54 protein-coding genes (1 of these 54 running past the window's edge) are annotated in these 56,705 nt (G+C 58.3%); 26 read left to right on the top strand and 28 right to left on the bottom strand.

Annotation, left to right across the window (positions count from 1 at the left end):
• Nucleotides 1-263, bottom strand: the beginning of a protein-coding gene (locus tag AC2TDJ_RS19375) for a YqgE/AlgH family protein (RefSeq protein ID WP_480844333.1). 292 nt of this gene lie to the left of the window's left edge; 263 of the gene's 555 nt are visible here — the first part of the coding sequence; its start codon is at nt 261-263; its stop codon lies beyond the left edge, outside the window.
• 147 nt (nt 264-410) lie between these two features.
• On the opposite strand from AC2TDJ_RS19375, the gene AC2TDJ_RS19370 reads away from it, so the two are divergent.
• Together AC2TDJ_RS19370 and AC2TDJ_RS19365 are read left to right on the top strand one after the other, a co-directional pair.
• Entirely contained in the window at nt 411-1,223 is an 813-nt protein-coding gene (locus AC2TDJ_RS19370) for a protein-disulfide reductase DsbD domain-containing protein (protein ID WP_480844332.1), read from the top strand.
• Nucleotides 1,177-1,677, top strand: a complete 501-nt coding sequence (locus AC2TDJ_RS19365; protein ID WP_480844331.1) for an NUDIX hydrolase — start codon at nt 1,177-1,179, stop codon at nt 1,675-1,677. The genes AC2TDJ_RS19370 and AC2TDJ_RS19365 overlap by 47 nt, the downstream gene beginning before the upstream one ends.
• Here the strand turns inward: AC2TDJ_RS19365 and AC2TDJ_RS19360 are convergent.
• The 6 genes from AC2TDJ_RS19360 to AC2TDJ_RS19335 all read right to left on the bottom strand — a co-directional run bounded on the left by AC2TDJ_RS19360 (nt 1,644) and on the right by AC2TDJ_RS19335 (nt 9,135).
• Nucleotides 1,644-5,045: an efflux RND transporter permease subunit gene (locus tag AC2TDJ_RS19360; RefSeq protein WP_480844330.1), complete on the bottom strand. Its 3,402-nt coding sequence runs from the start codon at nt 5,043-5,045 to the stop codon at nt 1,644-1,646. The genes AC2TDJ_RS19365 and AC2TDJ_RS19360 overlap by 34 nt on opposite strands.
• Nucleotides 5,046-5,050: 5 nt before the next feature.
• On the bottom strand, nt 5,051-6,499 hold the full coding sequence (locus AC2TDJ_RS19355; RefSeq protein ID WP_480844329.1) for an efflux RND transporter periplasmic adaptor subunit: 1,449 nt from the start codon (nt 6,497-6,499) through the stop codon (nt 5,051-5,053).
• 106 nt (nt 6,500-6,605) lie between these two features.
• Nucleotides 6,606-7,148 (bottom strand): molybdenum cofactor biosynthesis protein B, encoded by a 543-nt coding sequence (gene moaB, locus AC2TDJ_RS19350; protein WP_480844328.1) that lies wholly within the window; start codon nt 7,146-7,148, stop codon nt 6,606-6,608.
• Nucleotides 7,149-7,154: 6 nt separating this feature from the next.
• Nucleotides 7,155-7,775 carry a LysE family translocator gene (locus AC2TDJ_RS19345; RefSeq protein WP_480844327.1) on the bottom strand — a complete coding sequence of 207 codons (621 nt, stop codon included), beginning with the start codon at nt 7,773-7,775 and terminating at the stop codon, nt 7,155-7,157.
• A complete protein-coding gene (locus AC2TDJ_RS19340; protein WP_480844326.1) occupies nt 7,772-8,371 on the bottom strand; it encodes a metallophosphoesterase family protein in 600 nt (199 codons plus the stop codon). Before AC2TDJ_RS19340 ends, AC2TDJ_RS19345 begins: the two co-directional genes overlap by 4 nt.
• Nucleotides 8,368-9,135 (bottom strand): uracil-DNA glycosylase, encoded by a 768-nt coding sequence (locus tag AC2TDJ_RS19335; RefSeq protein ID WP_480844325.1) that lies wholly within the window; start codon nt 9,133-9,135, stop codon nt 8,368-8,370. The genes AC2TDJ_RS19340 and AC2TDJ_RS19335 overlap by 4 nt, the downstream gene beginning before the upstream one ends.
• A 96-nt stretch (nt 9,136-9,231) precedes the next feature.
• Between AC2TDJ_RS19335 and AC2TDJ_RS19330 the strand changes: the two genes are divergently transcribed.
• The 8 genes from AC2TDJ_RS19330 (at nt 9,232) to AC2TDJ_RS19295 (ending at nt 15,333) form a co-directional block, all read left to right on the top strand.
• Nucleotides 9,232-9,852, top strand: coding sequence for a scavenger receptor class F, member 2 (locus tag AC2TDJ_RS19330; RefSeq protein ID WP_480844324.1), 621 nt, complete (start codon nt 9,232-9,234; stop codon nt 9,850-9,852).
• A 59-nt stretch (nt 9,853-9,911) separates the two neighbouring features.
• Nucleotides 9,912-10,847, top strand: coding sequence for an aspartate carbamoyltransferase catalytic subunit (locus AC2TDJ_RS19325; protein WP_480844323.1), 936 nt, complete (start codon nt 9,912-9,914; stop codon nt 10,845-10,847).
• Nucleotides 10,844-11,362, top strand: a complete 519-nt coding sequence (locus AC2TDJ_RS19320; protein WP_480844322.1) for a hypothetical protein — start codon at nt 10,844-10,846, stop codon at nt 11,360-11,362. Before AC2TDJ_RS19325 ends, AC2TDJ_RS19320 begins: the two co-directional genes overlap by 4 nt.
• Nucleotides 11,347-11,733 carry a hypothetical protein gene (locus tag AC2TDJ_RS19315; RefSeq protein ID WP_480844321.1) on the top strand — a complete coding sequence of 129 codons (387 nt, stop codon included), beginning with the start codon at nt 11,347-11,349 and terminating at the stop codon, nt 11,731-11,733. The genes AC2TDJ_RS19320 and AC2TDJ_RS19315 overlap by 16 nt, the downstream gene beginning before the upstream one ends.
• Nucleotides 11,730-13,010: a dihydroorotase gene (pyrC, locus tag AC2TDJ_RS19310; RefSeq protein WP_480844320.1), complete on the top strand. Its 1,281-nt coding sequence runs from the start codon at nt 11,730-11,732 to the stop codon at nt 13,008-13,010. Before AC2TDJ_RS19315 ends, pyrC begins: the two co-directional genes overlap by 4 nt.
• On the top strand, nt 13,010-13,615 hold the full coding sequence (plsY, locus tag AC2TDJ_RS19305) for a glycerol-3-phosphate 1-O-acyltransferase PlsY (protein ID WP_480844319.1): 606 nt from the start codon (nt 13,010-13,012) through the stop codon (nt 13,613-13,615). The genes pyrC and plsY overlap by 1 nt, the downstream gene beginning before the upstream one ends.
• Before the next feature lie 444 nt (nt 13,616-14,059).
• Nucleotides 14,060-14,536: a YHS domain-containing (seleno)protein gene (locus AC2TDJ_RS19300; protein ID WP_480844318.1), complete on the top strand. Its 477-nt coding sequence runs from the start codon at nt 14,060-14,062 to the stop codon at nt 14,534-14,536.
• 263 nt (nt 14,537-14,799) lie between these two features.
• Nucleotides 14,800-15,333 (top strand): outer membrane protein, encoded by a 534-nt coding sequence (locus tag AC2TDJ_RS19295; RefSeq protein ID WP_480844317.1) that lies wholly within the window; start codon nt 14,800-14,802, stop codon nt 15,331-15,333.
• A gap of 43 nt (nt 15,334-15,376) precedes the next feature.
• Here the strand turns inward: AC2TDJ_RS19295 and AC2TDJ_RS19290 are convergent, their stop codons facing one another.
• Nucleotides 15,377-16,360, bottom strand: coding sequence for a quinone oxidoreductase family protein (locus tag AC2TDJ_RS19290; protein WP_480844315.1), 984 nt, complete (start codon nt 16,358-16,360; stop codon nt 15,377-15,379).
• A 196-nt stretch (nt 16,361-16,556) separates the two neighbouring features.
• Between AC2TDJ_RS19290 and AC2TDJ_RS19285 the strand changes: the two genes are divergently transcribed.
• Nucleotides 16,557-17,414, top strand: a complete 858-nt coding sequence (locus AC2TDJ_RS19285) for a DUF2189 domain-containing protein (RefSeq protein ID WP_480844354.1) — start codon at nt 16,557-16,559, stop codon at nt 17,412-17,414.
• Nucleotides 17,415-17,451: 37 nt separating this feature from the next.
• Here AC2TDJ_RS19285 and AC2TDJ_RS19280 read toward each other — a convergent pair whose 3' ends face one another.
• Together AC2TDJ_RS19280 and AC2TDJ_RS19275 are read right to left on the bottom strand one after the other, a co-directional pair.
• Nucleotides 17,452-18,438 (bottom strand): NAD(P)H-quinone oxidoreductase, encoded by a 987-nt coding sequence (locus tag AC2TDJ_RS19280; RefSeq protein ID WP_480844314.1) that lies wholly within the window; start codon nt 18,436-18,438, stop codon nt 17,452-17,454.
• 65 nt (nt 18,439-18,503) lie between these two features.
• Nucleotides 18,504-19,196, bottom strand: a complete 693-nt coding sequence (locus AC2TDJ_RS19275; RefSeq protein WP_480844313.1) for a COQ9 family protein — start codon at nt 19,194-19,196, stop codon at nt 18,504-18,506.
• A gap of 111 nt (nt 19,197-19,307) precedes the next feature.
• Between AC2TDJ_RS19275 and rpsU the strand changes: the two genes are divergently transcribed.
• Nucleotides 19,308-19,514, top strand: coding sequence for a 30S ribosomal protein S21 (gene rpsU, locus AC2TDJ_RS19270; protein ID WP_005614280.1), 207 nt, complete (start codon nt 19,308-19,310; stop codon nt 19,512-19,514).
• A gap of 293 nt (nt 19,515-19,807) precedes the next feature.
• Entirely contained in the window at nt 19,808-21,025 is a 1,218-nt protein-coding gene (locus tag AC2TDJ_RS19265) for a CAP domain-containing protein (RefSeq protein ID WP_480844312.1), read from the top strand.
• A 52-nt stretch (nt 21,026-21,077) separates the two neighbouring features.
• Here the strand turns inward: AC2TDJ_RS19265 and ppk2 are convergent, their stop codons facing one another.
• Nucleotides 21,078-21,995 (bottom strand): polyphosphate kinase 2, encoded by a 918-nt coding sequence (gene ppk2 / locus AC2TDJ_RS19260; protein ID WP_480844311.1) that lies wholly within the window; start codon nt 21,993-21,995, stop codon nt 21,078-21,080.
• A 259-nt stretch (nt 21,996-22,254) separates the two neighbouring features.
• On the opposite strand from ppk2, the gene AC2TDJ_RS19255 reads away from it, so the two are divergent.
• Nucleotides 22,255-23,094: a CPBP family intramembrane glutamic endopeptidase gene (locus tag AC2TDJ_RS19255; protein ID WP_480844310.1), complete on the top strand. Its 840-nt coding sequence runs from the start codon at nt 22,255-22,257 to the stop codon at nt 23,092-23,094.
• Between the two features lie 6 nt (nt 23,095-23,100).
• On the opposite strand, the gene AC2TDJ_RS19250 is transcribed toward AC2TDJ_RS19255, so the two are convergent.
• Entirely contained in the window at nt 23,101-23,559 is a 459-nt protein-coding gene (locus AC2TDJ_RS19250) for an Lrp/AsnC family transcriptional regulator (protein WP_480844309.1), read from the bottom strand.
• A gap of 135 nt (nt 23,560-23,694) precedes the next feature.
• Between AC2TDJ_RS19250 and ald the strand changes: the two genes are divergently transcribed.
• On the top strand, nt 23,695-24,813 hold the full coding sequence (ald, locus tag AC2TDJ_RS19245) for an alanine dehydrogenase (RefSeq protein WP_480844308.1): 1,119 nt from the start codon (nt 23,695-23,697) through the stop codon (nt 24,811-24,813).
• Between the two features lie 183 nt (nt 24,814-24,996).
• Here the strand turns inward: ald and AC2TDJ_RS19240 are convergent, their stop codons facing one another.
• Entirely contained in the window at nt 24,997-25,803 is an 807-nt protein-coding gene (locus tag AC2TDJ_RS19240; RefSeq protein WP_480844307.1) for a mechanosensitive ion channel family protein, read from the bottom strand.
• A gap of 219 nt (nt 25,804-26,022) precedes the next feature.
• Between AC2TDJ_RS19240 and AC2TDJ_RS19235 the strand changes: the two genes are divergently transcribed.
• A complete protein-coding gene (locus AC2TDJ_RS19235; protein ID WP_480844306.1) occupies nt 26,023-26,721 on the top strand; it encodes a glutathione S-transferase family protein in 699 nt (232 codons plus the stop codon).
• Nucleotides 26,722-26,761: 40 nt separating this feature from the next.
• Here AC2TDJ_RS19235 and AC2TDJ_RS19230 read toward each other — a convergent pair whose 3' ends face one another.
• Together AC2TDJ_RS19230 and AC2TDJ_RS19225 are read right to left on the bottom strand one after the other, a co-directional pair.
• Complete coding sequence (locus AC2TDJ_RS19230) at nt 26,762-27,211, bottom strand: YtoQ family protein (protein WP_480844305.1); 450 nt, start codon at nt 27,209-27,211, stop codon at nt 26,762-26,764.
• Nucleotides 27,212-27,296: 85 nt separating this feature from the next.
• Nucleotides 27,297-27,932, bottom strand: a complete 636-nt coding sequence (locus tag AC2TDJ_RS19225) for a class I SAM-dependent methyltransferase (RefSeq protein WP_480844304.1) — start codon at nt 27,930-27,932, stop codon at nt 27,297-27,299.
• A gap of 84 nt (nt 27,933-28,016) precedes the next feature.
• Here AC2TDJ_RS19225 and AC2TDJ_RS19220 point away from each other — a divergent pair, with 84 nt between their 5' ends.
• The gene (locus tag AC2TDJ_RS19220; RefSeq protein ID WP_480844303.1) at nt 28,017-28,901 is read left to right on the top strand and encodes a LysR family transcriptional regulator; all 885 of its coding nucleotides are present in this window, start codon (nt 28,017-28,019) and stop codon (nt 28,899-28,901) included.
• 46 nt (nt 28,902-28,947) lie between these two features.
• On the opposite strand, the gene pheT is transcribed toward AC2TDJ_RS19220, so the two are convergent.
• The 8 genes from pheT to AC2TDJ_RS19180 form a co-directional block, all read right to left on the bottom strand.
• Nucleotides 28,948-31,344, bottom strand: a complete 2,397-nt coding sequence (gene pheT / locus AC2TDJ_RS19215) for a phenylalanine--tRNA ligase subunit beta (RefSeq protein ID WP_480844302.1) — start codon at nt 31,342-31,344, stop codon at nt 28,948-28,950.
• 87 nt (nt 31,345-31,431) lie between these two features.
• Nucleotides 31,432-31,839 (bottom strand): cupin domain-containing protein, encoded by a 408-nt coding sequence (locus AC2TDJ_RS19210; RefSeq protein WP_480844301.1) that lies wholly within the window; start codon nt 31,837-31,839, stop codon nt 31,432-31,434.
• A gap of 59 nt (nt 31,840-31,898) precedes the next feature.
• A complete protein-coding gene (locus AC2TDJ_RS19205) occupies nt 31,899-32,705 on the bottom strand; it encodes a CE1 family esterase (protein WP_480844300.1) in 807 nt (268 codons plus the stop codon).
• A 58-nt stretch (nt 32,706-32,763) separates the two neighbouring features.
• A complete protein-coding gene (locus AC2TDJ_RS19200) occupies nt 32,764-33,843 on the bottom strand; it encodes an ABC transporter ATP-binding protein (protein WP_480844299.1) in 1,080 nt (359 codons plus the stop codon).
• A 3-nt stretch (nt 33,844-33,846) separates the two neighbouring features.
• The gene (locus AC2TDJ_RS19195; protein WP_480844298.1) at nt 33,847-35,502 is read right to left on the bottom strand and encodes an alpha-glucosidase; all 1,656 of its coding nucleotides are present in this window, start codon (nt 35,500-35,502) and stop codon (nt 33,847-33,849) included.
• A 9-nt stretch (nt 35,503-35,511) separates the two neighbouring features.
• Nucleotides 35,512-36,660: a carbohydrate ABC transporter permease gene (locus AC2TDJ_RS19190; protein WP_480844296.1), complete on the bottom strand. Its 1,149-nt coding sequence runs from the start codon at nt 36,658-36,660 to the stop codon at nt 35,512-35,514.
• A gap of 9 nt (nt 36,661-36,669) precedes the next feature.
• Complete coding sequence (locus tag AC2TDJ_RS19185; protein ID WP_480844295.1) at nt 36,670-37,677, bottom strand: carbohydrate ABC transporter permease; 1,008 nt, start codon at nt 37,675-37,677, stop codon at nt 36,670-36,672.
• A 67-nt stretch (nt 37,678-37,744) separates the two neighbouring features.
• Nucleotides 37,745-39,013, bottom strand: coding sequence for an ABC transporter substrate-binding protein (locus AC2TDJ_RS19180; RefSeq protein ID WP_480844294.1), 1,269 nt, complete (start codon nt 39,011-39,013; stop codon nt 37,745-37,747).
• A gap of 217 nt (nt 39,014-39,230) precedes the next feature.
• Between AC2TDJ_RS19180 and AC2TDJ_RS19175 the strand changes: the two genes are divergently transcribed.
• Nucleotides 39,231-40,262 (top strand): LacI family DNA-binding transcriptional regulator, encoded by a 1,032-nt coding sequence (locus AC2TDJ_RS19175; RefSeq protein WP_480844293.1) that lies wholly within the window; start codon nt 39,231-39,233, stop codon nt 40,260-40,262.
• A gap of 1 nt (nt 40,263) precedes the next feature.
• Complete coding sequence (locus AC2TDJ_RS19170) at nt 40,264-41,574, top strand: GH1 family beta-glucosidase (RefSeq protein ID WP_480844292.1); 1,311 nt, start codon at nt 40,264-40,266, stop codon at nt 41,572-41,574.
• A 15-nt stretch (nt 41,575-41,589) separates the two neighbouring features.
• Here the strand turns inward: AC2TDJ_RS19170 and AC2TDJ_RS19165 are convergent, their stop codons facing one another.
• The 5 genes from AC2TDJ_RS19165 to AC2TDJ_RS19145 form a co-directional block, all read right to left on the bottom strand.
• Nucleotides 41,590-43,023, bottom strand: coding sequence for a sulfatase-like hydrolase/transferase (locus tag AC2TDJ_RS19165; RefSeq protein ID WP_480844291.1), 1,434 nt, complete (start codon nt 43,021-43,023; stop codon nt 41,590-41,592).
• A gap of 13 nt (nt 43,024-43,036) precedes the next feature.
• A complete protein-coding gene (phnX, locus tag AC2TDJ_RS19160; protein WP_480844290.1) occupies nt 43,037-43,822 on the bottom strand; it encodes a phosphonoacetaldehyde hydrolase in 786 nt (261 codons plus the stop codon).
• Between the two features lie 15 nt (nt 43,823-43,837).
• Nucleotides 43,838-45,019, bottom strand: a complete 1,182-nt coding sequence (locus tag AC2TDJ_RS19155) for a 2-aminoethylphosphonate--pyruvate transaminase (RefSeq protein WP_480844289.1) — start codon at nt 45,017-45,019, stop codon at nt 43,838-43,840.
• Between the two features lie 218 nt (nt 45,020-45,237).
• On the bottom strand, nt 45,238-46,149 hold the full coding sequence (locus tag AC2TDJ_RS19150) for a LysR substrate-binding domain-containing protein (protein WP_480844288.1): 912 nt from the start codon (nt 46,147-46,149) through the stop codon (nt 45,238-45,240).
• A 485-nt stretch (nt 46,150-46,634) separates the two neighbouring features.
• Entirely contained in the window at nt 46,635-47,276 is a 642-nt protein-coding gene (locus AC2TDJ_RS19145; RefSeq protein ID WP_480844287.1) for a TetR family transcriptional regulator C-terminal domain-containing protein, read from the bottom strand.
• A 190-nt stretch (nt 47,277-47,466) separates the two neighbouring features.
• On the opposite strand from AC2TDJ_RS19145, the gene AC2TDJ_RS19140 reads away from it, so the two are divergent.
• The 7 genes from AC2TDJ_RS19140 to AC2TDJ_RS19110 all read left to right on the top strand — a co-directional run bounded on the left by AC2TDJ_RS19140 (nt 47,467) and on the right by AC2TDJ_RS19110 (nt 56,269).
• Nucleotides 47,467-48,330, top strand: a complete 864-nt coding sequence (locus AC2TDJ_RS19140) for an ABC transporter permease (protein ID WP_480844286.1) — start codon at nt 47,467-47,469, stop codon at nt 48,328-48,330.
• A complete protein-coding gene (locus AC2TDJ_RS19135; RefSeq protein WP_480844285.1) occupies nt 48,327-49,121 on the top strand; it encodes an ABC transporter permease in 795 nt (264 codons plus the stop codon). Before AC2TDJ_RS19140 ends, AC2TDJ_RS19135 begins: the two co-directional genes overlap by 4 nt.
• Before the next feature lie 20 nt (nt 49,122-49,141).
• On the top strand, nt 49,142-50,242 hold the full coding sequence (locus AC2TDJ_RS19130) for an ABC transporter ATP-binding protein (protein ID WP_480844284.1): 1,101 nt from the start codon (nt 49,142-49,144) through the stop codon (nt 50,240-50,242).
• A gap of 18 nt (nt 50,243-50,260) precedes the next feature.
• Nucleotides 50,261-51,316, top strand: coding sequence for an extracellular solute-binding protein (locus AC2TDJ_RS19125; RefSeq protein WP_480844283.1), 1,056 nt, complete (start codon nt 50,261-50,263; stop codon nt 51,314-51,316).
• Nucleotides 51,317-51,400: 84 nt separating this feature from the next.
• The gene (locus AC2TDJ_RS19120; RefSeq protein ID WP_480844282.1) at nt 51,401-53,467 is read left to right on the top strand and encodes an oxidoreductase; all 2,067 of its coding nucleotides are present in this window, start codon (nt 51,401-51,403) and stop codon (nt 53,465-53,467) included.
• An 8-nt stretch (nt 53,468-53,475) separates the two neighbouring features.
• Entirely contained in the window at nt 53,476-54,675 is a 1,200-nt protein-coding gene (locus tag AC2TDJ_RS19115; RefSeq protein ID WP_480844281.1) for an aromatic ring-hydroxylating oxygenase subunit alpha, read from the top strand.
• A gap of 25 nt (nt 54,676-54,700) precedes the next feature.
• Nucleotides 54,701-56,269 (top strand): trimethylamine methyltransferase family protein, encoded by a 1,569-nt coding sequence (locus tag AC2TDJ_RS19110; RefSeq protein WP_480844280.1) that lies wholly within the window; start codon nt 54,701-54,703, stop codon nt 56,267-56,269.
• The last annotated feature ends 436 nt before the right edge of the window (nt 56,270-56,705 follow it).

Genomic DNA, 56,705 nt, shown 5'->3' with positions numbered 1-56,705 from the left:
TCGTAATCCGAAGAATGCAGGACGAACCCGCGTGACATTTCGACCGGACCGCCAAAATGCACCAGCCGCTCGCCTACGACCGGGATGCGGCACGCGATGTTAAGCTGTTCCAGCAGGGTTTTGATTCGCAAATCCGAGGGTTTGTTGACGATAAGCCCCATCGCCCCGTCATCCTCATGGCTGCACATGTAAACAACCGAGTGTTCGAAACGCGGATCACCCATGCCGGGCATCGCAATCAACAGTTTTCCGGTCAGGTCCATATGCGGGCAACTCTTTGCTCTGCTATCCTACAACAATGGCCCTGCAAGAAGGGGATTGGCAAGGGATCAACGGCAATTCTGATGGAATTCATCAAAGTGACCGGAACGTGACTTGGCAATTTGGTCTGCAAGGCGCATCTATAGGCTATGAGAACGCTCTGGAAACCCGCCGCGACCGCTCTGATCGCCGGCCTGAGTTTGGCGGCCCCTGCCCTTGCTCAGGGTGTGGAACAGCTTGTTCAACTGGAAGTTCTGGACGGCGGCAAAACTGCAGATGGAACCTATCAGGGCGCGTTGCGCCTGACGCTGAAGGACGGCTGGAAGACCTATTGGCGCGCGCCGGGTGACGCTGGCATTCCGCCGCAATTCGACTGGAGCCGCTCGCGCAATGTGAGCGAAATCTCGATCACCTGGCCAGCACCGCATATCTTCGACCAAAACGGTCTGCAATCCATCGGGTACGAAGACCAACTTGTGCTGCCGGTCGAGATCACTCCCAAGAACCCGGCCAAACCCGTGCGTTTGAAGGGCGAAATGGACCTGGGCATCTGCAAGGACGTCTGTGTCCCTGGTAAACTGAACTTCGATCATACGCTCGACGCAGAAGCGGGGCGCAATCCGGCAATTGCCGCTGCGCTGGCGCAACGACCGTTTTCTGCGCGCGAGGCCGGGGTGGCAGGTGCGTCGTGTCATTTGACACCCACAGAAGACGGCATGCGGATCGAGGCACACATCACCATGCCATCGGCGGGTGGAACCGAAGTTGCAGTCATCGAGCCGGGCAATCCCGCGCTATGGGCCTCGCAATCCGAGGCCGAACGGCGAGGGAACACCCTGATTGCCCGATCCGAGGTCATCAGCGCCTCTGGCGCGCCCTTTGCATTGGATCGGTCCGAGGTTCGGATCACCGTTCTTGGCACAAATCACGCAGTGGACATTCGCGGGTGCAGCGCTGGCTGATGCTATGAGCCGTTCTCCAAAAATCGGCGCATTGGCCGTTGTCGTTCATCGTGATCAGGTGTTGCTTGTTCGGCGCAACAAACAGCCCGACGCGGGCCTTTGGGGGTTTCCGGGCGGGCATGTTGAATGGGGCGAAACTGTAGCGCAGGCCGCAGCGCGCGAATTGATTGAAGAAACCAGCGTAACTGCACAACCACAGTCTTATCTCGAAAATTTCGACCTGCTGCATCGCGACGACAACGGCGAGGTAAGCGCGCACTACCTGCTGGTTGGCGTGGCCTGCGAGTATCAATCAGGTACACCCGTGGCAGGTGACGATGCACGCGAGGCCCGTTGGTTCCCGGTCGACCAAATCATAAGCAACAGCCTACCGATGAGCGATCGGGTCTCCGATCTGTTGAAAACTGCGTTGCACCGTGATCAGACTTTGGCGCGCCCGGACAAACGCGCGTAAAGCAACCCCGATACCACGACCCCGATCAGCAGGATCACCGCTGCCCCGGCTGCAAAGACACCAAGACCCATCTGCAGCGCGCTCGGCCCGTCCTCGCCGGGGTAAAGATCCGCGAGCGGCACCATAGGCGCTCCTGAAACGGCCGGCCAAATCATCGAAACTGCCAACCAAAGTGCAAGAACGAATCCGGTTGCCGACACGGCCCGTCGCACCACGACATCCGGTGCCCGCAATGCGCGGCGCATGGCGATCATTGGGCGGGTAATATCATTCAGGATAGCCAGCAGCGCGGGCACCAGCAGCAGAACCAGCAACATTCCAAAGCCCAGCCCGTAGACCAGCGTGATTACCGTTGGCTTGAGGAATTGCGCCTGTTGCGAACCCTCATACAGCAGCGGCGTCAGGCCCAATACGGTGGTGAGTGTTGTCAGCATTACCGGGCGCAACCGGTCTGCTGCCCCTTCGACAATCGAGGGCACTAGCCCGCGATCCTGCTGATATGCGTCTATCGTCGTCACCAGAACGATCGAGTCGTTGATCACAATCCCGGTCATTCCCAGCAGACCCACAACGGTAAACATGCTGAGCGGCACGTCCCAAATGTAATGCCCCCAGATCGCCCCCACCAGGCCAAAGGGGATAATCGCCATCACGACAAGCGGCCGTGTCCAGCTGGCAAAGACCCACGCCAACACCAGATAGATGCCGGTCAGACACAAAATCAGTCCGGTGCGCGCCTCGGCAAGAAACTGATCCTCCTGCTCACTGAGGCCTGCCATATACCATTTGACCTGTCGCTCAGCCTCGATTTTGGGCAGGATATCTTCGCGTATGGCCCGCGCGATTTCTGCGGCCTGCGCCGGATCATCTTCGGAAATGTCACCGCCCACGGTTATCACCCGCAGACCGTTTTCACGACGAATGATTGAAAAACCCGACTTCCGCTCGACCGAGACGATATCGGCCAGCGGCACATAGACGCCGTCCGGCGACCGCATCAGCGTGCGCTCCAGGAAATCGGCGGTCAGCTCATTCTCGGGCAGTTCCACGCGAATCTCGGTACTGCGTGGCCCATCCGGGAAGGTGGCGGCCTCGACACCGTTCAGCCGATCCCGCAAAACGCGACCCAGGGTTTCAATGCGGAAACCCAGCGCCTCGCCCTGTGCGGTCAGGTCCAGGATAAACTCTTCCTTGTCATAGGCCAGGTCATCCTCGAGCGCGGATACCTCAGTGTACTTGGACAAGGCCGTCTGAAGGTCCTCGGACGCTGATTTCAGCGTGTTTACATCCGCCCCATAAAACAGAACTTCAATGGCGTCACCGCCCGGCCCCGAACGCCAGCCCCGAAAGCTGAGCAGCTCGACCTTGGGATGGCGCGGCACGAAGTCCTGCAACTCGCCCACAAACTCGAAACTGGAATAAGGTCGCAGGTCGGCATCGATCAGCTCGATCGAGATTCCGCCCAACAAGTCGGTATCCTTGCCGTCAGCGGCGGACAGACCCCATCCAGCGGAGCCTCCGACCTCGGCCAGAACATAGTCAATGGGATTGAGGCCATGGCGCTCTTCGTAAATCTGGCCCAGTTCTTCAGCCGCCTGCTGAACAATGCGCATCATTTCCAGCGTATCCGACCGGGTGGCGCCTTCGACCATGATGAAATTGCCGGTGACCGAACCGCGTTCGGGCGCATTGAAGAACCGCCAGTTCACGTCGCCTCTGATAAACAACGCAATCTGACTGGCGAGTATCACCAACATCAGCGCCACGACCACATAGCGCGCCCAGACAACCCAGGCGACCAGCGGGCGGAACAGGTGATCGCGAACCCAGCGGAACCCCCGGTTCACCACACGGTTAGGCAGATCGTACCAGTGTTCCTTGGCCGAATGCGCAATGGCATGGGCCATGTGGTTGGGCAGGATCAGGAAGCACTCGATCAAAGAGGCGATCAGCACGGCAATCACGGTGAAAGGAATGTCACGGATCAGCTCACCAAACCGTCCGCCAATCGCCGTCAGCCCGAAAAATGCGATAACGGTGGTCAGGGTCGCGGCAAAGACCGGCATCGCCATACGACGCGCAGCACGTTCAGCGGCAACCATGGGTGCCTCGCCCAGACGGCGGGCGCGGAAATCGGCGTGTTCGCCCACAACGATGGCATCGTCCACCACGATCCCAAGTGTGATGATCAGGCCGAACAGCGACACCATATTGATCGAAAGACCGCCCAGATACATCAACGCAATTGCAGCGGACATCGCCACGGGAATACCCGCCGCCACCCAAAAGGCAATGCGCGCGTTGAGAAACAGAAACAGCAGGCAGACAACAAGGCCCAGCCCGACGAGGCCGTTGTCGACCAGAATATCAAGACGGTCAGTGATGGCCTGCGCCCGGGTGCGTATCAGCTCGATCGTGATCCCTTCCGGCAGGCTGGCCTGCATTTCCTGCACCACGTCTTCAACCGTGCGCTGAATCCCGATCGCATCTCCCAGGTTGGATCTGTCCACCCGGATGGACATTGCCGGGTTATCGCCGACAAAATAGCTTCGGTTTCGGTTGACCCCTTCAACGCGGATTTCCGCAACGTCCCCGACGACCAGTTTGGAACCGTCCGCGAATGTGCGGAGCGCAATTCCTTCGATTTCTTCAGGTGTGCGTTTTTCCGCGCCGGTCCGAATACGGGCGTTTGCCCCGGTCACGTCTCCCGCCGGATTGGCCGTCACTTCGGCCGCGATGGCCGAGGAGATTTCGGACAGCGAAATGTCATTGGCGATCAGTTGTGCTGTGGGAACCTCAACCACGATACGCGGGGCAGCCAGACCCCGGATTGTGGTCCTGGTCACGCCCGCTGCAAACAGGCGGTTGATCAACTCATCCGTGAATTTCGCCAGTTGTTCCGATTCAATCGGCCCGGTGATAACGACGTCTGTTACGCGGTCCCGCCAGGCCGCGCGTCGGATTGTGGGTTCTTCGGAATCCGCAGGCAGGTTTGTCACACCGTCGATAGCGGTTCGAACCTCTTCAACGGCGCGGGACATGTCCCAGTTAGGCTCAAACTCCAGATCGATACGCGCCGATCCCTCGCGAGAGGTCGATTCAGTCGCGGCAACTCCTTCGACCGCCAAAAGCGCGGGTTCCAGCAATTGTATGATGCCATTGTCCACATCCTCGGGGCCCGCGCCCTCCCATTCGATGTCCACAATGACAGATTCCAGGATCACATCCGGAAAGAACTGCGCCCGCATGTTCGGAATGGCGGCAGCGCCCAGAACCAGCATAACCAGCAGCAACAGGTTCGCGACCGTCCGGTGGCGGGTGAAATAGCTGAGGACGCCGCCTGCCGCACCGGGAATCTCGCGCATCATGCCCGTTAACCCCCGGCGCGGGTTTCAAGCCGGCGCACAAGCGATGCGGGCACGCTGCTTTCTCGAAGCTGGCCCAGCACTTTGTCCTTGTCGGCCTGCGGCATGGCTTCGCTGGCTTCGACCTGCGCCATCAACTGAGCGCGCTTTTCGTCCGACAGCTCGACCATGTCAGGCCCGGCACCGGCCTCGGCCCGCAGCGGGCGCACGCGAACACCCGAACCCAGCAGCGGCGTGCGGCCAATCACAACCTCGCGCCCCGCCAGACCTTCGCCCCGCAACAGAACCTCGTCACCCTGACGTCGGATCAGCTGCACCGGCAACGGCTCCAGCCGGTCATCCGCGCCGAGAACCAGAACATTGCCAGTCGCGTCCAACACCGAAGACGGCAACCGCACGACATTGTCCAATGCTTGCTCTTGCACCGAGACCGTGACGAAATCCCCCGGTTTGAACCCCGGCGCTTCATCCAGGCGCGCATAAATCAGACGCCCTGTCTGTCCTTCGCCTGCCGAACCGCTGTCGCGGCTGATGCGTCCTGTAGCTACCAAGTCAGTCCCGGTCACCTCCAGTGAAACGGTGACCGGCGCGGCGATCAGATCGCCCGCATCGTCCAACAATCGCACGTATTGCGCGGTTGAAACCCGGAATGCGACTTCCAGCGCATTCGGGTCCACCAACTCGGCCAGTTTTTCATTCGCTGCAACAAGCCGACCTTCGACCAGAGTGACCCCCGTCAGAGTTCCGGCAAATCGGGCGTGTATGGTCATGTCCTCCAGATCACGCTCGGCCCCTTCCAGCGCGATCCGAGCGCGGGACAGAAGAGTCGTTGCCTGATCGACCCGTGACTCTGCCTGCGCCAAGTTGATACGGCTGGACAGCACGGCTTGTTGGGCGGAGGTCGCGGCCAGTTCCGCCTCTTCAACGCTGGCAGCTGCCCCAACGCCGCGCGATTGCAGATCCCGTTGGCGCTGCAACGCCCGTTCCCGAAGCTCGGCCTGTGCTTCGGCCGATTTCAATTCGTCCTGCGCCAGCAGCAGCGAGCGTTCCGCGTCACGCTCTTCGAATTGCGCATCCAACAGATCGGATTTGGCGCGATCCAGCGCCGATTGCATGTCGGCAGGATCAAGCTCGACCAGCAATTCGCCAGCGGTCACCGTGCCGCCATCTTCGAAATCATCGGCCAGCGATATGACGCGCCCGCCCAGGGCCGCGCGCAGTTCCAGCCTGCGGCGGCTTTGGACCTGACCAAAAGCTTCCAGGTAAGGTGTTACCGTTTCCGGTTCAGCCGTCCGGACGGTGACCGCAAATATCCGTTCCCGCGCCTCGGTCGGCGGAGCGTCACGCGTCATTACATCCTGAACCGCCCCAACGATCATCTGAGCGGCCACAAGCAACAGGCCCAGCGTCAAAAACGCCAGGAAAACACCCACAAGGCTTTGCCGCAGAAATCGCATCGATCACTATACTCCGGTCGCACATGCTGCCTGACGCAAATGGTAGCCGCAGGGCAAAAATTGCCAAGCCACAAAGCGGTTATGATGCGTTAAACGCTGAACCAGTCTACTTCCGTCGCAGATTTTCGTCCAATCGGGGCATTATTTCCACGAAATTGCAGGGCCGGTGGCGGTAATCGAACTGCTTTTCCAGAATGGCATCCCACGCATCCTTGCAGGCGCCGGGACTTCCCGGAAGGGCAAAAAGATACGTGCCACCAGCCACGCCACCCGTGGCGCGGGACTGTACGGCCGAGGTGCCGATCTTTTCCATGGAAACAATGGTGAACACGGTACCGAAAGCCTCGATTTCCTTTTCATATACGTCTCTGTGCGCCTCGACGGTGACGTCGCGACCGGTCAGGCCGGTGCCGCCGGTCGAGATCACGACATCTATCTCCGGGTCCGCAACCCAAAGGCGTAGCTGAGCAGCAATTTCGGTGCGTTCATCCCGAATGATCTGGCGATCAATCAGCACATGCCCGGCCCGTTCAATCCGATCCGCCAATGTCTGGCCCGACCGATCGTCTTCAATCGATCGCGTGTCTGAAACGGTCAGAATGGCGATCCGGACAGGAATGAACTCCATGCTTTCATCAATTCGCGACATAAGGCGTCAGGCCCTTTCCATGATGGCAAGCCGGATCGCCAGAGCAGCAAAAATACTGCCTGTGACCCAACCCAAAATACGAGATGCCCGGGGGTTGGAGATCAGCACCCGCCCCGCACCTCCGGCAAAAATACCGGCGAATCCATTCACCACGAACCCACCCAGTGAGATGATGGCGCCGAAGATCAGGAACTGCAGCAGGATCGAACCCTGCGCCGGGTCAACGAACTGAGGAATGAAGGCCAGAACGAACAGAATGACCTTGGGATTGGTCAGGTTCACGACCAAACCATCCCGGAAGGCAAATCGAGTTGGCTTGGCAGGGCCATCAACCGATACCGCCCCGTTTCGGATTGCACCCCACGCAAGGTAAAGCAGGTAGGCGACCCCCAACCAACGGATGACGTCGAAAAGCCATGGCATTGTGGACACCGCAGCGCCCAACCCAAGCCCGGCCAACAAGACATGCACCATGGACCCAACAGATATTCCGACGCTGGCGGCCAGAGCCGATCCGGATCCGGACCGCAGCCCCTGTCCGAAACAGAACATCATATCCGCCCCGGGCGTGAGGTTCAGAACCAGCGCGGCCGGCACAAATGCCAGCAAGGTAACGGTTTCGATCATGCCGCGACCTCGAACCAGTTTACCCTTGGCCCGAGGTTGGCCACCTGTGTTCGCCCAATTGCGCCCCGATAACCCCAACTGTCATGAATATGACCGCAAAGGGCGAATACGGGTTGAACCCGTTCAATCGCGTCCCTGACCGCGACAGACCCCACAGACACGCCCTGTGACGTGGTATCGCCATAGCCTTTCGGCGGGGAATGCACGATCATTATGTCCGCCGTATCGCAGCGATCCAGCATCTCGGTAGCCTCTGATTCAGTCAGGTCGCAGGACCAGTCTCCGAACGGTGTTACGGGCACTCCGTAGCCCAGCCCAAACAGGCGCACCCCATCCACGGTCATGCCCGAGCCGTGCAGAACATGCACCCCTTCGGGCGCCGCATCGGTCAATTCGCCGGCACTTTCGGCATTGCCGGGCACCAGAACCAGCGGCGCCGAAATACCCGACAGCATTGCCATCGCTTCGTCCAGCCCCTGACGCATGTTGCAATAGTCCCCAGCTCCGATCACCAGATCCGCGTCGACACTGGCGGCAACCAGATCCGCAGCCCTGTTGCGGGCCATATGCAAGTCGGAAAAGGCCAATATCTTCATGACTTGGTCTCCATCCTTGCCTTCAGCTCCAGAAGATCCGCCCATGCCTGCCGCTTCATTTGCGGTTGGCGCAGCAGATAGGCGGGGTGGAACATTGGAATCACCGGCAAGTTCAACGCCTGGTCCCATTGGCCGCGCAGGCGGGTTATGCCTCGTTTGCCCAGCACGGCCTGACAGCTGATGTTTCCCATGACCACCAGAATTTCGGGCTTTGCCAGCGCGACGTGCCGTTCCAGGAACGGCTTCATCATCCCGATTTCCTCAGGCTTTGGATCGCGGTTTTGCGGCGGCCTCCAAGGCAGGACATTGGTGATATAGACGTTCCGGCTGCGATCCAGATCGATCGCCGCCAGCATTCGGTCCAGAAGTTGCCCGGCGCGGCCGACAAACGGTTTTCCTTCACGGTCCTCGTCGCGACCGGGTGCCTCGCCAATGATCATCACCGGCGCGCCCGGAGTACCGTCAGCGAAAACCAACTGCCGCGCGCCGCGTTTCAATTCGCAAAGGTCAAAAGCTTCCATCGCATCGCGCAACTCAGACAGCGAATTCGCCGATTTTGCGGCCTGTAGCGCCACTTCGGCCGCATCGACTTTTTTGGGTTTGGACGGTGTCGCGGCTGCGGCCACGGGCTTTTTGACCTTGGGCGCTGTATCCGGAAGCGCATAACGGTCAATCGGAGCGTCTCCCACAGCATCAGTCACGCCGAGTTCCACCTGCCATTCCAGCAGGGCCCGCGCAGTGTGATAGTCCAAACCCGATTCCATACGATCAATTTACTCGCCTGAGGGCTGAGGGGAAGCGAATAGACCTTGCCATGTCGCTCGGTCGCACCGACCATGGCCGCATTCATGTTGCTGTCTATGCGAATCCTTTTGATCGGACTGGTGTTTGCCGTTGCAGGCAACGATCCCGTTGCGGCCCATTTCCATGACAAAACCGGCCAATGCCGGGCAGGTCAGATCAAGTGCGGCAGAAACTGCTGCCCGGCCGGTCAGCGATGCAGCTTTGACGGCAGATGCATCCCGCCGGGCCACACTTATTGCGGCGGAGGGCGTACCTGCGGGCCATTCGAGCGCTGCGTGGCAGGTGGCACGCGCTGTGCGCCCGCAGGAGCAAACAAATGTACCTCGCGGCTCGACTGCCCCGGCGGCAGTTTCTGCAACGGGCGCGGTGAATGCGAACGGATCACCCCTGAATTCAACCCGGGTGCGGCCGCTCCGGGCCTGCCCACTGCCTGCGAGGACGGGCGAACCTGCTCTGCGGGATCGTCCTGCCTGCCGGGCGGCGGATGCTCGCGACCCGGCTGGTTTCTGTGCGAAGAAACCGGATCGCAGTGTCGACCCGGATTCAAATGCTCGGAACATCAGGGCTGCGTACCGATCAAAGCGATTGACTGCGGCTACGGCAAATGGTGCAAACCCGACGAGCGCTGCCTGCCCGAAGGCGGATGCGAGAAACTGCCCGAAGGAACCGAACCTTAGGTTGCCTAGGCGCGCGCGGCTTTCTATAAGCGGGCCGATTGTCAGACAGGAGCCCGCCCATGCGTTTCGCCCATCGTCACCTTCTTGGCATCGAGCATCTGTCGCAATCCGATATCACCGCCATTCTCGACCTTGCCGAAAAATACGTCGACCTGAACCGGCAATCGGCCAAGCATTCAGACGTTCTGTCGGGCCTCACGCAGATCAATATGTTCTTCGAAAACTCGACCCGCACGCAGGCCAGTTTCGAACTGGCCGGCAAGCGGCTGGGAGCGGACGTGATGAACATGGCAATGCAGGCCAGCTCGATCAAAAAGGGTGAAACGCTGATCGACACGGCGATGACGCTGAACGCGATGCATCCCGATCTGCTGGTGGTGCGGCACCCCCATTCCGGCGCGGTCGACCTGCTGGCGCAAAAGGTGAACTGCGCCGTGCTGAACGCGGGCGACGGGCGGCACGAGCACCCGACACAGGCTCTGTTGGACGCGCTGACGATCCGCCGCGCCAAGGGGCGTCTGCACCGGTTGAACATCGCCATTTGCGGGGATGTCGCCCATTCCCGGGTGGCGCGATCGAACCTGATCCTGCTCGGCAAGATGGAGAACCGCATCCGCCTGATCGGCCCGCCAACGCTAGTGCCGTCGCAATTTGGCGAGTTCGGAGCCGAGATCTACGACGACATGAACGAGGGCCTGAAAGACGTCGATGTCGTCATGATGTTGCGCCTTCAGAAGGAACGCATGGACGGCGGCTTCATCCCCTCGGAACGCGAATACTACCACCGCTACGGTCTGGACGCCGCCAAGTTGGCGCTGGCCAAGCCCGATGCCATCGTCATGCATCCCGGACCGATGAACCGGGGGGTCGAGATTGACGGCACGCTGGCCGACGACATCAACCGCTCGGTCATTCAGGAGCAGGTTGAAATGGGTGTTGCGGTCCGAATGGCCGCAATGGAACTGTTGGCCCGCAATCTGAGGGATGCCGCATGAGTAATCTGACCGTCGCCCCCCATGAACGCGGCGTGTTGCGCCTGTTTTCACTGGACATGCGCCCGGAAGAGGCGAAGTTTCTGCGCGAACCCGGTGCCGCCGACCAGGTTCTGGGTGTCGCCGGGCTGGACCCCGAGCAGATCGACGTTTTCCCGGTCTCCGACCTCGAAGATCTGGGCCTTTATGGATACCTGAGCGAAGGTTGCGGCGTATCAGATGATCAACTGAACCGGGCCACCTTGGACGCCGTCGAAGGCTGGGTCATGGTCCTGCGCAGCGCCGCGTTTGGCGGACGGGCGGCAACGCTGATCCCCGACCGTCGGGTGCACCTGATCGGGCTCTACACCGAAGAGGCCACCAACTGGACCGGCGGCATGATCGAGACCGAAAGCGCCAAACCATTCTCAGCACCGCAATCCGCTCCTGAGGAAAACAAACAAAATCGCGTCGGGTCGGCTGTTCTGGCCCTTTTGATCCTTCTGGTTCTCGGAGGCGCCTTGTGGCTGATCCTGTAACCTTCGCCCCTGACAAAGGGGCCTACGTTCGCACCAACGCATGGCTTGCTGCGGTAGCCATGGCGGGCGCGATGGTCGTGCTCTGGCTGATTGGAAGCCCCTATGTCTGGACTGGCGCACCCGCCGGACTTGCCGCGATCGGTATCCGGGCCTGGTATCTGGCGTCGGAAGAACTGGTCGCCACATGGCAGATGACCGACACCGCTCTCTCCGGTCCCGGCGCACGAAAGGTTGCCTTGAGCCAGATCGAGGCGGTCAACACCATCGGCAGCTTTGTCCAGGTCGTCACCAAAGGCGGCGACAAACACCTGATCAAATATCAGGCAGACCCCGCCGCCACGAAAGCCGCCATCGAAAGGTCGATCAGATGAGCAACTTTTTTTTCACCAACGCCCGACTGATCGACCCCGAGGCCAGGGAGGACTCGATCGGATGGTTGCAGGTCGCCGGCGGTCGGATCGTTGGAAAAGGCGACGGGGAAGCTCCTTCAGGTGATGGGCAAACCATTGACTGCGCCGGACACTGCCTGGCTCCGGGTATTGTTGATATCGGCGTCAAGGTTTGTGAGCCCGGTGAGCGTCATAAGGAGAGCTACAAGTCCGCAGGCCTCGCCGCCGCAGCCGGGGGAGTGACCACGATTGTCACCCGCCCGGACACCATTCCGGCGGTCGATACGCCCGAAACACTGGAGTTTGCGACACGCCGCGCGCAAGCCGATGCGCCGGTCAACGTGTTGCCGATGGCAGCACTGACCAAAGGCCGCGAAGGGCGTGAGATGACCGAGATCGGTTTCTTGCAAGATGCAGGTGCCATAGCCTTCACGGATTGCGATCATGTCGTTGCCAATACCAAGGTGTATTCCCGCGCTCTGACCTATGCAAAATCCTGCGGTGCGCTGGTTATTGCCCATCCTCAGGACCCGGGTCTCAGCAATGGCGCCGCGGCGACAAGTGGAAAATTCGCCGCCCTGCGCGGTCTGCCCGCCGTATCGCCGATGGCCGAGCGGATGGGGCTGGACCGCGACATCGCGCTGCTTGAGATGACCGGCGCGGCCTATCACGCCGATCAGATCACCACCGCCCGCGCTTTGCCCGCGCTGGAACGGGCCAAGAGGAATGGGCTGGACATCACCGCAGGCACCTCGATCCACCATCTGACCTTGAATGAACTGGACGTCGCCGACTATCGCACTTTCTTCAAGGTCAAGCCGCCGTTGCGATCCGAGGATGACCGACAGGCGGTTATCGATGCAGTGCGCAGCGGTCTGATCGACACGATCAGTTCGATGCACACCCCGCAGGACGAGGAAAGCAAGCGACTGCCATTTGAAGAGGCAGCCTCGGGCGCGGTTGCGCTTGAGACGCTGTTGCCGGCGGCCTTGCGACTGTATCATGCGGATCAGCTGGATTTGCCGACACTGTTCCGCGCAATGGCACTGAACCCCGCAAAACGACTGGGCCTGGAGACGGGTCGTCTGTCCGCGGGTGCGCCCGCCGATCTGGTTCTTTTTGATCCCGATGTCCCCTTTGTTCTGGACCGTTTCACCCTGAAATCGAAATCCCAGAATACGCCGTTTGACGGCCAGCGCATGCAGGGTAAGGTCACCGCAACCTATGTCGCTGGAAAAGAAGTCTACCGGAGAGCCTGATGCCCCAACTCGACAGCACCGTCGTCCAACTGCTTCAATGGGCTGTTCTGGGTTATCTTTTGGGTTCGATCCCCTTCGGCATGATCATTGCGCGCGTCATGGGGCTGGGCAATCTGCGCAAAATCGGATCCGGCAATATCGGTGCGACCAACGTCCTGCGCACCGGTAATAAAGGTGCGGCAGCACTGACGTTGATCCTTGACGGGGCCAAGGGCGCAGCAGCGGTTCTGCTTGCGCGCACCTTTGCCGGGGAAGACGCCGCCCAGTTTGCGGCGGCAACTGCGTTTCTGGGTCACTGCTTTCCTATCTGGCTGGGTTTCAAGGGTGGCAAAGGGGTCGCGACCTTTCTGGGCCTGTGGCTGGCGCTGGACTGGCGCGTCGGCGTTGCCTGCTGCCTGACCTGGCTGGCTGCCGCCGCGATCTGGCGAATCTCGTCCGTGGGCGCACTGGCCGCGGCCGCACTGTCGACGACCTGGGTAATGGTCCTGACGAATGGATCGACGTTCATTCTGGGATTGTTCCTGACCGTCCTTGTCTATTGGCGGCACAGCGCGAATCTTGCCCGTATCAAAGCCGGAACCGAGCCGAAAATCGGCAAGTCGTGACTGCAACCGAACCGTTTCTGAATGCGTTTTTTGCCCTACCGACCGGGACATTTACCGGGAATGCCGGCCCCAGACGGTACGTTGCCACCCGTTCCTCACTGGCAGGCGGAAAGTCTCACAAGCTGGTTGCGCATGAATTGGGCGGAACAGACTACATCAGCCTTAATCTGTACCTGACACGTAATAGCGGATCATTGTTGCGGCCCTGCGAAATGCCAGTTGAAAAGGTTGTGGATTTTGTCATGGCCTTCCGGCCAGACCTGCGGAAATGAACACCTGATATTCACGACCGCACATTCACAATTGATTGCTTTGAACGTGAACGGGCCGTTGCCCAACTCGGGTTTTGTGACCGCCAATTACAGCCGGCACAGAAATCAATCCGGGTCGCCCGAGCAAAATTATGGTGCTCTGACAGCGGCTCTGTTCACGAAAGGTAATATCATGAACAAGATCAAATCCATTATTGGTGGCGTAGCGCTGTCAGTTGCCATCGCAAGCTCGACTCTGGCTGCGGGCGTCGAGCTGAACACCACCACCACCGGTTTGGCGCTGCAGGGCTACGACCCGGTCGCCTACTTCACCGAAGGAGCGCCAACCAAGGGCGACTGGCAAATCACCGCGATCCACAATGACGCAATGTATCGCTTTGCCAACGAAGAAAACAAAGCAGCGTTCGAAGAAAACCCCGAGGCCTACCTGCCGGCCTATGGCGGTTACTGCGCCTTCGGTGCGGCGATGGGCTTCAAGTTCGACGGCGACCCGAACTACTGGAAGATTGTTGACGACAAGCTGTATCTGAACCTGTCCGAAGGCATCCAGAAGCGCTGGGAAGGTGATATCCCCGGCTTTATCGAGCAGGCCAGCACAAACTGGGAAACCATTGCTGACAAGACCCCTGCGGAACTGCAGCAGCAATAATCTGCTGAATAATTCCAGCGCGTCGGCGGCGGATTGTATCCGTCGCCGATTGTCGTTTGAAGACACAACGTCCGGGACATATCTGAACTTTCAGATAAGCGTTCAGTTGAAATGGACCAGCGCCGCCAGCGTTGAAGGCTGCGCGAAATCGGGCCGGAATTAGGAAATCCAGTGATCTGGTCGCAGGGCCAGAACGTATGTCTCGGTACAAGGCCGTCGTGGTTGAGCTGCGATGGTCACCATTTGATCGAAAGGAATAAGAAATGGCAGGAAAATTGGCATTGGCCACCGTGGTCGCAACTCTGGCCGCCAGTTCGGCAATGGCGCAATCTTCAGGAAACTGGACCGGCTTTTATGGCGGCGCGCAAATCGGATATGCCGATATCGACACCAGCCTGTCCGGCGTTGACGGCGATGGTGTCATCGGTGGTATTATTCTGGGTTACGACTACGACCTGGGCGATTGGGTCGTCGGTGGTGGGTTTGACTATGACTGGACGGATGTTGATTTGTCCGGCGCAGCCACGGTCGAGAATGTCTGGCGCCTGAAGGCCCGGGCCGGGTACAAAGTGAATCCCCAGGGCCTGCTGTATGGTACGGCAGGCTACGCCGATGCGGATACCGACACGCTGGGAAGTGACGATGGCTGGTTCATCGGTGCCGGCTACGAACAGATCGTGGCGCCGAATATCAGTGTCGCGGGTGAGATTCTGTACCACGAGTTTGACAATTTCAATTCAAGCGGCGTGGATGTGGATGCAACCACTTTCCAGATCCGCGCAGCATACCGGTTCTGATAAGTCTGAACGGCCCTGGTGCAACATGCCAGGGCCGTATCAATCAGGGTTCGAGGATCGTGCTGCCGGTTGTCTGACGCTCCTCCAACGCGCGGTGGGCATCGGCCACCTGATCCATCAGAAAAATCTGATCGACGTGAATCTTGACCTCTCGCCCGTCCACCTTACCGAACAATCGACGCGCCATCGCCTGACAGACGTTCGGGTCTGCGATATGGGTAAACAAGGTTGGCCGCGTCAGCTTCAGAGAGCCCTTCTGTGCCAATACCCCGATATCCAGCGGCGGCACCGGCCCCGAGGCGTTGCCGTATGAAATCATCATGCCAAGGGGTTTCAGGCAATCGAGCGAGCCCTGAAACGTATCAGCGCCGACCGAGTCCATCACGGCATCCACACCCTTGCCGCCAGTGATTTCGGCCACGCGATCCACGAAATTCTCGGTCCTGTAATTGATGCAATGGGCGGCGCCGTTGAAATGGGCCCGGCTGCACTTTTCATCGGTTCCGGCCGTGCCGATCAGGGTGATTCCTTCGGATTTGGCCCACTGGCAGGCGATCAACCCGACACCCCCGGCTGCAGCGTGAAACAGAACCGTATCGCCGCGCTTCAGCGGGGTTGTGCGGTGGAACAGGTACTCAACCGTCATTCCCTTTAGCATCATCGCCGCCGCGGTCTTGAAGGAAATGCTTTCCGGCAATGGACAGACCTGCGCGGCCGGCATCACGCGCGCCTGAGTGTAGGCGCCAGCCGGCGCCGCAGCATATGCTGCTCGTTGTCCGGGCTCCAAGTGCGTCACGCCTTCGCCAACGGCTTCGATCACTCCCGCAGCTTCCATTCCCAACGCATGGGGCAGTTCCAGTGGGTACAAACCACTGCGCTGATAGACATCAATGAAATTCAGCCCACAGGCATAGTGGCGGATACGCACCTCGCCGGGACCCGGATCACCGACCTCGCGATCTTCGATCCGCAGGACCTCGGGACCGCCGGTTTCATGGATGACTACAGTTCTTGCCGTCTGCTGCATGATGCTCTCCCTGCTGGTTTGTTGCAAAGCTAACACGCCTGCACGACAGAGCAATCCACTCGGTCACGCATCAATGAGCAGACAAATAAAGGAAAATGTGCTAAGGTTGTATCTGGCGTTGCCGGATCATCCGGTTACGACAACTTGGATACCGGATGCATCCCGCCACGCACCCACGCCAGGCAAGGGGATGAAGATGGACAAGACAATCGGCAACCCAATCAGCTGGATCGCCCGCCACCTCGGCGCGAGCAGCGATCATATGGTCGAAAGCGTTTCGACCATCGGCAGTTCGGAAACGCAGCAACTGCCGATGGTTCAAACGCTGACGCTGCAGGATTTGCGTGCCTGTCTGCAGGCTGGTTATCACGACTTCCTCGAAACACGCGCTGACGCAATTTTCATCGTGCTGATCTATCCCATTGCGGGGTTGTTGATGTTTGGCATCGGGATGAACATGGACATGGTTCCCCTGCTGGCGCCCTTGATTGCAGGTTTTGCGCTGATAGGTCCGGTGGCCGCGGTAGGTCTATATGAAATCAGCCGCAAACGGGAACAGGGCGGTGCCGTGCATTGGCTGGACGCGTTCGGCGTTTTCCAGTCCCCATCTTTTGGAGCCATACTGGCGCTCGGGTTCTACCTTGTCATGTTGCTGCTGGTCTGGCTGTTGGTGGCGCAGGGCGTCTATGTCCTGACGCTGGGGCCCGAACCTCCGGCATCGCTAAGCGCATTTGCCGCTGACGTCTTCACCACCGGTGCTGGGTGGACAATGATAATCGTCGGAACAGCCATCGGATTCCTGTTCGCTCTAGTTGCTCTGGCGGTCAGTGTCGTCAGCTTTCCCCTGCTTCTGGACAGAAAAGTGGGATTACCGGTGGCAGTGGTTACCTCGGTGCGCGTTCTGCGCCACAACCCCGGGGTCATATTGACATGGGGGTTCATCGTTGCCGCGCTGTTGGTGATAGGGGCAATTCCGATGTTGCTCGGGCTGATCGTCGTCATGCCGGTGCTCGGCCACGCTACCTGGCACCTGTATCGCAGGGCTGTCGCCTGACTGAAAAATGCGCGCGAGACAAGCTCGCGCGCCAGCCTCAACCGGCTACTTTAAGGACAATTTTGCCGATATGGCCTGAGCTTTCCATGCGTGCGTGGGCGGCAGCGGCGTCAGCCAGATCAAACTCGCTATCCATGACAGGCGCGACTTTCCCAGCCTCAAGCAGTGGCCAGACGGCCTCGCGCAGGTCCTGCGCAATCTTCGCTTTGGCCAGATCGCTTTGCGGTCGCAACGTGCTGCCGGTCAGGGTCAACCGTTTGACCATCATCAGCGCGAAGTTCAGCTCGGTCACGGGACCCTGCAAAAACGCAATCTGAACCAGACGCCCATCCTCGGCCAAGGCTTTGACGTTGCGGGGAATATAGTCACCGCCAACCATGTCCAGGATCAGGTTCGCCCCACCCTCGGCCCGCATGGCGGCCACGAAATCCTCGTCACGATAGTTGATGGCTTTTTCCGCGCCAAGTTCGACACAGGCCGCACATTTCTCATCCGATCCTGCGGTGGCAAAAACGCGTGCGCCAAAGGCATTGGCCAATTGAATCGCAGTCGTGCCGATGCCGCTGGAGCCGCCGTGGACCAGGAATCTCTCCCCGGCTTTCAGACCGCCGCGGGTGAAGACATTGGACCAGACGGTAAAGAAGGTTTCCGGCAGGCACGCGGCTTCTTTCATACCCATTCCGGCCGGAACCGGCAGACAATGCGCAGCCGGCGTTGCAACATAGTCGGCATAGCCGCCACCCGGTAGCAACGCACAAACCTTATCGCCGACCGACACGCCCTCGACCCCGGAGCCCAAAGCCACCACTTCACCCGACGCCTCAAGCCCCGGCAAATCACTGGCGCCGGGGGGCGGATCGTACGCACCGGCTCGTTGCAGGGCATCCGGGCGGTTCACACCGGCATAGGCGACCTTCAGGACGACCTGACCGTTTTCGGGCACCGGCACAGGCCGCTCGGTCAACTGCAATACGTCCGGTCCACCGGGCGTCGTGATTTCAACGGCACGCATCGTCTGGCTCATCCGCAGCTCCTCTTTTTTTTCAATGGCTAGCAGGCATCCGTGCAAAGACCCAGCCGATTATTCGACTACTTTCGGGGCGTCAGCGACCCCGGCAGCCCCGCGCCGGACCTGTTTGGTGCCTTCACCTGTCCCGCCAGCCAGTTGGGCACCGCAAGGAATGGTTTCAGCAGGGGATTGCCATTCACCTGCGCCTTGAATTTTTCGAACTGCATCACACCTTCGATGCGCCGGTCCAAAAACTCCCACGTGGCCTGATGATCGGTGCTGTCGTCGCCCAGCCAATACAACAGGGTCGAGGAATACACGCCGGACAATGTGGCCCGTTTCGTGTACCAGTTCACATCCTCCGACGTGTCGCCCAGCGCGTTCCAGATAAGGTCACAGGTGCCCCACACGGCTTTTGCGCCATCGGCCGCATATATCGGCAGCGAAAACAGCGTCACGCCACGGCGCACCGCCTCTTTGTCCTGAACTGCCTGCAGGCGAAAGCGGACGGCGGCAGCGATCTTGTCGCGGAATTTCAGGCCGCTCAGGTCCTCGGATTCGATTCGTTCCAGCATCAATGCGTCGCCGCGCGCGTGAAAGGCCAGCGCCAGATCCACCGCGCCGCGCGGACAGATGGCGCGCGCCAGCCCTTCGTCCAGGCCGCTGTCGGTAATCGCCTCACGAAAGCTGGATTCAGACCAGCCATCGAACGGCACATGGTCCAGCATGGCATCCAATAATTGCTGTTTCGCTTCTTCATAGGTCACGGTCATGGCGGTTCTCCGGTTCTCGGGGCCAGTACTAGACAAGTTAGGCATGCTTTGCTATACGGCCACTTCCTGCAATTTCCTTGCAACTCTATCTAGAAAGGTGGTGACAACCACATGCAGGTTAGTGTTCGCGACAACAATGTCGATCAGGCGCTTCGTGCCCTGAAGAAAAAGCTGCAGCGCGAAGGCGTGTTCCGCGAAATGAAGCTGAAGCAACATTTCGAGAAACCGTCCGAGAAAAAAGCGCGCGAGAAAGCTGAAGCGATCCGCCGTGCCCGTAAACTGGCACGCAAGAAAGCCCAGCGCGAAGGTCTGCTCTAAGACTTTCCTCGTCCAGCTTTGGATGACACTATTTGACGACCCCCGAGGCCCCGCCCGGGGGTTTGTCGTTTTCAGGTAAGTCAGAACTTGCCGGTTGCCCGTTTTTTGCAACGCGGCAACCCGCCGATGGGGGACCAACCCGCTTGGTCGGCATATTACGGCACAGCGAATCCCGGCCCGGTTGCACTCCATCGCCGAAATACGCCCGATTTTGCCGCCCCACTGTTCAGTGTCCAATGTCACTCGGTAACTGAGGCCGTCCACTCAGACATAACAAAATACGGAGGCAAAACATGTCTACAGCAAGCACGGTTGAGCGGGAAATGCTGGCGCTGATTAACCAAGAGCGCACATCCCGTGGGCTGGACCCTTTGCAACTTGAAAGGCAACTGAACGTATCGTCCGAAGATCACAGCACCTGGATGCTGGACACGGACAGGTTCAGCCACACCGGATCCGGCGGATCAACGGCGACGCAGCGGATGGAAGCAGCCGGGTTCGATTTCTCGGGCAACTGGCGGTCCGGTGAAAACATTGCCTGGCAATCCGAACGCGGCGCGCCAGGCATCAGTGACGATGTCGCGCAATTGCACCAGAACCTGATGAACAGCCCAGGCCACCGTGCCAACATCCTGAACCCTGAATTCAAGTATATCGGGATTGGAATCGAAACCGGCGACATGCAGGGCTTTGACGCTGTAATGGTCACACAGAACTTTGCCAAGACGGACGCGGCGGTTCTGCCCGACGACGGGACACCACAAACTCCACCAGCCCCGACAGACGAAGAGGTGGCGCAGCCTGTCGTGCCAGAGCCTGAGACACCGGCTCCGGTCGTGGACGAACCGACGACGCCGGTGGATGAGACACCAACCGATGTCACCGAAACCGAGCAGCCTGAGCCAGAGGCAGAAGACCCGGTCGCCGAAGTGGAAACACCTGACGACGAGACGCCCGAAGCAGAGACGCCTGTGGCAGAGACCGACGACCCGCAGGTCGACGAAGAAACCCCTGGCGAAGAACCCGTTGCCGAAGTGGAAACACCCGACGACGAAACCCCGGAGGAAGTGACGCCGGTCGCCGAAATGGATGATCCGGGCGCCGACGATGAAACCCCCGACGACGAACCTGTCGCTGAAGCGGAAACGCCCGAGGACGAAACCACCGGCGAGGACATCCCGGTCGCCGAAGCCGATGATCCTGAAGTCGTTGAAGACACTCCGGTCGAAGAACCCGTGGCTGAAGTGGAAACACCGGAGGATGAGTGTTTTGACGTTCAGGCCTTCCTTGAAGAAATCGAGGCTTTCGTGAAAGCCCTTCAGGCGCACTTCGATCAGTTCGATTGGGGGTCACCATACCAGCCCGAACCCGAGGTCGATGAATTCGAGCTGGTGACGATGGACGAGGGTGACGACGATATGCCTATCATTTCGGATGGGACCGACGTAACCACGGACGACTACTGCGAATTCACCTACATTCACACGACCTGCATGATGGATTTCGCCTGATCCAAACAGATGTGCGGGGGTCCATCCGCCCCCGCACATCTGAATCCGAGATTTAGTAGATCTTTGGTACGTAGAGTTCGTCGGGCAAAATCCGGCGCTCGTATTCCGGGTTATAACGGCGATCCGGCAAGGTGACCTTTTCCTGCGGGACATCCTCGTACGGGATTTTGGTCAACAGGTGTTCGATACAATTCAGGCGTTCGCGTTTCTTGTCATTCCCTTCGACGATATACCACGGCGCCTCGGGGATGTTGGTGCGAAAGAACATGTCCTCCTTGGCTTTTGTATACGCCTCCCACCGGATACGGGATTCCAGATCCATCGGCGACAGTTTCCACTGCTTCATCGGGTCATGGATACGCATGAGGAATCGCAACTGCTGTTCTTCATCGGTGATCGAGAACCAGTATTTCAGCAAAATGATCCCCGAGCGGACCAGCATACGTTCAAATTCAGGAACGTCCTGAAAGAATTGCTCGACCTGATCTTCGTTGGCAAATCCCATTACACGCTCGACCCCGGCCCGATTGTACCAGGACCGGTCGAACAGAACGATCTCACCCGCCGCAGGCAGGTGCGGGACATAGCGCTGGAAATACCACTGGCTCTGCTCGCGGCGGCTGGGCGCAGGCAAGGCGACGACACGGGCCACACGCGGGTTCAGACGCTGCGTGATCCGCTTGATCACGCCCCCCTTGCCGGCGCTGTCGCGTCCTTCGAACAGGATGCAAACCTTGGCGCCGGTGTGCTGCACCCAGTCCTGTACCTTGATCAATTCGGCCTGCAATCGCAGCAGATTGCGGAAGTACACCTTGCGGTCCAGCATATCCGGATGCTGGTCCTTGTAGATCTTGCGAACCTCCATCGACAGCATCGGCTCGCTGAATTCGATCTCGAAATCTTCATCCAGCGTGTCTTCCAGCTCGGCTTCCAGCCAATCTTTGGGCGCGTCGTTTCTATCGTGTGCCAAGTTCGGCTCCTTATCATTCATCGGGTTCGCACCGTATCGGGGCAGTGTAACCGGCAGATGTCACCGCTCCCGCAGATGGTGCCTGAATCCCGGTCCGCCATCTGACGATATATATGCTGCAAAACCTGAATGTGACCCGGTCAGGCGCGGGATTCAAGCGGTGGAATTGACGCAAGGCCATATCTTGCGCCCTCAAAACAGGCACTTGCTTTTGCATCCGTCCCGCCTGCATCAATGCCGGAATGAACCGGAGGTCATCGTGGCGTTCTTTCTTTCCTTCCTTCCAAAATTCTGGCCGTGGCTGATCCTGATTGTCGCCCAGGTCGCCGCGTTGGCCGGACAGCGCACATTGGCCGTCGGAATGATATGTGCCTTCGGTCTTGTGGCACTGGTCAGCGGTCTGATTTCGGCATCTGCGGCGATTTTTGTTGGTCTTGGCCTTCTCGGCGCGGCCCGCCTTCCTCTACTGCGTGGTCCTGCAGCCTTGATCGGGCACATCGCATTGATTGCCTGGAGCCTCGTTCTGGGCGCGCATCTGTTGCCCGGGGTGCACAATCTGCTGGTTCTGGATCACGTTCACGCAGGACCGGACAGCGCGCCATTCACGATGTATCTCAATCTGGACAAACCGATGGTCTTTTTTGCGGTCCTACTGGCGTGGCCCGCGATGTTGATTCCGAACGCACCCGTCAAAATTTGGCCGCTGACAGCGGGTCTGATGCTGCTACCCGCCCTTTTGTTGTCAGGCGCACTGTCCGGGGCAGTCCGTCCTGAATTCGGCCTGCCCCCCTGGTGGATGATCTTCGCCATGTCAAATCTGTTCCTGACCTGCCTCACCGAGGAAGCCTTTTTTCGCGGCTACCTGCAATCAGCAATTGGCGCACGTACGGGGCCTCTGATCGGGTTGGTCACAGCAAGTGCCCTGTTCGGCGCTGCGCATGTAACCGGCGGCCCCGTCTTAATAGGGTTTGCGGCTCTGCTTGGTCTGGCCTGTGGTTTGGGGTATTTCGCAACGGGACGCTTGTGGGTGCCGGTGCTGATGCATTTCGCGTTCAATTTTCTGCATCTGACCTTGTTCACCTATCCTGGACCGGCCTGAGCAACCTCAGACCGGAAGAGCCGTTGTTTTGAATACGGTACGCAGCGCGAACGAGCTTTGCATCTGCGCCACGCCGGGCAGGCGCGACAGGTATTGCCGGTGTATGCGCGCGAAATCTTCGGTGTTTTCGGCAACGACTTTCAGGATGTAATCCGCCGTTCCCGCCATCAGGTGACATTCCAACACGTCTGGAATGCGAGCCACTGCCTTTTCGAAGGCATCCAGCACTTCTTCGGCCTGGCCTTGCAGAGTGATTTCGACAAATACCGTGGTCGGGACGTTCATCTTGCGGGCGTCCAGCAAAGCGACATAATCCCTGATAAAGCCCTCGGCCTCCAGCCTTTGAACGCGCCGATGACAGGCCGACGGAGACAAATTCACCTGATCGGACAGCTCTGCGTTCGATAGCCGCCCTTTGCGCTGCAAGGCGGCCAGAATCTTTCGATCAGTTGCATCAATACTCATCGGCGCACATCCATTGCGTGTGATTTCAAATTTGTCGAATAATCTCCCACTGAATCGTCCTTTGGCAAGCAGGGTTTCACAGAAATTGCGTCGCTGAATGCCCATAATTTAGGCAGTTTATGTACGGAGAGAGACATGAAAATCGGTTGCCCCAAGGAAATCAAACCACAGGAGTTCCGTGTCGGCATGACACCGAATGCCGCTCAAGAAGCCGTGGCCCGCGGCCACGAGGTCATTATCGAAACCGGAGCCGGTATGGGATCCGGCTTTGACAACGACGCCTACATCGCTGCCGGCGCACGTATCGTTGACACGGCAGCCGAGGTTTTTGCGTCAGCTGAAATGATCGTCAAGGTCAAGGAACCGCAGGCCGTCGAGCGCAAGATGCTGCGCGAAGGTCAACTGCTTTTCACCTACCTACACCTTGCGCCCGATCCCGATCAGACCCATGACCTGCTGGCCTCCGGCTGCACGGCCATTGCTTACGAGACCGTTACGGACGCAAATGGCGGTTTGCCGCTTCTGGCACCGATGTCCGAAGTGGCTGGCCGTCTGGCTCCGCAAGTCGGTTCCTGGACATTGCAAAAGGCCAACGGTGGACGTGGTGTACTGATGGGCGGCGTTCCCGGCGTGGGGCCGGCCAAGGTTGTTGTAATCGGTGGCGGCGTTGTTGGCACCCACGCGGCCCAGATCGCGGCGGGTATGGGCGCAGATGTCACCGTGCTGGACCGCTCATTGCCCCGGCTGCGTTATCTGGACGACGTATTTGGCGGACGGTTCAAGAACCAGTATTCGACCGCCGGTGCGACAGCTGAACTGATCCGCGATGCAGACATGGTAATTGGCGCGGTTCTGATCCCCGGCGCAGCAGCCCCCAAGCTGGTTACACGTGAACAGTTGTCGACCATGAAACCGGGTGCGGTACTTGTGGACGTTGCCATCGACCAGGGCGGTTGCTTCGAAACCTCCAAGGCGACCACGCATGCCGACCCGATTTACGAGGTCGACGGCATCATGCACTACTGTGTGGCCAATATGCCGGGCGCCGTTGCACGCACATCAACCATTGCACTTGGCAACGCAACGATGCCGTTCCTGCTGGCCCTTGCCGACAAAGGCTGGAAACAGGCCTGCCAGGATGACCCGCATCTTATGGCCGGGCTGAATGTCCATGCGGGCCAGCTGACCTATTATGCCGTCGGCAAGGCCCTGGGGATCGACGTTGTCTCCCCAGCCGTGGTCATCAAGTCGTAAGGCCTCCCGCGCCGGACAGCGCCCTCTTGCGAAGGTGCTGTCCGGAGTTAGGTCGGGTGCCGCACCAAAGGCGCGGCGCTGGATTTCCGATCGACCTCAAGAAAAAGACGCCGCGCAAACAGCGCGGCGCCGGGCCCAACCGGAGAAGGGCATTTCCAATGCCCGTTCGACGGGCAGGAGCCGTCAGCCCTTTTTCTGGATCTCGACGGAATGGGGATAAGGGATGGATACGCCCTTGGCGTCAAAGGCCTCCTTCACCGCCTTCGTCAGTTCGAATTTCAAATCCCAATAATCCGCGGCGGCACACCACAAGCGTGCCGTCAGATCAACTGAGCTGTCGCCGAGGTTGGTGACCCGCACCCATGGCTCCGGGTCGCTCATGATACGCTCATCGGCCTTGGCAACGTCCAGAATGATTTCCATCGCCTGATCCGCGCTGTCGCCATAGTCAATACCGAACACCAGATCCACCCGGCGCGTGTCATGTGCCGAATAATTGGTAATGATCGACCCCCAGGACTGTCCGTTCGGCACAATGATCTGCACGTTGTCCGGAGTGACCAGTTCGGTGGTAAACAGATTCAGATCCTTTACCGTTCCAGCAGTCCCGCCAATATCCACGTACTGACCCAGCTTGTAGGGGCGGAACACAACTAGCATCACACCAGCCGCCAGATCGCTCAGCGTGCCTTGCAGGGCGAGGCCGATCGCCAGCGAGGCTGCACCAAGGATGGCAACGATACTGGTCGCTTCGATTCCGAAGATGCCCAGAACGGCCACGAAGACGATCGCCAGAACCACCCATTTGACGATGCTAGCGACAAAATTGCCCAGTGTCGGATCAATATGCGGGGTCGCATTAATTCGGCGGCGAACCATGCCGCTGATCGCACCGGCAACGATCCACCCCAATACCAGTACAATCAATGCCTTGATTGCGCTTATGATCAGCGGGCCGAACGCGCCCACCTGTGTTACAACGTCTTCCACGCGGATCTCCTTTGCTCCAATAGCAAACCCGCGCCAAAAGCGCGGGGATTGCAGCAATCTGGGCCAAAATCCCGCCTGGGTCTAGGGGCGTGTTTCCTCACTTTTCCCCCTCTTGTTCTTCAGCAAACAGCAACTGACCGGTCATGCACACTCTTGGACCTGACAGCGCGGTCCGAACTTGGCAATGTGGCAAGCATCAGACAGACCAAGGAACCTCAAATGCTGGACACCACCTCGTTTCCGATCATGGCCAAATGGCCACCACAATCGCCAGAACGAATTCAGCTCTACTCCTACCCCACGCCCAATGGCGTCAAAGCCTCGATCATGCTGGAAGAAACCGGCCTGCCGTATGAACCGCATCTGGTTACGCTGGCAGATGCGGATGTCAAAAGTCCCGAGTTTCTGTCCCTGAACCCCAATAACAAAATCCCGGCGATGATCGACCCGGACGGACCCGATGGAACCCCACTGGCTCTGTTCGAAAGCGGCGCGATCCTGCTGTATCTGGCCGAGAAGTCCGGCAAGTTTCTCGGACGGACCAAGGCCGACAAGCACCGCGTAACCCAATGGCTGATGTTTCAGATGGGCGGCGTGGGGCCGATGTTCGGACAGCTCGGCTATTTCCATAAATTTGCCGGTAGCGAAATCGACGACCCCCGCCCGCGCGACAGATATGTCGCCGAGGCAAAACGCCTGCTGAATGTCCTGAACACGCAGCTTGACGGTCAGGAGTGGATCGCCGGAGACTACTCAATCGCCGACATCGCGATCGCGCCCTGGCTGCGCGGGCTGGACTATTACGGAGCAAAAGAATTGCTGGGATGGGACACTTATCCGCATGTCGCGGCGTATCTCGACCGCTTTCTCGGGCGACCTGCCGTGCAGAAGGGTTTGACGATCCCCGCGCGGGATTAAGCAAGATGGTGGGTGCTGGCCCCAGCATCCACCAGACAGTTCAACCCGGAAGTTTTCCAGTCAGAACGTAGCGCAGGATTTCGACCACCTGACGCGGTTCCTCGGCAACAGCAAGAGCCGCGGCATCAACTTCTTTCAGCGCGTGTTGGTGGTCCGGACCGTGCAAAACGATGATCGACTTGCCCAACGCGGCCGCATACCCCGCATCAAAGGCTGCGTTCCATTGTTTGTACTTGTCGCCGAACCGGACAACAACGACATCCGCGTCCGAAATGCCCTTGCGGGTACGGATCGCGTTGACCATCGCGCCCTTGTGATCGTGCCAGTATTTTTTCGGCTCGCCCCCCAGGATGGCGACGCCGCAGTCGTCACTGGCCGCGTGATCGGTGACAGGGCTGTTGAATGTCACATCCAGCCCTTGCGCCCCATCGATAATCTGTTCGCGCCAGTCGGTGTGGATTTCCCCGGACAAATAGACGTTCAGGCCCATGACTTCCTCCGCAATTGTACAAAGCCTACTTAAGGCGCAATCGCGCAAAGCCCAATGCGGAAATCAAAGAAACCGGCAGTGCATTCTAGATCTTTCGAGCCACCAGATACCGCGACGGAGGCTGCGCAGGAAAATTCCCGCTTTCAATCACCTCGAACCCAGCCTTGCTAACTGCGGTCTCAAGAGTTTCGACACTAAACTGATTGACAAATGGGGCTTTGCCAAAAAGTTGCATCACCGGCAACATCAGCTTGAGCATTCCAAACTTGAACCCCAACCCTCCTTCGGCAAGACACGGCGTTTTGGAAATGAACAAACCGCCGGGGGACAGTTGCGCATGAATGTCCGCAAAGACACCTTTGATATCCGGCGCAAGGTGAAACAGGTTGAAGCCAAGTATGACGTCAAAAGTCTGCCCGTCCATCGGCTTGGTGATATCAATCGTTCTGAACGAAATGTTTTCGATCCCTTCGGCCTTGGCCTTCTCCTGGCCGATCTTCAGCATAGCTTCGGAAAAATCGCTGGCGGTTATGTGTGCGACCGAGGATGCAAGCAGAAGCGCCGTTGAACCCGTTCCGCAGCCTAGCTCCAGAACCCGGTGGTGCTTGGACAGGTAGGACCGCGTCCGCCCCAGAGTGTATTCGTAAGATTCCATGTCCCGGATCGGAGTGCGTGAATACTTCGCGGCAACGCCGTCCCAGAATTTTGCAGCTGTCGTCATGGTCAATCTCCTTTGCCGCAAATCTACTCATGCACAGATCGAAGAGGAATTGCGGAAAATCGCAGAACTCTTATACGTATTTTCATGAAAAACCTCGGGGGCTTCGACTGGAACCACATCCGCGCCTTTCTGGCGACGGCAGAAACCGGGTCGCTTTCGGCTGCTGCGCGGCAGTTGGGACAGACCCAGCCAACGCTCAGCCGCCAGATCGCCGCGCTCGAGGGCGATTTGGGTGTCATGCTGTTCGAACGCATCGGCCGCACGCTGCAGATGACACAGGCCGGTGTTGAACTTCTGGATCACACCCGTGCAATGGGCGAGGCTGCCAATCGCATCGCCCTGACCGCATCAGGTCAGGCGCAGTCGATCGAAGGGCGTGTTCGAATTACTGCCAGCGACATCATGTCGGCCTATATTCTACCGGATCTTTTGCGCCAGGTCCGGGCGCAGGCCCCGCGTCTTCGGATCGACGTGATTGCCTCGAACGATATCCGCGACTTGATGCGGCGCGAGGCGGATATCGCCATCCGCCATGTCCGCCCGGATCAACCCGATCTGATCGCCCGTCTTGTGCAGGAGGCGTCGGGCCGTTTCTATGCCACCACCGAGTATCTGAACCGTGCGGGGCGTCCCAGGTCCAAGCGCGACCTATCTCAGCATGAGTTCATCAGCTTTGGTGACACCGAACAGATGATCGCCTACCTGAAACCGTTCGGCATCGATCTGAACGAAGACAATTTCCGGCTCGGGTCTCAGAACGGAATCGTGGCATGGGAATACGCAAGGCAGGGCTTTGGCATCGCACCCATGTCTCAGGTTGTCGGCGACGCGACACCCGGTATCGAACGCGTACTGCCCGGTATGGAACCCATCACGTTCCCGATCTGGCTGACCACCCATCGCGAGCTGCATACCAGCCGACGAATTCGGTTGGTCTTTGACCTGCTGGCGGAATTCCTGTCCAAATGAAAAACGCGCCCAAAGGCGCGTCGTTCAATTCACTTCTCGTGCAGTGTTACCCGCGCAGGACGCCGCCGGTGGCCTTGGCCACCTTGGCGATGATCTTTTCGGCGACCGCTTCGATGTCTTTCTCTTTCAAAGTCGTGTCCGAAGGTTGCAATCGCACCGTTATCGCCAGCGATTTCTTGCCCTCGCCAACGCTACCGCCGATGAACTCGTCGAACACGCGCACATCTTCGATCAGTGCTTTGTCGGCGCCAGCCGCGGCATTGACCAACGTCAAAGCTTCGACACCGGCATCGACAACAAAGGCAAAGTCACGCTCGACAGCCTGCAGGTCCCGCAGTTCCAGAGCCGAGCGTGTCGCACCCGATTTGCGCGGCAACGGAACCTGATCCGGCCAGATGGTGAACGCCATTGCCGGACCTTTGACATCCATGGCCTGCAGAACACGCGGGTGCAATTCGCCGAAGACGCCAAGCACTTTTTTCGGACCCAGACAGATCTTGCCGTGCCGCCCCGGGTGCCACCAGCCCTCTCCATCGCGCATGATCTGCACCTTCGCCGGCGCTCCGATTGCGGTCAGAACGGCCTCGGCATCCGCCTTGGCGTCATACAGGTCGACCGGGCGCGAGGCACCATGCACATCCTTTGGACCGTTGCGGCCCACCAGCAGGCCCGTGATCTGGGTCTGTTGCTCTCCGGGCTCTCCATCATGGAAGACCGGTCCAACTTCGAACAATGCCAGATCGGCAAAGCCGCGCGCCTGATTGCGGGCCGCGGCCTGCAAAAGACCGGGCAGCAGGTCGGGGCGCATATGGCTCATCTCGGACGAGATCGGGTTTTCCAGCCTGGTCGCATCATCGCCACCGCCAAAGAGTTTTGCCGAAGCCTGATCGATGAACGTGTACGAAACGCATTCGTTATAGCCCAGTGCTGCGCAGGTGCGCCGCGCCATCGACTGGCGGCGCTGTGTCGGGGTCATCACCGGTTTGGGAATGCCATCAGACACACGCGGCAGCGGCTTGCCCTGAAGCTTGGTCAGCGACGCAATCCGTGCGACCTCTTCCACCAGATCGGCCTCTCCCATGACATCGGGGCGCCAGCTTGGAACATGCGCCATCTCACCTTCCAGGCGGAAGCCGAGACGTGTCAGAGTCTGACGTTGATCGCTTTCGGGAATGTCCATCCCGACCAGAGACTGCACCCGCTCGGCATCCAGCTTGTAGGCGCGCGCATGGTTTGGCGCCTTGCCCGCCTCGACAACATTCGAGGCTTCGCCGCCGCAAATATCCAGAATCATCTGCGTCGCGTGCTCCAGCCCTTCCAGCGTGTATTCGGGATCAACACCACGCTCGAACCGATACCGCGCGTCCGAGTTGATCTTGAGCGCCCGCCCCGTAAGGGCAATCTGCACGTGATCCCAGAAGGCGCTTTCGAGAAAGACGTTCACCGTGTCCGCGGTGCAGCCGGTTTCCAGACCGCCCATGATTCCACCTATGGATTCCGGACCGTTGTCATCCGAGATCACCATCATGCCGGGTTGAAGGGTGTATTCCTTCTCATCCAACGCCACCAGTTTCTCGCCACCCTTGGCGCGATGCACCCGCAGGTTGCCCTGTACTTTGTCGGCGTCGAACACATGCAGTGGGCGGTTGTGGTCGAAGGTCATGTAGTTGGTGATGTCCACCAGCGCCGAGATCGGGCGAAGACCGATCGCCTTCAGCTGATCCTGCAACCACTGAGGACTGGGTCCGTTCTTCACACCCTTGATCAGACGCCCTGTGAAATGCGGCGCACCGTCCAGCGTATCCTTGTCGATTGTCACCTTGATCGGGCTTTCGAAATCACCCGGCACCGGCACATAGTCACGCTCTTTCAGCTTGCCGATACCCCGTGCCGCCAGATCACGCGCAATCCCGGCCACGCCCAGCGCATCCGGTCGGTTCGGCGTGATCGCGATTTCGATCATCGGATCGACTTTCGACGGGTCATTCTCGGCCAGCCAGTCAACGAAACGGTCACCAACGTCACCCGAAGGCAGTTCGATGATGCCGTCATGCTCGTCCGACAACTCCAGCTCGCGCTCGGACGCCATCATGCCAAAGCTCTCGACGCCTCGGATCTTGCCGACGCTTATCGTCAGGTCCAGACCGGGGATGTACATGCCGGGCTTACAGACCACGACGGTGATGCCCTCGCGCGCATTCGGGGCGCCGCAGATGATTTGCAACTCACCCTCGTCGGTGTCGACCTTGCAGACGCGCAGCTTGTCGGCATCGGGGTGTTTCTCGGCATGTTTCACATAGCCCAGCGTAAAGCCCGCCAGCCGGTCCGCCGGGTTGACGATTTCCTCAACCTCGAGCCCAAGGTCGGTCAGGGCCTCGGCAATTTCCTCAACCGAGGCATCAGTGTCGAGGTGGTCTTTCAACCAGGAAAGAGTGAATTTCATCGGTCGTCATCCGCCAGTCATCTTGGGTCAGCCCGCGTTTAGCGGATATTGCGCATAGGGGAAAGAGGCAGCTTGGCCCCCGGACTGCTACTCTTCCGCAACCGTGTTCGACACGTTGTCCGAGCCTGCGAATACAGCCAGAATCCGGGCAATGCCGTCGCCGGAATTCACTCCGGAATGGGGCGATTGGAACGCTTCGACAAATGCGTCGCCGGTTTTGTAGGTCCGGGTTCCCGCCTCGCCGTAATCGACCGTGATCTCTCCTTCCAGTACGTAAGCGACCAAAGGGGCGTCGTGGCGGTGCGGGCCCGTATCCTGACCGGGCTGCATCGTGACGATCGCCACCGTCACTTCGGGCGTTCCACCGGGATATTCCAGCGGCTCTCCAATGACCGAAGTTTGGGTCTGCAGCAGCACCTCGACCGGAGGATAGGTGTCGCGGGCGAATGCAGGGGCGGCGGCAAGGATCAAGGCGCTGAGCAACAACGATTTCACGGGGGGCCTCCTGTTTCGTGCCCATGCAGGTGACCTTGGCGCAGCCGCGAAGTCAACGATCAGGGATAAGTTGGCGTGCGGCCCATCAGCTCGTCCAGCTGGCGTCCGATCCAGCCATGCGGGATGAAATGCCCGCCCGGATGTGTATCCAGAACCACCTGCCCCAACGCGCAGTCGGACCATTCTACCCGGCTGAGCGTCAGAAATGGTACGACGCTCCAATCGCCGCGCGGAATGGCAGCATCGCAATCGTATTTCTGGCGCCACAGTGCGACGGGATAGGTCGTGTCGCCTCCGGGACCAAAGGGGAAATCCATCACGGTGTCGTCGGTCCCATGCACATGGCGGGCCTGCCGAGGGGCCTGGGGGCAGTCCTCAGTCTGGCGAATGCTACCGGCAACCGCCAGCAGGGCCGCGATGTCATTTCCTGACTGACAAACAAAGCGCCAAGCCATCGCTCCGCCGAAAGAATAACCCGATATGTAAATTCGATTGGAGTCCACCGGATAGCGTTGGGCTACATCTTCCAGCACGCGATTTGCGAAATCGACATCCGCCGTATCAGCCGCCCAGAAATTCCAGCTTTTGCCCAAGCCATTGGGGGCAACCAGCAATACGCCTCTGCGCGTGGTTGCACCGGCAATCCGTTCATGGTTCACAACGACATTTCCCTGCCGCGCCCAGCCATGAAAGTGAAGCAAGACGGGCAAGGGGGTCTCACCGTCCCACCCTTCGGGTTCCAATACGTGATAGGATCGGTCGTCGAGCTTGCAGGCGGTATCGCCATGACACTCGGTATTCCACGGGCCCATCGCAACGCTTGGCGTCGCCACCATCAGGACCAGGCAGATCAGTCGGTACAACATGAGGCGGAGCCTAACCGCCCCGCAGCCAGTGTCACGTCACATATGCGTCAAGGAGTTGTCATGGCCGCAGCGAGTGACCGTTGTGGAACATATGCACCTTGGCCGGGTCTGCCGAAAGCCTGACAGTCTGCCCGCGCAGGTTTCGCTCGATCCCCGGCAGTTTTGCGATAACCCCCTCGGCGCCTTTCTGGTTAGCGAAATACAACAGCGTGACCTCGCCCAGGGCTTCGGTGAAATCGACCGCACCTTCGAAAAAACCTGCCTCATCCGGAAGTAAATCCTCGGGCCGGACGCCGATATTCACTTGCAACCCCACTTGGTCGGGAGTGGTAGGGATCGAGGAAACCACGGTCCCGCCGGCCTCCAGCGCGACCGAGGTGGTTTCCCCGGTCGCGGAGATAACACCCGGCAACAGGTTCATGGCCGGTGAACCTATGAACTGCGCCACGAACTCATTGTCCGGTGTTTCATACAGCTCCAGCGGCGTGCCAACCTGTGCGATACCTTTGTTGGCCAGCACAACAATTCGGCTGGCCAAGGTCATCGCCTCGACCTGATCATGGGTCACGTAGATCATCGTGCTTTCGGGCATCGCCTCTTTCAGCCGGGCGATTTCGATCCGCGTAGCGACCCGCAGCGAGGCATCGAGGTTCGAAAGCGGTTCGTCGAAAAGGTATACCTTCGGATCACGCACGATGGCACGACCGATGGCAACCCGCTGCCGCTGACCCCCGGACAGTTCCTTGGGCAGACGATCCAGAAACGGTTCCAGTTGCAGGATTTGCGCGGCGCGATTAACGGCGGCGTCTATCTCGCCCGCTGGCATCTTGGCAATTTTCAGGGCAAAGGCCATGTTTTCGCGTACGGTCATATGCGGATAAAGCGCATAGCTTTGGAACACCATCGCAATGCCGCGTTGTGCAGGCGGCACATCGTTCATGACCTGGCCTTCGATCTCAAGCGTTCCACCCGAGATCCTCTCCAACCCCGCGATCATCCGCAACAGGGTGGATTTCCCGCACCCCGAGGGACCAACAAAAACGATCAGCTCGCCGGTTTCGATATCCAGATTAATGTTCTTCAGAACATCGACCGGGCCATAGGTTTTGGCCACATCCGTAAGATTAAGTTCCGACATGTCCTATTCCTTTTCCCTGACCATCAAACAGAATCGAGCAGCATCCAGTGTCACATTCCCCGACCCTGAGACGCTGCCCAATTCCTCGCCGATCATGCGCCATTTACCATCCGGCAAAGTGATGCTTGCCGTATCTGAACCGAGGTTGAATGCGCAGAACACCTGCTCTGTGCCTGTTTCGCGCAGGAAGGTCAGCACCGGACCGTTCTGCTCCATCCGTGTCTGCGCACCTGTCATCAGCGCCGGATGCGCGTGGCGCAGCGCGATGGCACGGCGGTAATGGTGCAGCATCGAGTTTGGTTCGCGCTCCATCTGATCCACCGCCCTCTCGGCCTGCTCGGCGCTGACCGGAAGCCATGGATCACCGGTGCTGAACCCCATCTCCTGATCCTGAGCAATCCAGACCATCGGTGTCCGGCAACCATCGCGGCCCTTGAACTCGGGCCAGAACTCTATGCCATACGGGTCCTGCAGCCGGTCAAACGGGACCTCGGCCTCGGGCAAGCCCAATTCCTCGCCCTGATACAGGCAGGCCGAGCCGCGCAGGCACATCATCAGAACGATATGCTGGCGAATTGCGTCCTCGGACAGGTTCCAGCGTGTGGCGTGGCGCTGCACGTCGTGGTTCGAAAACGCCCAGCAGGCCCATGCGTCGCCCGCCTTGTCTTCAAGCTCGTCAAAGACCTGTTTGGCATAACTCGCCGTCAGCGCGCGCTTTTCCAGAAACTCGAACGCGTAGCACATGTGCATACGCTTATCGCCGGTCGTATATTCGCCCATGATCTCAAGCCCGCGCTGCGCATCACCGATCTCGCCCAGACAGGCGCGTCCCTCGTATTCGTCGGTCAGCGCGCGCAGCCGTTCCAGGAAAGCGATGTTTTCGGGCTGGCTTTTCGAGAACAGGTGATCCTGATGATTATACGGGTTGACCATCGGCGCGATCGAGGCGTTGCGCTGGTCGATCGGCAACGCGGGGTTATCGCGCAGTAGCTTGTCGTGGAAATAGAAGTTGATCGTGTCCAGCCGGAACCCATCGACGCCCAGATCCAGCCAGAACCGCGCCACGTCCAGCAGGGCATCCTGAACTTCAACGCAGTGGAAGTTCAGATCCGGCTGCGACGTCAGGAAATTGTGCAGGTAGTATTGCAGCCTGCGCGAATCCCACTGCCAGGCCGAACCGCCGAAGATCGACAGCCAGTTGTTGGGCGGCGTGCCGTCGGGTTTGGGATCGGCCCAGACATACCAGTCGGATTTCGCATTATCCCGGCTGGCGCGGCTTTCGCTGAACCACGGATGCTGGTCCGAAGTATGCGAGAGCACCAGATCGATCATGACTTTCAACCCCAACGCATGGGCCTGATCCAGCAGTTCGCGGAAATCCTCCATCGTGCCGAACATCGGATCAACATCGCAATAGTCGCTGACGTCATAGCCGAAGTCTTTCATCGGCGATTTGAAGAAGGGCGAAATCCAGATCGCATCCACCCCAAGCGAGGCAATGTAGCCAAGCCGGCTGGTGATCCCCTTAAGGTCGCCGATCCCGTCGCCGTTGCTGTCCTGAAAGCTGCGCGGATAGATCTGATAGATCACCCCGCCCCGCCACCAGTCGGCGGATGCTTTGGTTGCTGTGTTTTGATTCAGGTTGTTCTGCACGTTCATGACACGCCTTTATTTGACTGACCCGGCCAACAGGCCGCGGACGAGGTATTTTTGCATTGCAAAGAAGACAATCAGCGGCACGACGATCGAGACAAACGCCGCCGTGGCCAGGATTTCCCAGTTGCCGCCGCGCGTGCCCAGCAGCTCGACAATGCTGTTGGTCATCACGGTGGTCTGGCCCGATGCATCGATCAGGAACACTTTGGCGACCAGCAGGTCATTCCATGTCCACAGGAATTGCAGGATCGCAAACGAAGCCAGAGCCGGAAAGCTGAGCGGCAGAATGAGTTTGGTGAAGATCTGGAACTCGGTCGCGCCGTCAACCCGCGCGTTTTCGATCAGGTCACGCGGCAGCCCGGCCATGTAATTCCGCAGCAGGTAAATCGCCAGTGGCATTCCGAACCCGGTATGCGCCAACCAGACGCCCAGATACCCTTTGCCAATGCCGATCCCAAGGTGAAATTTCAAAAGCGGGATCAGAGCCAGCTGCAACGGTACAACCAGCAGACCCACCACGGCGGCAATCAACAGTGCCCGGCCCGGAAATTCCATCCAAGCCAGCGCATAGGCCGCAAAGGCCGCAACAAGGATCGGGATGATCGTGGCCGGAATCGTCACGGTCAGAGTATTGAAGAATGCCTTGCTCATGCTGTCGGTACTGTCTTCGGCCAACAGCACTGTGTGATAGTTGTCCAACGTGAACTCGGGCGGAAGCTCGGCCGTCACGAAGACACGCGCACCGCGGCTGCCCGTGAATTCCTCCGCGTTCTCCATCCGATAGTTGCCGCTGGCATCAACAGTGATCGCGCCGCCGCGGCGCAACTCGGCCGTCTGGCCGGGCTCAAACGCATCGACAGCCCGGGAACTGACACCCCATTTTGAGATCGTTGCTTTCTGGTCTTCCTCAAACAGGTTGCCTTCGATCACATACATCCCGTTTTCCAGCACCTGAGTCTCTGGTGCGGCGGTCCGCAGGGTCAGGTTCTGCTCGGACGGGAATAAGGACTTCCACCACCCGCTGGTCGCGATCTGGTCGGCCGTGCGGAAGGACGAAATAAACAGCCCCAGCGTCGGCACCACCCAAAGCACGACAAGAAAGATGACCGAGGCGTGGACGACCCAACGAAGTGCCGGTTTGGTTCCTGCAATATCAGTCATGCCACACCCCTATTTCATTTCATTGCGCGCATTGCGCACATTCCAGACAAGGATCGGTGTCACCAGCAGCATGATCACCATGGCCGAGGCCGAGCCCACGCCCCAATCGTTGGCGCGGAACAGCTTGTCATACATGTAATTGGCCAGAACCTGTGTCTCCCACTGGCCGTTCGTCATGGCGAACACGATGTCGAAGACTTTGAGGACAAGGATGGTGATCGTTGTCCAGACCACCAGAATGGTTGTCTTGATCTGCGGCACCTTGATCTTGAAGAAGATCTGAAACGGGTTCGCGCCATCCAGAATGGCCGCTTCGACGGTTTCCTCGGGAATGCCACGCAGCGCGGCCGACAGAATGACCATGGCGAAGCCGGTCTGAATCCAGATCAATACGATCATCAGGAAAAAGCTGTTCCAGAGCGGGATGGTCAGCCATGTCTGTGGCTCGGCCCCACCGAAGAAGAGGTACAGGGCGTTCAGAATTCCGATCTGATCCTGTTCCACAGGGCGCGTGTCATAGACCAGCTTCCAGATCACGGCGGCCCCGACAAATGAAATAGCCATAGGCATGAAGATCAGCGCTTTGGCGAGGTTGCCCCAGCGAATGCGGTCGGTCAGCTGCGCAACCAGCAGGCCAAGAAATGTCGACAGGGCGGGCACTACAATCAGCCACAGCATGTTGTTGCGCATGGCTTCCCAGAATTTCGGCTCTGCCACCATCTGCTTGTAGTTTTCCAGACCGACCCATTCATAGCCGCCGCCAGGCAGACGATCCGTCAGCGACAGACGTAGGGTCTCGACCACCGGATACGCCAGATACAGGCCCAGCGCGGCCAGCGCAGGAAACAGGAACAGCCAAGGACGGATGATGTTCGCGCGGTTGATGTTGCGGCCCGCATTGGGTCCGCGTGGCGGGAACAGCACCTTGTCCAGAAACTGATTGGATAGATAGAAGTAGCCCACACAGCCCGACACGCCGATGGCGATCGTCAGCAGGCCCTGAAGTGCCGGATGCATAACGCTCTCCGTTTCCAAGGAGGGGTTGGACGGTCCAATTTGATGAACCGCCCGGTTTCAGATGCGGTTATTGCAGCGCATCCCAGGAGGACTGGATTTCATCCGCAACCTCTTGCGCGGACTTACCGCCGGCGTAATCGACCATCCCGGTCCAGAATGTGCCCGCTCCAACGCCACCGGGCATCAGATCCGACCCGTCAAACCGGAAAGTCGTCGCACCCAAAAGGATATCGTTCATCTTCTTCAGCGTCGGGTCCGAGAAGACGGAGGTATCCACACCCTTGTGCGGCGTCAGGAACCCGGTCAATGCCATCCAGGTCTCATGCGCCTCGGGTGTCCGCAGATATTCGATCAGAGCATGCGCGCCGGGGCTGTCATTGGTGATCGCCCACACGGTACCTGCGCCCAGTACCGGGCTGCCGAGGTCCTTGCCTTCATAAGCCGGGAAATAGAAGAAATCCGCATCTTCGCCGACAACTGTTCCCTCCGGGAAGAACGCCGGAATGAAAGAGGCTTGACGGTGCAAATAGCATTGTGGGGGCGAGCTGAACATGCCTTTGGGGCTGTCGCGGAAGTCGGTGGTTGCGACCGCACCTGCACCGCCTGCCACGTAATCGTCGTTCCGTGCAAAGGCGCCAAATTCCTCGATGGCGGCGACAACTTTCGGATCGTTGAACTTCATCTCGTTCGAAATCCAGGCGTCATAGTCTTCCGGTGACTGAGTGCGCAGCATCATATCCTCGACCCAGTCGGTCGCCGGCCAACCGGTCGCACCGCCGGACCCCAGTCCGATGCACCATGGGGTTTCACCGTCGGCCACGATCTGATCGGTCAGCGCCTTAAGCTCTTCCATCGTGGTCGGCACTTCATAACCTGCGTCCTCGAAGTTCTCGGGCACGTACCAGACCAGCGACTTCACATCGACCTTATAGAAAAAGCCGTACAGGTGATCCTGGCCGTCCGGCCCCGGGTAGGTGCCCAGATCAACCCACGACTGACCGGCGGCGTAATTGTCGCGAATCCAATCGGCAGTGCCATCACTCAGGGGCGTCAGGAAACCCGACCGCGCCATATCAGCGGCCAGACCCGGCTGAGGAAACACAGCGACGTTCGGCGCTGACCCCGCCTCGGCATCAATGCGGATCTGTTGTTCGAAACTGTCCGAACCGACATAGGCGTATTCATGACCGGTGGCCGCGGCAAAGCCATCCAGCACTTTTTGGACGTTTTCCTGGTCCGGCCCCAGCCAAGGGCCAAACACGGTGACTTTCTCAGCCTGAGCCGCGCCCGCCATCAGGGCGAACGTGGCCGCGCCTGCGTAAAGCGAGTGTTTCATGAATTCTCCTCCCAACGTTGACATGCGCTTTCGAGACTCAGTTTCCAAAGCGCTTTGGATGAACTACTTTATCCGCTAACATTCGGCGCCTGTCAATGATGTGTTTCATATTACCCTTATTATTAACAATATCGCCAAAACCGCCGAAACGGGTTGACGGATTGCCAATTTACACACAAAACAAAACAGAACGCGAATTTGAAGGCGCTTTGAGACTATGAACCTTAAACAGCTCTCTGAGATTCTCGGTCTGTCGCAGACGACAGTCAGCCGCGCCCTGAACGGCTATCCGGAGGTTAACGAGAAGACGCGTGTTCGGGTTCAGGCCGCAGCCGCCAAACATGGATACCGTCCGAACAGCCGCGCAAAAGGGTTGGCGACCGGACGGTCGATGGTGATCGGACACGTGATTCCCAGCTCATCCCGGCACGAAATGGTAAACCCGATCTTTGGTGATTTCGTTGCGGGTGCCGCAAAGAAATACGCCGATAACGGTTATGACATGATGTTCACACATGCCGCCGACACCTCGGTCGAAGAGGCGTATCAGAGCCTGTTCAAGCGCGGCGCGGTGGACGGGATCGTTCTGCAAGGCCCAAAAGTGGACGAGCCGCGCATATCGGTTCTGTCCAAAATGGGCGTGCCGTTCATCGTGCACGGCCGTTCGACCGGGGCAACCGAGACTTATGACTGGATCGACGTAAACAACCAACGTTCCTTCGAGCGCGCGACCCAGTTTCTGATTGACCTTGGCCATCAGCGCATCGCGCTGATCAACGGGTTGGAGGATATGGATTTTGCTCAAAGGCGGCGCAATGGATACATGGCCGCTTTGAAGGCCTCAGGTCTGTCGCCGGATCCCACCCTGCTCCGCAGCGCCGAAATGACCGAAGTTTATGGCCATCAGGCAATGTGCGAGCTGCTGAGGATGGATGAGCCCCCCACGGCCATTCTGGCGTCTTCCATCATCTCGGCTGTTGGTGTCCGCAGGGCGCTGGAAGAGAACGGCCTGCGCATGGGCCGCGACATGTCCGTCATCGCCCATGATGATGAGTTGTCGTATATGAAAAACGGGCAGGACGTGCCGATATTTACCGCCACCCGATCCTCGGTCCGCCATGCCGGGGAACTGGCGGCGGAAATGCTGATCGAGAGAATAGATGCCCCCGACGATCCCCCCAAAACCAAGTTGCTCGAGGCTGAACTGGTCGTTGGCAGCTCAACCGGCCCAGCCCCGCAAAGGTCCTGAAATGAAATACACACGTGAAGACTTCCCTGATGATTTCCTGTTTGGGGTCGCGACCTCGGCCTATCAGATCGAGGGTCACGCGCAGGGCGGCGCAGGAACGACACATTGGGACAGTTTTTCCGCCACGCCCGGCAACGTGGTTCGGGCTGAAAATGGCGACGTGGGCTGCGATCATTACAATCGATTTGAACAGGATTTCGACCTGATCCAGAACGCGGGGTTTGACTGCTACCGCTTTTCCACAAGCTGGGCACGCGTGATGCCCGAGGGGCGCGGGCCAGTCAATCAGGAAGGTCTGGACTATTATGACCGCCTGACAGATGCGCTGCTCGAACGCGGTATTCGACCATGCGCAACGTTGTACCACTGGGAACTGCCTTCGCCTCTTGCCGACCTGGGCGGATGGCGCAATCGTGACATTGCCGGATGGTTTGCCGATTTCACCGAAATCATCATGGGCCGGATTGGTGATAGGATGTACAGCGTCGCGCCGATCAACGAACCTTGGTGCGTCAGTTGGTTGAGCCATTTCGAAGGGCATCACGCGCCCGGATTGCGAGACATCCGCGCGACAGCCCGCGCCATGCACCATGTCCTGCTGGCCCACGGCCGCGCCATCGAAACGATGCGGGGACTGGGGATGACGAATCTGGGCGCTGTGTTCAACCTTGAATGGGCCGAACCGGTGGACGACAGCGACGCGGCGCGGCTGGCGGCGGGCCGTTATGACGGAATCTACAACCGGTTTTTTCTGGGCGGTGTCTTCAAAAAATCCTACCCGCCGATTGTTCTGGACGGGCTCGAAGCGCATCTACCGGACGGATGGCAGGATGACTTCGACACAATAGGCGCGCCGGTTGATTGGTGTGGGCTGAATTACTACACCCGCAAACTTATCGCGCCCGACAACAGCGCCTGGCCGAGCCTGAAAGAGGCCCCCGGCCCCCTGCCCAAGACCCAGATGGGATGGGAGATCGACCCGGCTGCGCTGTTGCGTTTTTTGATACGGACTGCTCGCGAATATACCGGGGATTTGCCAATCTACGTGACCGAAAACGGTATGGCCAGCAGCGAACGCAGTCAGGATGAAGACCGAATTGAATACCTGAATCTCCACCTTGCGGAAGTTCTGCATGCCCTAAGCGAAGGGGTGCCCGTCAACGGGTACTTTATCTGGTCACTGCTGGACAATTACGAATGGGCGCTGGGATACGAAAAGCGGTTCGGGTTGGTCGATGTGGACTTCGACACTCTGAAGCGGACTCCAAAGGCATCGTACCACGCGTTGAAACAGGCCCTGAACCGCCGCTGAAACCAAGTGTTCGAATTACCCGAGCGCTTGCATACGGTGGTTCAGCAACGCACGCTGCAAATCCGCAACCAATTCCGGCTCGTTACCGGCAAGATTGCGTTGGCACCCCGGATCGACATTTGTGTCAAACAGCATCGGCGCATGGCCGGAAGCAAAATGCACGAACCGATGGTCTTCCGTTTCGAATGCGACGGCCTGACAAGCCCGGGTCGGCAGGTTCCAGGCACGCTCAAAACGACCTGGACCTTCCAGACCGCCAAAGTGAACCTCGGTCATTGCCGTATTGTTGCGCCCTACCTCGCCATTCAGCAAATCCGCACCCTGCATCTGTGCAGGAACAGAAGCGCCAAAATGGCGCAATATTGTTGGCGTGACATCAATCGACTGTGTGGGGCGGTCAATCCGGTTGGGCGCAATGTCCGGTCCGCTAATCATGAGCGGAACATGCGATGCGGCACGATGCGGCGTAACCTTGCCCCAAAGGCCCAGATCGCCCAGCATCTCGCCATGATCACCGGTCAACACCAGCACAGTGCTGTCCGCCTGCCCCGAGGCCTCCAGCCAGTCCAGAAGCCGGCCGATGTGATGATCGACTTCCGCTGCCAGACCCAAATATGTCGACCGGCACAGCGCAATCTGCTCGGGCGTCATCGCCACCTGATCTCCGTCGAATCCCCAGAATAGATCATGAATACTGGGTTCCGCATGATGCGCTGCAAAGAACGGGTGCTCGTACTCGGCAACGGCTGGTGCGGGCATTGCCGCCGGATCAACCAATCGGTGCCACGGATCAGGGGCGACAAACGGAGGGTGCGGCCGAATGTAGGTGACCAAGGCAGACCATGGCCGCGCCTTGCGCACGTCCAGTTGCTCGATCACCCGGTCGGTCAGAAAGGCGGTGTCGCTGTCCTCGGACGCATAAAGGGCCGGATTGCCCAGAGCGCCGTCCACCGGTCGGTAGAGCCGCTCGAAATCCGAAGCCCCCGCGTCCGGGACATCGTATCCCTTGCCCCGCAGATACGCCAACCAGGCCCAGGCTTCCTCGCGCATTTCCTGCACTTCGGTGATGCCGTCCATCGGCCCTGTATAAGAGCGATGCGCCGGGTCAAGCGGCGCGCGCCCGTAGGGATCCGGCTGTGTGTCCGTATACCCGAACAACAACAACTCTCGTCCCACCTGGCGCAGGCTGGTTGCGATGTTGGGTGTCCTGTTTGACAGCGGGGTTCCATTGTGCCGCGAGCCATGCGTCATGGCGTATTGCCCGGTCAGCAGACTGGCCCGTGCAGGACCGCATGGCACAGTCACCGTGTGATGATTGCTGAAGACCACACTTCTCGCCTCAAGCCGCCGGAGGTTGGGCAGCGCTACGAGATCAGCAAAAGCTCCGGACAGCAAATCTGCCCGGAACTGGTCAATGACCACGAAAAGAAGGTTTTGGTCTTCAGACATCACGTAAGCGCACTCAGGCGGTGGCGTCCAGCTGCCTTACTAGCGCCGGAAGGTCGGCAACGGTGTCGATAACGTAGTCCGCCCCGGCCTCTTTCAGGATATTTGTGGCGTGGGTGCGCAAAGCGTCGACTTCGGCCTCGGGCAATGCCGCCAGCTCTTCCGGTGTTTTGCCGACCGCATTGCCGGACAAGGCAACACCGACAGTCAGACACCCGGCTGCAACACCTTCCTTGATGCCCGGTTCGGTGTCGTCCACCTTGATTAGGGCCTTGGGTGGATAGGCCACCAGATCAACCATGCACTTATACATGCCCAGCGGACCGGGGCGGCCTTCGGGCAGATCATCGGAACAGACCAGGTTGTCGGGCTCGTAACCCTGTTCGGCGGCAACCGGAATGACATTTTCCATGATCGAGCGGGTATAACCCGTCGTCGATCCGATTTTCAGACCCATGGACCGCAACTCGTCGATCGCGGCTTTGGCACCGGGAACGAGGTCCGCATAGTCGGCGGCAACTTTCTCATTCATCGGGACAAAGACTTCATAAACTTTGTCCACATCCGCATCCGTCGGGCGATTGCCGTGGTTCGCCTCCCACTGCGCGGCGATATCCTCCATGTCCATCATGGTCCGGATGTGATCCCATTTCGGGGCGCCCATCGGTGCACGCGCCTGTTCGATCGTTGCCTCAATGCCGAATTCGGCAAAGGCTTTCACGAAGACACCCATCGGCGCGAAAGACCCGAAATCAACAATCGTTCCGGCCCAGTCAAAAACGGCCGCTTTGAATTTGCTCATGTTCTTCTCCTTAGATCAGGCCGGTTCGGCTTGTTTTTCCTTGAGGTCCGATGGGGACGGCGCGGCGTTTTGGACGCCCATTTCCTGCAACACTTCGCCTGTATTGTCGACGACAGCCTGCATCACGGTTGCGTCCACCTGTCCGATATGGCCAATGCGGAAACTTTCCGATCTGGTCAGTTTGCCGGGGTACAGGATAAACCCCCGATCCTTCATCAGTTCGTAATAGACGCCAAACTCAAAGTTCGGATCGGCAGGGCAAAAGAAGGTGGTGATGATGGGTGACAGCCATTCGTCGTGCAACAGCGTCTCGAACCCGAGTCCACGCATACCCGCGACCAGCACGTCCCGGTTTTGCGCATACCGCGCACCGCGCCCTGCCACGCCACCTTCGGCCTCGTGCGCTTTGAGCGCTTCGAGGAAAGCCGCGACGACGTGCGTTGGTGGTGTGAACCTCCACTGCCCGGTCTTTTCCATCGCCGCCCATTGCGCGTGAACATCCAAACTCAGGGAATGGCTGTTCCCCTTAGCGTCTTTCAATGCGGATTTTTCTGCCAGGACAAACCCGAAGCCGGGAACGCCTTCGATACATTTGTTGGCTGAACTGACCATCGCCTGAAATGGTGTTTTGTTGGGTTCGAGCGGAACTGCCCCGAAGGCGGACATCGAGTCGATCAGCAACTTGCGCCCAGCGGCTGCAGTTGCATCCGCAATTTCCTGCAAGGGATTCAGAATACCCGAACTTGTTTCGCAATGGATTGCCAGCACATGCGTGATTTCCGGATTTGCGGCCAATGCTTCGGCAACCTGAGTTCCGCGCGGAGGAAGGTAGTCGCCCATGTCGATGACAGTACACGCCCGAGCGAGATAGCCCAACGTTTCGACGGCGCGTTTGCCATAGGCTCCGTTGCACAACACAAGAACCCTGCCATCTTTCGGCACAAAGGAAGACAGCATTGCCTCGACAACAAATGTTCCGCTGCCTTGCAGAGGCACACAGTCATAGTCCTGGTGTCCTTCACCCAGCAATGCAATCAAACGCCGGCGCATTTCCGCGGTCATTGCGCGAAAATCACCGTCCCAACTGCCCCAATCACGCAGCATGGCCTGCTTGACCTGCACCGACGTCGTCAGAGGACCCGGTGTCAACAGATAGGGCTCACCCTGAGATGGCCTTGGCAGTGCTGTTTTTGGCATCATCTTTCCATTCATGTCATGCATGACTTCGTTAAAAACATAGCCTGTCTCTATGATCGTCGTATACGTTTCCCTACCCCATCTCAACCGATTTTCGCGGCAGTCAGAGAAATTCCCCCAAGTTTAAGGTTAACCTGGACGGGCAGGCATCATGTGCAGCCGTTTGTTAGCGAAAGAAAGTGACGGAAATAAAAGACCCAAAACCCCTGAGCTGAGTTCTACGGCTCATCGTCCAACGTCTGCTCTGCGCAAAATTTCTCTGCCATTTCAAAGAACAGACGCACCGAAGATGTTTCTGCCATCGTCGGGACAGTGACCAGATACTGTCGGGCACGAAGCAGTTCATCGTCAATCGGCACAAAACGCAAATCCCGATCGGTTCGCGTCATCTCTTTGTCCAAACCGATTCCGTGGCCGATTCCCTCGCGCACCAGAGAAGTAATGGACCCCCAGGAGCCAAGCCCCAGGACAGTCTGAACGCTTGCGCCGGCCTGAACAGCGGCATCATCGAAAATTCGCCGCGTTCCTGCCTGCGGCTCGCGCTGAATCAGCCTTACTCCGTCCAGGTCCGACCAACTCAACAGGTCTGTATCACCGAATGGCCCATCTGCCGGAGTCACAATGCCGATACGGCAATCGGCAATTTCCAGACAATGAAAATCCTCCGGCGGTTGTTGCGCGGTGATAAATGCCACATCAATCTCGCCATTGCGCAACAGCGGAAACAGGTCGAAAGACGCCAGCGACCGCGCATTCAGCATCACATTTGGGTGGGCATGAATGAATCTGGCAATACACGGCATCGCAATCTGCTGGGTCGAGTACCCGACCCAAAATGGACCGGACTTCAACTCCGACCGATCCGACACTTGCAGATCGACCTCGGATTTCAACGCCAACAATGCCCGTATCTTTGGGCGGATGATTTCAAAATTCTCGGTCGGTCTGATCAGATTGCCCTGCCGATGCAGAAATTTCAGCCCTGTCTGTCGCTCTGCTGAGACGACGAGGTTAGAGACCGTGGGCTGCGAAACACCCAGCTCAACAGCGGCGGCGGTGAAGCTCTTTGTGCGTGCGACAGCTTCCAGCGCCTGCAATTGCCGAAGGCTCAAACCAGAGGGTGTTGCCATTTTCCGATCCACCTTGACCCGATCTGAGCCGTCTTTCTATTTGCCGATCATCACAAAAGGGAACATGCCAAAGCCATAAATGCCAACCTTGGTATGCGTCGTGTTTCGCTGCGCGCGGCCTTCAGCCAATTGACCAGTAGCAGGCAGTCAATGCAACCAGAACTGCGGCGCGCTTCGAAGTCAGGGTGCCGACCACGCGGCTGGCATTGCCTCGCAATGTTCCCGAATGAGTATCTTCACAGTCTTTTCCTCACCGTGTTCGGCCTTCTATGCAATGATTATCCAAGCTTCGGTTAGACCAGAGTGAATGGTCACTGCGCCGCTTATTAGATTTCAAGTTGTCCGACGGAATCCGTGGATCTTATTCCCAGATGGTTCAACCTCAGCTGCTCTTGTACATCATCACTCTGTTCACAATTACTGCGATTTTTGGTCAGCGAGCGCGGTTTTGCGAGCACAATCCGGCCTCTTCATAAGTTCATGATTCAACGTGGGCACAAAGCGCCATTGATATCGAAATGCGTCGGGAACATCGCGCTCAAGAACCGGAAAACAATTCTTAGTGCTTCCGAACGATCAAATGAATCCGGGTGCAGCAGGTAGTCTGTCCACATGCCTTCCAACATGGCGAGCGTGCCGTGGGTCGCGTCACGTGCAATCTGATGTGGCAAATCGGCTTCTGCTTCTTTCGCGATGCGAACAAACGCGTTGTACACCATGTTCCGAAGTTTCGCGTCCCGCGTGTCCGAGAACGCGGCTATAGCCGCCCTATTGCGGGCTTCACCACGGAAGGCATACCAAATCGACACATTCTTCTTGTTGAGGATGTCCTCACTCAGATCGCCACGGATAATCATCTCGATATGTTCCTGGCCGGTCTGGCCGGTCGTTTCCAGCAGCGCGTTAATTCCGTTGTAATACTGCTCGGACGAATATCGTGCGGCCTCATCCACGAGGTTATCCTTGCCGCCGAAATGTAGGTGAATCATGCCGCGAGACAGCTCGGCACGCTGAATGATTTCGCTGACCGAAGTCTCCGAAATCCCTTTTTCAGCAACCGAGTCGAGGACCGCTTCGATCAGTGAAAGACGGTTTCGTTCGCGTATCTGTTGGCGTTTTCCTGTCATTCCAACCAGTGGTCTTATTTGTTTTCAGTCACTTGCATTGCGTTCTAGCGGATTTTGATAAACCGTCCAGATCCACCATTGAAAATATCAGTTGACACAGCTTGCCAGAAAATTCCAGATTTAAATGGACGATTGTCCATTTTGTGATGGAGGTCGGCACGTCACCGAAAGCAAAGTTCGACAGGGAAGAATGGCTGGAGTCATAAGAAGTGAATCGGGCAAGGGCCTGGCATTGAGCGCGCCTGCGACGCTCTATGTGGGTCTGCTTGTCGCGGTACCGCTGTGCATCCTGGTCGCCTACAGCTTCTGGACCCAGACGTATGTCGAGGTCGATCGCACGCTGACCTGGGCGAATTATCACGAGGCGTTTACCGACCCTTTGGTGCGTCACTTGATGATCCGATCCGTGGCAATTGCGGGCGCGGTGACGTTGGCAACCGTGTGCCTTGCATATCCGATTGCCTATTTCATTGCCTTTCGGACGCAGAAAAAAACCCTATGGCTTTTACTGATCACTATTCCCTTCTGGAGCAGCTATCTGCTGCGCGTTTTTAGCTGGAAGCTGATTCTGGGGTTCAACGGTGTAATGAACTCGGCGCTGATTTCGCTGGGCATCATACAGGAACCCTTGACCTTTTTGCTCTACAACGAGTTTGCCGTAGTGCTCACCCTCGCGCACGCTTGGGCACCCTTTGCGATCCTGCCAATCTATGTGTCCCTGCAAAAGATCGACCGCAGCCTGCTTGAGGCGGCCACGGATCTCGGGTGTAGCAGGCTGGAGCGTTTTGTGCGTGTAACGTTGCCGCTGACCGTACCGGGGATCATCGCAGCCTGCCTGATCATCTTCATCCCAACGGTCGGTGATTACGTTACCCCGGCTCTGGTCGGAGGATCTCAGGGCAAGATGGTCGCCAATCTGATTCAGGTGCAGTTTGGCGCTGCCAATAACTGGCCATTGGGCGCAACCTTGTCTCTGCTTGCAATGATTTCGGTTGGCTGCGTTGCAATCCTGTTCGTGGTGCTCGTCACAGCATTGGGCCGGAGGATCAGATGACTCAAGCCATTCGGATCCCCTGGTTGCTTGTATATGCAGTAGCCTATCTGGTGTTTCTTTATCTGCCGGTGCTGCTGCTGCCGCTTTTCTCGTTCAATGACGGAACCATCGTGGCATTTCCGCTCAAGGGATTCACCCTGAAATGGTACGCACAACTTGGTCAGCAGGACACGCTGTTGCAGGCAATGGTGAACTCACTGATTGTCGGTAGTGTGACCGCCTTGATGGCGACTTCACTGGGCCTGTTCGCTGCGCGTGCCTATGTCCGCTATCGGTTCAAAGGACGCGAATTGTCCGAAGGGCTGGTCATGCTTCCATTGGTCATTCCCGGCATCATCGTCGCCAGTTCGATGCTGGTTCTGTTCATCAGCATCGGGTTGAAACCGTCGCTGACAACCGTGATCCTTGGCCATGTCTTTGTGGCGTTGCCCTTCTCTGTCTCGATCATGAAATCCGCCTTTGACGATTTCGATCAGTCACTGGAAGAAGCGGCTTTTGATCTGGGCGAAAGCGTCGTTGGAACGTTCCGACGTGTCACTCTGCCAATTGTCGCGCCGGGCATTATCGCCAGCCTTTTGGTCACATTCACTGTGTCCTTCGACGAGTTCGTTCTGGCCTTTTTCCTGTCCGGCAACAGCCCGACACTGCCCGTCTACATCTGGAGCCAGATCCGCTTTCCGGCAAAGCTCCCCAATACGCTCGCGCTCGGGTCACTGCTTTTGATGTCCTCGGTTCTGCTGCTGCTGATCGCCGAGTATTTCCGCCGCCGTTCAACTCAATCCTCGGATTGAAGCCAAAGGAAACTAACAAGATGAGTGAACAGAACATCATCGAAATTCAGGGCGTTGAAAAACGTTTTGGAACCTTTGTGGCTGTATCCGACCTGAACCTCAAATTGAAGGAGGGCGAGTTTTTTTCGCTGCTTGGCCCTTCCGGATGCGGAAAGACAACGGCCCTGCGCATCATCGCAGGCTTTCAGGATCACGAAGAGGGCGAGATTCGAATTGATGGGCGCACGATGGGCGATGTCCCGGCGAACAAGCGCCCCACCAATATGGTATTTCAAAGCTATGCGATCTTTCCGCACCTGAACGTTGGTGACAATGTCGGATTCGGCCTGCGAAAGACCAAGCTGTCTCGGAAAGAGATCAAGGAACGGGTCGCCGAAGCCCTCGAGATGGTTGAACTTGGCGGATTGCAGGACCGCAAGGCGAATGAATTGTCGGGTGGCCAGCGACAGCGCGTGGCGCTGGCCCGCGCGCTTGTCATGCGTCCTAAGGTGTTGCTGCTGGACGAACCATTGTCCGCGCTCGACAAAAACCTGCGCGAAGCCATGCAGCTTGAGATGCGCCGCCTTCAACAGAAACTTGGCATCACCTTCGTCATGGTCACACACGACCAGTACGAAGCGATGACCATGTCCGACCGGATTGGCGTGATGTTTGCGGGCCAGCTCAAGCAGGTCGACAAACCCGAGGTGCTTTATTCCCAACCCTGCAACCGCGAAGTCGCATCCTTTATTGGCGGAATGAATTTCCTGAACGCCGAAATAACCGCCGAAAACAAGGACACGCTGGAAGTTGACGTTCAGGGGTTTGGGCAAATGACGATTGGGGTGAACCCAAATGTCCGGGTGCATGACAAAAAGCTATTGGTCGGAATTCGGCCCGAGCAGTTGGAAGTCGCGGCAGACAAACCGGACGGATACGACGCCTATGTCCAGGGCCAGGTGTCAGACGTCGCCTTTTATGGCGAGAGCGTGCACTACTACGTTCGAATTGACGGTCTGGCGGAAAGTATCTCGGTCGCCGTTCCAAACTACTTTCATACAGTCGATTACGGCCGTGGCGACACCGTTTGGCTGGGCGTTCAAAACGCCTCGGTAATCGATCTTGGAAAGCGTGGATCATGAATCTGTGGGAGGAGAGAAATGACTAATACTACAACGTTTACCGCAGCGGCGATCGCTGCCTTCACAGCGAGTCAGGCGCTTGCAAACGCGGCCGATCTGACCGTTTTCGATTGGTCGGGTTACGAAGACCCGGGGTTCTTCGGCGCCTATGTCGAGAAATATGGCGGCCCGCCCAGCTACACCTATTTCGGCAGCGTGGAAGAGGCGTTCACCAAGCTTCAATCCGGTTTCGAAGCGGATCTGGCCCACCCCTGCACAGACGCTCTGCGCAAATGGGTTGCGGCGGACATGCTCAAGCCCATCGACACCAGCAAGCTGGAGAACTGGGACAAGCTGATGCCGAAGATCAAGGAGGTCGATGGCATCACGATCGACGGCCAGACCTATATGGTTCCTTTCGAATGGGGGAACACCGGACTGATCTATCGCACCGACATGATCCCTGCGGACGATATCTCGCTGCAATTGCTGGCAGACCCGGCACATCAGGGCAAAATCGCCATTCCTGATGCTGCGTCCAGTGCGTTTGCCATGGCGGCCCTGGCGACCGGGGCATCCAGCTACACCGACATGAGCGACGAGGAATTCCAGAAAGCCGCGGATTATCTGCGCGCGATTCACCCGAATGTACGGTTCTACTGGTCAGACGCCGGTCAGCTTGATCAGGCGCTTGCCAGCGGCGAGGTCACGATGGGTTGGGGATGGAACCAATCAGAGTTGAACCTGATCTGGAACGAAACGCCTGCGGTCATGATGCGTGACGTGGACAAGGGCATCGCCACATGGGTTTGCGGATACGTCCATCTGAAATCCGCGAAGCAGTCGGATGAGCAGGTCTACGACATGCTCAACGCGTTGAGTTCTGCCGACAGCGGAAAGTACATCATCGAAAGCTGGGGCTATGCACACGCCAATCAGGACGCTTTTGCGCAGGCAGACCCGGAACTGATCGAAGCCTACGGGTTCTCGGACGTCGACAGTTTCTTCGAGGGCAGCCTGTTCTTCGACGCTGTGAACCCCGAGCTGGAAGCCAAGATGCTGAAGGAGTTCGAGCGCATCAAGGCAGGTTTCTAAGCCAGCAAAACCGGGATGGGCGGATCCGCAAAGGTTGCCCATTTCCGATCAACAAATTCCGATTTTTCTGGAGGAAGCGCGGTAATGTCAGGCGCTGACGGATACTCTATTCTTTTCGAACCGGTGAAAATCGGGCCCGTTACGGCCCGAAATCGGTTCTATCAGGTGCCTCACTGTAACGGTATGGGGCACTTGCGCCCGCGGGCCGAGGCCGCCATGCGGGCGATGAAAGCCGAGGGCGGCTGGGCCGTCGTATCCAATCAGGAGACAGAGATTCATCCCACGTCTGACCTATCCCCTTATGCCGAAAACCGCATCTGGGATGAGAGAGATATTCCTGCACTGCGCTTGATGACCGACGCGGTACACCAGAAAGGCTCTCTGGCAGCCATCGAATTGGCGCACAACGGTCACCATGCGCAAAACCACCTGAGCCGCGCACCGTTGCTCGGCCCATCGGAACTGGCTTTACAAACACCTTATCCAAAACAGGCCAGAACGATGGACAAGGCCGACATTCGCGAGTTCCGAAAATGGCACCGTGCCGCGGCGCGCCGGTCCCGTGAGGCCGGATTTGACATTGTCTACATCTACGCTGGCCATCACATGACGTTGCCACACCACTTTCTGCTTCCACAGTTCAATGATCGTTCCGATGAATACGGCGGATCGCTGGAAAACAGGATACGGCTGACCCGTGAGCTTCTGGAAGACACCAAGGAAGAGGTTGGTGACGACTGCGCCATCGCCTTGCGTTTTGCAGTAGATGAAATGCTGGGTTCGGATGGCATGCAGGCGCAGGAAGAAGGCCGCGCCGTTGTAGAGATGCTGGCAGACATACCTGACCTGTGGGACGTCAATGTCGCGAACTGGAGCAACGATTCCGCCACCACCCGGTTCGAGCCGCGCGACGGATTTCAAACGCCCTATGTCGAGTTCGTCAAACAGGTCACTTCCAAGCCTGTTGTCGGTGTTGGCCGGCTGACGTCTCCGGATCTGATGGTGTCATTGGTGAAAAAGGGCGTGCTGGACTTCATCGGCGCGGCCCGGCCGTCAATAGCGGACCCGTTTTTGCCAAACAAAATCAAAGAGGGCCGCATCGAGGAGATCCGCGAATGCATCGGCTGCAATATCTGTGTGTCGTCCGACTCACTGGGGATTCCGATACGGTGTACGCAAAACCCGACGATGGGCGAAGAGTGGCGTCGCGGCTGGCACCCTGAGATCATTGAAAACAAGGTCGACGAACAAGCGGCCCTCGTTGTCGGAGGGGGACCTGCCGGCCTGGAATGTGCCATGCAATTGGCGCGACGTGGCTATGACGTAACGCTTGCAGAGGCCGGTTCCGAGCTAGGCGGGCGTGTTGCCCTTGAGTCGTCATTGGCCGGGCTGTCAGCCTGGAAAAGAGTCGCAGATCATCGGGTTTTTGATCTACAGCAACGCGGAAACGTTCAGTTGTTCACTGACAGTCGCCTTTCTGCAGCCGATGTCATTGAATTGGGTATTCCAAACGTTTTTCTCGCGACCGGAGCAACCTGGCGCAGAGACGGTCGCGGGAAATCCGCATTTGGGGGTGTCGACATTCAGCAAGGATCGAACGTTTACACACCGAACGACATCATGTCGGGCGTACAGCCAGGGGACGGCCCGGTTTTGATCTACGATGATGATCAGGCGTATCTTGCCGGTGTGTTGGCAGATCATCTCGCGCAAGCGGGTCAAGAGATTGTCTTTGTTACCCCGGCTTCGATGGTTTCACCTTTCACTGACCTGACCCTGGAACAGGCCCGGGTGCAGCGCAGCCTTCTGGAAAAAGGTGTTCACATAATCACGTCACATTCCTTGGCCGACGCAGGCCCCGGGCGAGCGACGGTACAATGCGTTTATACGAACAGAACCCGGAACATCGAATGCGGGTCGGTTCTTTTAGTAACGCAACGGTCACGCGAGACCGCTCTTTTTGATGAACTGCGCGGTTTGACCGACAGTCCTCTGAAAACGTTGGAGTTGATTGGCGATGCCGCAAATCCCGGGCTTATCGCCGACGCTGTTTATTCGGGCCACATGGCGGCCCGCAACTTCGAACGTAATGCGGTTGATATTGACCGCGAATTTTTCCGTCGGGAACTCATATCCCTAGAAACTGCATGAGGTGCGCTATGCCGAAAGATGACTTGCAAGTGATGCGCGACTTGATGAAGACGCAGCGCGAGGGGTTCGCCCTGCCTCGCCATTTTTACACGTCTCAGGCAGTCTACGAGAATGACATCCGATCTTTCTGGAACCGAAACTGGATCTGGGTCGGCCATGTAAGTCAGGTTGCCGAACCGGGTGACTACTTCCTGTTTGATTACGGCCCCGAATCCGTGATCATCGTGCGGGATCGCGCGGGAGAGGTGCGCGCGCATCTGAACGTCTGCCGCCACAGGGGATCGAGAGTTTGCACTGAACAGAAGGGCAAGGCCCGAAATTTCATCTGCCCCTATCACGCCTGGACCTTTGATCTGAACGGCAGGTTGCGCAATGGGCGGTCAATGGGAGCGGATTTTGATCCGGGCGAATACGGGTTGTTCCCGGTTCAGGTGAATATCTTTCAGGGTCTGATCTTCGTTTGCACGGCGGAAAACGCTCCGCCGCTGGACCCAGCATTGGAAAAGTTGGCCCCCCTTTCAAAGCCGTTCGACTTTGAAAACCTGAAGGTCGCTCATGAGGCTTCGTACCCAGTGCCGGCGAACTGGAAACTGGCACTAGAGAATTATCTGGAATGCTATCATTGCGCCCCGTCCCACCAGGATTACTCGCGCAGCCATTCCCTGAAAGACCCCGCTCAGGTTCTGGAGTTCAGCGGCGCACTTCATGAGCGAATGCAAGAAGCCGGAGTACCCGTTGAGCAGCTCGACCTGACCGGAGAAAATGCGGTTGCGCCGGGTGCAGATGTCTATTGGCGGCGCTACCCGCTGTTCCCCGGCTACACGACCGGCAGCAAGGACGGCGCGCCCTTGGCGCCGCCTCTGGGTGAACTTAAGGGACATGACGGCGGGGCCACTGATCTTGGGATCGGCACTCTTAACTATTTCCTTGTTTATGCCGATCATGTCGTCGGATACCGGTTTGTCCCGCGCTCCCTGCAGGAAACGGATATTCAGATCGTATGGTACGTGCGCGGCGACGCTGAAGAGGGGCGCGACTATGACAGGGACGCCCTGACATGGCTCTGGCATGTCACATCGCTCGATGACGAACGGATCATCCGGCACAATCAGGAAGGCGTGAACTCACACCGATTCGAACCCGGACCGCTGTCCGAGATGGAATGGAGCATTCCCGGCTTCTATCGCAATTACTTCAGCATGATCTGATACGCTCAGAATTCGGAGAAGAAACATGACAGAATTAACTCAGCGCAGATCAAGGCGGCGCGGGGGCGGGCGTGAAGCGCGGGCGGCCGTGCGGACCAGCAACGCCGCCTCGCAGGCAATCTGGCCGGGCATCCCGGGTGGGCGATACAAACCGCTGTCCGATGCAGACATGGCGCGCATTCACGATGCCGCCCTCCGCATTCTGGAGCGTACAGGCGTGGGCGATCCCACGCAGGAAATCCTTGACCTCGTGCTGCCAAAAGGGGCGACGGTGAATGAGCATGGCAGGCTGTGCTTCCCCCGCGCCTTGATGGAAGACCTGTTGGCCAAGGCGGCCAGCGAATTCTATGTCCATGCTCGTGGATCGCGGGCTGGTAAGGACGACATGCACTGCACCAAGGACAAGGTGTATTACGCAAACTCCGGCACCGCGGTAACAACGTTCGACGCGGAAACACGCAGTTACCGGCCCTCGACGCTCAAGGATATCTACGACTTTACCCGTCTGGTCGATCGGCTCGACAACATCCATATGACCGGCGACACGGTTCTGGCGACGGATGTCCCGCAAGATTACGAACATGATATGAGCATGCTCTACGCAATTCTGGCGGGTAGTGAGAAACCATCCTGCCTTACGTTCCGCACGCGGGAGCATATTAAAGACGCGATCCATCTGTTCGATTTGGCATCGGGTGGCGAGGGCAAATTCCTAAAAAAGCCCTCTGTAATCTTTGGCGGGTGCCCCATCGTCTCACCGCTCCGGTTCGGGCAAGAAAATCTGGAAATCCTGATTGATACAGCGAAGATGGGCCTTGTGTGTGACCTTGCCGTTCCTCCGCAGGCTGGGGCGACGTCTCCTGCGCCATTGGCTGGAACCTTGGCTCAAGCGGTGGCCGAGACTTTGTCATGCGTCGCCATCGCCAACTTGATCAACCCAGGGACCCCGGTAGTGTTTGCGGCATGGCCCTTCATCACCGATCTGCGTACAGGATCGTTTACAGGGGGCAGCGGTGAGCAGGCACTGATTTCCGCCGCAGCAATCCAGATGGGCAATTTCTACAACCTGCCCACCAGCGTCGGATGTGGCATGACGGATTCCAAAATCCCCGACGCCCAATATGGGCTGGAAAAAGCGCTGACTTTCGCGTTGGCGGCCCATGCTGGGGCAAACCGGTTGTGCGAGTTTGGCGGGATGCTCGGCAGCCTGATGGGCTGCAGCTTTGAATCGATGGTCATCGACAACGAGGCCGCGGGCATGATCTCCCGGACGCTTCGAGGAATCGAGGTGAGCGACGACACGCTTTCGGTTGACGTCATCCATGATTGCGCAATTGATCCGGGTCATTTCCTCGGCAACGCGCAGACCTTGCAGTACATGGAGACTGAGTATGTCTATCCAACCCTGATGGATCGGGAATTGACCGATACCTGGGAGAAAGCCGGTCGGCAGGACATGTTTGAACGGAGCCGATCCGTTGTGGATGACATTCTGTCCAACCACTACCCAAATTACTTTGGTAGCAAGATGGACGAAGAGGTGCGCTCCAAATTCCCGATCAAATTGCCGCCTGAGAAGATGCGCGCCGGATGAGTGCAGCAATCCAAAACAAGGCATCGCAACCAGCATGTTGCGTTGCCTCGACACTCGGCACATTAGCCCTGAATGCAACTGCACGTGGCACGCGCTGAATTTTCGGGTCGCTGATAGTCAGATTGACATACTATTTTCGCGGTTTTCCCCGACGTTGCAAAACTGCAACTCACAACTTGCTTCCACAATGCTTTCACTTGTGTTGGCGGAATGCAAAAAAGCCCTGCGGGTTGCGAGGCTAGGTGATTGTTTTCCGACCGTTCAGTTTGGTTTCGGGAGTAGGAATTGAACCTCTGACCTTCAGGTTGTGAGCCTGACGAGGTGAGATCGTAAAGCAAACAGTCCAGTGGACTGATTGTAGATCGAACGGGCTGTTTGGATTTTGGTTGCGGGGAGAGGATTTGAACCTCTGACCTTCAGGTTATGAGCCTGACGA

The organism is Ruegeria sp. HKCCD6647-2 (assembly GCF_057221075.1).
This window is presented reverse-complemented; position numbering and strand designations above follow the sequence as displayed.

What these genes read in the sequence shown, in the direction of transcription:
- AC2TDJ_RS19370 (WP_480844332.1), top strand. Translation starts at nt 411, where the DNA reads ATGAGAACGCTCTGGAAACCCGCCGCGACCGCTCTGATCGCCGGCCTG.
- AC2TDJ_RS19360 (WP_480844330.1), bottom strand. Translation starts at nt 5,045, where the DNA reads ATGATGCGCGAGATTCCCGGTGCGGCAGGCGGCGTCCTCAGCTATTTC.
- AC2TDJ_RS19355 (WP_480844329.1), bottom strand. Translation starts at nt 6,499, where the DNA reads ATGCGATTTCTGCGGCAAAGCCTTGTGGGTGTTTTCCTGGCGTTTTTG.
- moaB (WP_480844328.1), bottom strand. Translation starts at nt 7,148, where the DNA reads ATGTCGCGAATTGATGAAAGCATGGAGTTCATTCCTGTCCGGATCGCC.
- AC2TDJ_RS19345 (WP_480844327.1), bottom strand. Translation starts at nt 7,775, where the DNA reads ATGATCGAAACCGTTACCTTGCTGGCATTTGTGCCGGCCGCGCTGGTT.
- AC2TDJ_RS19340 (WP_480844326.1), bottom strand. Translation starts at nt 8,371, where the DNA reads ATGAAGATATTGGCCTTTTCCGACTTGCATATGGCCCGCAACAGGGCT.
- AC2TDJ_RS19335 (WP_480844325.1), bottom strand. Translation starts at nt 9,135, where the DNA reads ATGGAATCGGGTTTGGACTATCACACTGCGCGGGCCCTGCTGGAATGG.
- AC2TDJ_RS19330 (WP_480844324.1), top strand. Translation starts at nt 9,232, where the DNA reads ATGCGAATCCTTTTGATCGGACTGGTGTTTGCCGTTGCAGGCAACGAT.
- AC2TDJ_RS19325 (WP_480844323.1), top strand. Translation starts at nt 9,912, where the DNA reads ATGCGTTTCGCCCATCGTCACCTTCTTGGCATCGAGCATCTGTCGCAA.
- AC2TDJ_RS19320 (WP_480844322.1), top strand. Translation starts at nt 10,844, where the DNA reads ATGAGTAATCTGACCGTCGCCCCCCATGAACGCGGCGTGTTGCGCCTG.
- pyrC (WP_480844320.1), top strand. Translation starts at nt 11,730, where the DNA reads ATGAGCAACTTTTTTTTCACCAACGCCCGACTGATCGACCCCGAGGCC.
- plsY (WP_480844319.1), top strand. Translation starts at nt 13,010, where the DNA reads ATGCCCCAACTCGACAGCACCGTCGTCCAACTGCTTCAATGGGCTGTT.
- AC2TDJ_RS19300 (WP_480844318.1), top strand. Translation starts at nt 14,060, where the DNA reads ATGAACAAGATCAAATCCATTATTGGTGGCGTAGCGCTGTCAGTTGCC.
- AC2TDJ_RS19295 (WP_480844317.1), top strand. Translation starts at nt 14,800, where the DNA reads ATGGCAGGAAAATTGGCATTGGCCACCGTGGTCGCAACTCTGGCCGCC.
- AC2TDJ_RS19290 (WP_480844315.1), bottom strand. Translation starts at nt 16,360, where the DNA reads ATGCAGCAGACGGCAAGAACTGTAGTCATCCATGAAACCGGCGGTCCC.
- AC2TDJ_RS19285 (WP_480844354.1), top strand. Translation starts at nt 16,557, where the DNA reads ATGGACAAGACAATCGGCAACCCAATCAGCTGGATCGCCCGCCACCTC.
- AC2TDJ_RS19280 (WP_480844314.1), bottom strand. Translation starts at nt 18,438, where the DNA reads ATGAGCCAGACGATGCGTGCCGTTGAAATCACGACGCCCGGTGGACCG.
- AC2TDJ_RS19275 (WP_480844313.1), bottom strand. Translation starts at nt 19,196, where the DNA reads ATGACCGTGACCTATGAAGAAGCGAAACAGCAATTATTGGATGCCATG.
- rpsU (WP_005614280.1), top strand. Translation starts at nt 19,308, where the DNA reads ATGCAGGTTAGTGTTCGCGACAACAATGTCGATCAGGCGCTTCGTGCC.
- AC2TDJ_RS19265 (WP_480844312.1), top strand. Translation starts at nt 19,808, where the DNA reads ATGTCTACAGCAAGCACGGTTGAGCGGGAAATGCTGGCGCTGATTAAC.
- AC2TDJ_RS19250 (WP_480844309.1), bottom strand. Translation starts at nt 23,559, where the DNA reads ATGAGTATTGATGCAACTGATCGAAAGATTCTGGCCGCCTTGCAGCGC.
- ald (WP_480844308.1), top strand. Translation starts at nt 23,695, where the DNA reads ATGAAAATCGGTTGCCCCAAGGAAATCAAACCACAGGAGTTCCGTGTC.
- AC2TDJ_RS19235 (WP_480844306.1), top strand. Translation starts at nt 26,023, where the DNA reads ATGCTGGACACCACCTCGTTTCCGATCATGGCCAAATGGCCACCACAA.
- AC2TDJ_RS19230 (WP_480844305.1), bottom strand. Translation starts at nt 27,211, where the DNA reads ATGGGCCTGAACGTCTATTTGTCCGGGGAAATCCACACCGACTGGCGC.
- AC2TDJ_RS19225 (WP_480844304.1), bottom strand. Translation starts at nt 27,932, where the DNA reads ATGACGACAGCTGCAAAATTCTGGGACGGCGTTGCCGCGAAGTATTCA.
- AC2TDJ_RS19220 (WP_480844303.1), top strand. Translation starts at nt 28,017, where the DNA reads ATGAAAAACCTCGGGGGCTTCGACTGGAACCACATCCGCGCCTTTCTG.
- pheT (WP_480844302.1), bottom strand. Translation starts at nt 31,344, where the DNA reads ATGAAATTCACTCTTTCCTGGTTGAAAGACCACCTCGACACTGATGCC.
- AC2TDJ_RS19205 (WP_480844300.1), bottom strand. Translation starts at nt 32,705, where the DNA reads ATGTTGTACCGACTGATCTGCCTGGTCCTGATGGTGGCGACGCCAAGC.
- AC2TDJ_RS19200 (WP_480844299.1), bottom strand. Translation starts at nt 33,843, where the DNA reads ATGTCGGAACTTAATCTTACGGATGTGGCCAAAACCTATGGCCCGGTC.
- AC2TDJ_RS19195 (WP_480844298.1), bottom strand. Translation starts at nt 35,502, where the DNA reads ATGAACGTGCAGAACAACCTGAATCAAAACACAGCAACCAAAGCATCC.
- AC2TDJ_RS19190 (WP_480844296.1), bottom strand. Translation starts at nt 36,660, where the DNA reads ATGACTGATATTGCAGGAACCAAACCGGCACTTCGTTGGGTCGTCCAC.
- AC2TDJ_RS19185 (WP_480844295.1), bottom strand. Translation starts at nt 37,677, where the DNA reads ATGCATCCGGCACTTCAGGGCCTGCTGACGATCGCCATCGGCGTGTCG.
- AC2TDJ_RS19180 (WP_480844294.1), bottom strand. Translation starts at nt 39,013, where the DNA reads ATGAAACACTCGCTTTACGCAGGCGCGGCCACGTTCGCCCTGATGGCG.
- AC2TDJ_RS19175 (WP_480844293.1), top strand. Translation starts at nt 39,231, where the DNA reads ATGAACCTTAAACAGCTCTCTGAGATTCTCGGTCTGTCGCAGACGACA.
- AC2TDJ_RS19170 (WP_480844292.1), top strand. Translation starts at nt 40,264, where the DNA reads ATGAAATACACACGTGAAGACTTCCCTGATGATTTCCTGTTTGGGGTC.
- AC2TDJ_RS19165 (WP_480844291.1), bottom strand. Translation starts at nt 43,023, where the DNA reads ATGTCTGAAGACCAAAACCTTCTTTTCGTGGTCATTGACCAGTTCCGG.
- phnX (WP_480844290.1), bottom strand. Translation starts at nt 43,822, where the DNA reads ATGAGCAAATTCAAAGCGGCCGTTTTTGACTGGGCCGGAACGATTGTT.
- AC2TDJ_RS19155 (WP_480844289.1), bottom strand. Translation starts at nt 45,019, where the DNA reads ATGCCAAAAACAGCACTGCCAAGGCCATCTCAGGGTGAGCCCTATCTG.
- AC2TDJ_RS19150 (WP_480844288.1), bottom strand. Translation starts at nt 46,149, where the DNA reads ATGGCAACACCCTCTGGTTTGAGCCTTCGGCAATTGCAGGCGCTGGAA.
- AC2TDJ_RS19145 (WP_480844287.1), bottom strand. Translation starts at nt 47,276, where the DNA reads ATGACAGGAAAACGCCAACAGATACGCGAACGAAACCGTCTTTCACTG.
- AC2TDJ_RS19140 (WP_480844286.1), top strand. Translation starts at nt 47,467, where the DNA reads ATGGCTGGAGTCATAAGAAGTGAATCGGGCAAGGGCCTGGCATTGAGC.
- AC2TDJ_RS19135 (WP_480844285.1), top strand. Translation starts at nt 48,327, where the DNA reads ATGACTCAAGCCATTCGGATCCCCTGGTTGCTTGTATATGCAGTAGCC.
- AC2TDJ_RS19130 (WP_480844284.1), top strand. Translation starts at nt 49,142, where the DNA reads ATGAGTGAACAGAACATCATCGAAATTCAGGGCGTTGAAAAACGTTTT.
- AC2TDJ_RS19125 (WP_480844283.1), top strand. Translation starts at nt 50,261, where the DNA reads ATGACTAATACTACAACGTTTACCGCAGCGGCGATCGCTGCCTTCACA.
- AC2TDJ_RS19120 (WP_480844282.1), top strand. Translation starts at nt 51,401, where the DNA reads ATGTCAGGCGCTGACGGATACTCTATTCTTTTCGAACCGGTGAAAATC.
- AC2TDJ_RS19115 (WP_480844281.1), top strand. Translation starts at nt 53,476, where the DNA reads ATGCCGAAAGATGACTTGCAAGTGATGCGCGACTTGATGAAGACGCAG.
- AC2TDJ_RS19110 (WP_480844280.1), top strand. Translation starts at nt 54,701, where the DNA reads ATGACAGAATTAACTCAGCGCAGATCAAGGCGGCGCGGGGGCGGGCGT.